This window comes from Mesorhizobium sp. B2-4-14 (genome assembly GCF_006442155.1).
Lineage (GTDB): Bacteria > Pseudomonadota > Alphaproteobacteria > Rhizobiales > Rhizobiaceae > Mesorhizobium.
On sequence record NZ_VFVA01000029.1, the window covers coordinates 1 to 55216 of the forward strand.

A 55216-nucleotide genomic window follows, 5' to 3' on the forward strand; every position below is an offset into this window, starting at 1 on the left:
CGCCACGTCTTTGCCCGGCGTCTGACGAAACTGCCGGATCGGGTCATCAAACGTATCTTCGGCCAACAACTTGACGACGCCTGCCCCGAGGCCACAGAGAAAGTCGAGATCTTGTCGCCGCTTTGCGAGATTCACCGGCTCGATCTGCATGTCTCCGGGACGGTCGTTTTCGCCGTAAACCGGCCACTTCGTCACGAGCTTCACTATGCCAGTGGGCACGTCTGGGAATGCGTCGTATGACGCGTTGAAGTTCGCAAGCGAGGCTTCGTCCTTGAAGTATGCTGCCTGGAGCTTGGTCACCCGCAATGGTCCATCGAGCATCTCCATGCTCCCAGGCTTGGGTGCCTCTTCACCTTTTCGCTCGATACAAAGGAGCACCCTGTCCCCCGGCTCACCTTCCAACGTTGCCCAGGACGGAACCTCTCCGCTAAAACCGACCAGACCATCGCCTGCACTCGACTGGAGGTCCTGCGCGGCATCGGCTCTCAACGAACCACCAACATAGCCCGCAGCCAACGCAAGGGCGAAGTTGTCGGCGTGTATTGGCACGAGGAGTTCCCAAGCAGAACCCTTGATGTTGTCGCTTGGTTCGAGATCAAGCTCGAGTTCCCGCTTTCCGTCTGTCACTCAGCAGCCTCCAACTCTTCGAAATCGTCATTTGCCTCGATGGATTTTTCGAACACCGGGATGCTTTGTTCGAGCGACCCCAGCCCGACATACCGGCAAAGTTTAGCACTGGGACGGGGAAGAAGCTTGTACGAAGCGGGCAAACCGGCCTTGGGATCGATGTCTTTGAAGGCAACGTAAAGTTCGGAACGCGCGCGGGAGCTCATGACATATAGCGCCATTCTCTCGTTGAAGAATCCCGATGTGTCGACACTCATCCCTTCCATGCCGAGAAAGAATACAACGTCAAATTCAAGGCCCTTGGCGGACTGGGCGTGCAAGAAGGTGATCGTGTTCCCGCTTTCGAAGTCCAAGGCCTCATTGGTGTGGGTGCCATGGCCGCTCAGATACATCTGCAAATGGGGTGGCTTGGCTAGTTCGCTAACCCGCATTTTGACTTGGTTGTAGGCGCGTTTGACGTCAGCGCCGCCGCCGTAAACTATAACACCGACCTGCTTGCCAGAGCTTATCTTCGCCTTGCGAGCAATGAACTCGGCGATATCCCTATCATTCGCGGCGAATACCACCTGCGGGCTCTCGCCATCCGCATCGGGGAGCTCGGCAATGCCGCTCTCGTTACCGACTTGGAAGTGCTTAGCGAACTCTGCAATGGGGCGAGTGTTCCTGAAGTTCTTTTTCAAACCAAAAACCCGGTTGGCCGCACCACCGATGAAAAGGTAGTTCTTGATGTCCTTGATTCGGCTGTTGCGGTTGGCTTGCAAGCGTTGGTTGTCGTCCGCGAAAATTGTGATCTGCGCTTTAACGCCGAGGGCCTCCATCTGCTTAAGCATCATCCCAAGCGTCATGTACATTTGCGGAGGGAAGTCTTGCCCCTCATCGATGATGAGATGTCCCCACGTGAAGCGGCGGCTTGCGCCGTTGTGGAAGGCGTTGAGCGCTCTCGCGCAAATCTCGCCCCAATCGTGCGTCCATGAATCGCCCGCGATCGTCGGCGGCCAAGATCCGGTTGCGCGTTTCCACCATTTTCCTGCCCAAGAATGCATCGTGCTCACGCCTACTTTGGGCGCGACGCCCGACCGGCTGGAGGTGTACTTGGCGAGCACCTTGTTAAACATGATGACGTGCGGGTCTTGGCCGAGCTTCTCAAGCTTCTGTGCGCGATGAAAAGCCATCACGGTTTTCCCGGTACCCGGCGGCCCCACGACCAGTATCGCCCCATCGGCGGGCGCATTTCCGTAAATACGCCGTTGCTCTCGATCCAAATCGCTAAGAGTGGGAAAACGCATCCTTAGAGCTCGAGTACCTTGTTGAAATATCCAACTGGTTCACGCCTGCCGCGACCATTAGTTCGTCCGTCACTGGACACGAGCACGCGATCAAGAAGGACGTTCGAAAAAGTGCAGCTCGTCTCCGCTACCAAGGAACAAGCGTGGCACGCTGCGCGGTTTAGCCCGTCCACGCCTTGCGCGTCGAGTTCACGGCAAACTGGGTCCCCTGAACACCATTGGCTGCGGGAGACAGCGCGATAAATGACATCTTCCAGCCTTTCCGGCGTTCCCATTTCGCTCAGGCCGCCCATCGACCCCTCGGCGTCCGAGTCAGCCGTGTAGATCAACAGGCCAGCGTACGGCTGTGAGTCGGTACCGCAATAGATTCGTTCCCTAAGCGATGTGGAGGAGTAACCGCAATCAAAGGATAACTGGTTCAGAAGCAGGTGAGCGAAGCTGTGGACCATGATGAAGGTTGGGTTCGCATTGAATCCCATCCTGTCAGGAAGCCCAAGAGCCTCGGCACTCACGAGGTGGGAATGGGTGAATTCCTCGATCGCCTCGGCGTTCTCTAGCCTCCAGGCCGCTAACGCCGAGTTTGAGAACTCCAGGAACACTCCCTCACCAAGAACCATCATGGCAGGCAGCCAGTCCGGTTGTTGTCGTCCCAGCGACGGGGTTATCATCGCGTGCTTTTCCGAGACGTTCCGTCTTTGGAAGCCACGGAAAGCGCGAACCTCGCGAAGCCGCTCCACCCTCACGAAACGTTCGAAAAGCTGATCGAGAGCAAAACGAGCCGTCGGTTTCGCGGGGCGTGCGATTAGCCAGCGAGAATTTTGTCCCTTGGGGTTCGCGAGAACCGGGAACTCTTGGGCGAGGATTCCTTGCTGGCTAATTTCGGCCCTTGGCGGGCTGGGTGACGCGACGACGGGACTGGCGCCCAAATCCGCTTCGAAGCAAGCGAGGGCATCCTCCAGGCTAATACCGACCTCTTCCGCACGAGTCTCTAGGTTTGCGCGGCTTGATTGGATTGCCAGCGACGTGTCCCCGCCTTGCAACCGGACTAGGCTGGAAGCCATCTGCAGGGTACTCTGGTAGATCGCGTCGGCGCGGAGCTTTTCCCAGGCGTCTTTTTCGGTATCGCCGTCGATATCGAGCGCGGAAATCACGGAAGCGTAGTGCAGCGAGCTGGATCCTCGTGGTTCCATGTAGAGAGGCTTGGGTGCGCCCGGGTTCTTCTTGTTTTCCAGGTCAACGCAGGTCGAGGCAGGCTCACCGGGCTGGTATCCACGGCATTTCTGCGGAAGGGGACCATCCGCGATGCCTTCCAAGTTTCCCATGGCCCCGCAACTGCACCGGATAATCATGCTGGAGAAGTCGCCGCCGCTCTTGCCAGTCACTTCGAAATGCAGGCGTGACGTAGCGCGACTGCAGGCGCCGTGTTGCGCAGGCTCGTGGCCTCGGTGGGCCCACCAGTACCAATCGATCTCGTCGATGTGTCCGTTGTCACAGGCGGCAACGAACCGCATGGGAACCAAGCGCGCGTTCTTGCACTTGGCACCATCACAAGTTGGCCGGGGGAGGCTGCCGTCATCCCTCACCAGTTCCCGGTCTTTATCCTGCGTCCACCTTATCATCTTGCGGCACTCGGGGCAGAAGTGCCAATGTGGGAAGCGCAATATCGCCACCGATTCCGTCGGCTGTTTCAGCTGGCGTGGCCGAAGCCAATCGGTGAGCGAGCCAACCTCGATCTTCTCAAGGTTGTAGCCTTTCGCCCAGCTGCCTGTGCCACGGACAAAGAATGACTGCCCATCGATCTCGCAAAGCGATCCAATACCAAAGGGGCTTATGAGCTGCGCGCTACGGATTGTTGGCTTGGGCAATTCCCATGTCCTCCAGCGTGATTTCCTTGTCGACATGCCGCATCGATTGCAACGTATGCCAGCCTGCCCCGTCGACTTTCTTGTTTCCGTAGCGCACGAGTAGGTGCGGGCGCTGTTGTTGGCTTGCGAAGGTATACTGCAGGCCATCGACGGAGCGAGCCCATCCTCTCCACTCGGAAACCTTCTCGGTCAGCTTCGCCGAAATGCGTTCTCGCTCTTCCGCTTCGGTCGGTCCGTCGTAGGCTTTCAAAAGGCGCTGTTCGAGATGAGTAATGACGGCAGCGACCAATGGCTCGGTCGGATCAAATTGCCTTGCAGTCGAGTTTCGCCTCAACCTCGTTCCATGTCGCACTACGGTCACTAGCGCGGCGTGCAGCCCCCTTTCGATCGCGGGTAACGCCCCAGGGGTCACGCTTGTGGGCTCGACAAAGCTGTAAAATCGTTCGTGGTAATCGCGAAACGACTCGTAATGCGAACGGTCCCTCGGCTTGCTGGGAGAATAGGCGGCCACAACCAGCCCGGGAACCGCGCCGCGCCCGACACGGCTCGTTGCCTGGATATACTCCGCACTTAGCTTGGGCTGACCGTTCACCATCATCATGCCCAGGCGGTCGATGTCGACGCCGACGGAGATGATGTTGGTGCAGGGAACCACGTCGATTGCGGGTTGGTCGGGTCTATGACGCCGCGCCAGCAGTTGCCTAGCTCTCGGTACGGGTGTTTCGGCGTGGGCCTTCAACTCGAGAATTCGGAAGTTTGACGGCCGCTCCACCGTCACGTCCGTCGCGTAGACTTTCATGCGGGTCGGGATCTCGTCGCGGGTTGCATTAACGATTCGACCAAGTTCGCGCTTGCTGTTGTGATAGGCAACGAGCGTCCAGTATGCATCTGCTTCGTTTGAAGTGAGCTGACCTTCATCAACGAGCTCGAACGATGACTGGAGAAGCGTCGCCATGGTCCACGAGGCAGCGACCGTTGATCGTAGCCCTTGCGCCATGACACCTGCATATAGTCTCGATCTCTCCTTGTTGCCTGTGTCTAGCTTCGAGAAAAAGGAATCCTCCGCGCGCAACCCGGGCGATGGGAATACCATCGAGGGCCTGCCGTAGATCCTACGGCACTGGACCGACGCGTTCCGGATCGTTGCCGTGGAAGCGATTACCTTCGGTGGCTTTCCAGCCGTCGCCATCAAGGTTTCGAAAGCCGCCTCGTAAATGCCTGCCAAGGTGCCCAGCGGACCCGAGATCAGGTGCAGCTCGTCCTGAATAACGAGGGAGGGTGACGACCAGCCCGTCCCGACTCCAAGCAAGACTCCGCCGTGTTCCTTCCAGGGGATCATCGCGAACTTGTCGATGGTCCCCAGCAGGAACGACGGGGGCGCACGAAACAACTGTTCGTCGATGAAATAGACGGGAAGACTCTCGTGAAAGGCGCAATCTTCCTCCGGGCACCGCGTCGTAAAACTGTTTGCAGTTGCTAAGAAACCGTAGAAGGACTCATCCGGGCTGCCATCCGGCTTTGCCTTCCTCTCCTCCGGAACAAGCAATGTTCCACACGATGGGCAACTCTCTATAGGGAAGGGATTGGCATCCCGGGGCTGGCTCGAATCGAGGAGCTCTTGCGTCGGTGTGAGAGCTCCATCTTTGTCGCCCGCGAAGGAATTGGGGCTAACGTCGCCTCCAACGAACAAGCCGATAGAGAATTCCTCCTGGCCCACCGTCGTATCGCCGGCTGCCGCCAATTCCCGCCTGATCATCTCCATGGCGCAAATCACGCCGGCAGTACGCTGGAACTGGTCAGCGGTCAGAAAGCGGTAAGTGTACCGGTTGATAACCCCGGTCCCGCCACCAGATTTCCCATCGACAATCCGCCTCCGGAAGAGCTCGAACGCGGACACGAAAAGGTATGCCTCGGTCTTACCACCACCCGTCGCGAACCATATGACATCCACAAGTTCCCGGTCCGTGAGCTCCTCGCCCGCGAGAGAAGGGAGCACGAGGAGAAAAAAGGCAAGCTGGAACGGACGCCATTGCGCCGGGTTGGCAAAGTAATCGATCGGGGCCGTCTCGGCCCTTCCAAGGTCGAAAGGCCCTTGGAGCCCGTCCTTGCGGCCACGACCCGAGGCACGCGCGGCGTGTGACATGGACATCAGCATTGCGCGGTTGGCGAGCATGAAGCAGCGGGCGATATCAGCATCGCGTTCCATTATCCCGATGCCTTGCTTCATTCGCGCTGCACTCCGCTCGCAGCGTCCTATCATCCTCGAAGCATCGTCCTTCAGATTACGATCAACCGATAACGCCGATTGGGAAGCTATCCACTCCTCGTAGAACTCGACTAGTCTCGTGAGGCGGTCGATCAATTCGGGGCCACTCAGGTCGCCACTGGCCAAGGGGGCGATCTTGAACAACTCGTCGTCGTCGAAGGTGACCTGTTCGCCATCTCTCACAACCGAGAGATTATCGAAGACCGGCCGCCACACGTGGGCTGTGGGCAGCGCCTCGGTTTTTACCCATTCGCAGCGGCCTTTCTCGAGGTTCCAATCGGTGGCAACGCCGTGGCCCACGGCGTAAGGACGTTGCTCGCCGTATATCACACGGAGTTCTCGTTCCTCATCGGAAGGGGGCACATACCGGGCGGCGGGGTACTTGAGGATCTGCCCATCAACGGGCTCGGCTCGCATCGAGACCTGGTAGAGCGTATCGTCACTCGACCTCGCGTTCTTTGCCTCATGAATGTTCGACAAGCTCAGCGTTAAGAGGATTTCCCCGTTGGCTAGTGTTCGAGAAAGCACCTCTAATGAAGCATGCTTCTCCAGGACGAGCGTCGCTTCCAATCCCTCTACGCCAACGTCTCTAGTCGAAGCCTCCAACTGCCTGCGCTGCCACCAGCCCGTCGCCTTGCCTCGCCCCTTAGGCGCTTTTTTCTGGCTCGCGGGATCAGGCTGGACGTCGGTATTGTCGGTCGTGCTTTCTGCTGCACTGGATTTCGAGACGCTGCCCAGATCGTGATCGTCAAAAGCCTCTCCAGGTTTGATGGGTGCATAGACGGCTGCCCCGACGGTGACTCTTATCGTGCTACCAGGCGAAACACATAGCGACATTCCCATGGAAGCCGGGAGCGTTGCGTTGGACATGCTGAGCGGATCGTCGGCGTCTTCGTCGGAAGCGTCCTCGGCCTCGTCGCCACCAAGGTCGGGGGTGGCCCGCTCGGCGCGAGGAAAGAGCATTCCTTGCATGTACGCCAAGCTCATGCGACCCTCGATGATCTCGTCGTCATGCGTCCCACTCGGCCCGGGTCTACCTAGGCCAGGACCGATCAGCCTATCTCGCGTCTCCCGAAGGATTTTTTCCCTGCCAAGCATTCAGTACCCCCCTTTGCCCCGCACTTTGCGAGGCGACTTTTTCCGTCAGTTCGGCCACGGAGCGACTCGTTGCCACGAGCGCCAGGGCATGGTTCGCTCGCGAGATTGCCTTGTAAGCGCTGGACGCAAACCCGTGCTCTTGGCTCAACCCAGCCACGCAGACGAGTGGTCGCTCTAAACCCTTGAAGTCCTCGATCGTCGCGACAAGAACACAGTCCCTGGGCTTACCGCCCAATGCACGATGGCTCAATGCTTCTGACCGCACGTTCCTGGCGGAAAGGAGCTCAACGGCTTTCTCGATATCGTTTTCCCTCGGCACCAGCATCGCGATCGAACTGCGCGGCAGGCGGTCATCGTCGTGCAACCACTTTCGCACCACCGACGCCGCGCGGGGAAGAACTTCGCTTTCCATTTCAACCAATTGGAGGTCGACGATGCCGCTGTCGGGCTTACTACTTGGCTTGCCGACATCAGCGCCCGCTAGAATCTTTATGGCCTCGACGATCTTTCCCGCGTTGCGGATGTTATTCTTCAGATTCGTCAGCATACCCATGGATTTTAAGTACTCAAGGCAGTCTTGGTCCAAGGGAAAGCTCGGAGACACTTGATAGTTGGGATCGCCGAACCACCGCCAACGCCCATTTTCCCACCCACCGGCCACAACCTTGTCAATCAGGTCGATGCAATCGAGAGAACAAAGATCCTGTCCCTCGTCGACTATCAAGACATCCCACTTTCTTCTTTCATCGACAAACTTGGGAACTTCGTCGATCGCCGCGATCGTGATTCTGTCGGGGAATCCCTGATTAGCCAAGAAACTGGCAAGATAATTGCTCCGGGTGAGGAATAGGACGGAACGCCCCTCCGCTACCTCGTAACGTGCACATGCGGCGGCAACAAACGTCTTTCCCGTACCGGCGCCACCAGCAATCATGATCCGCTGATTTTCCGAAATCGCGTCGAGCTTCTCGTACTGCTCGGTAGTAAACTGGTAGAGCCTCTGCTCGACGTCGCGCAGCTGGCTATTAAGCGAAGGAACACGTTCGAAGTTTGGTCGCAGGGAATCGGAGATCGCTTTCACCAGATCGGGGGAGAGGTCTACCGGATTCTTTTGCTTCGAAGCCCAATGGTCATAGGCTCCAGCCAAGAACTTCTTAAAAGTGTTGTGCCCCTTGCAGTCTTCTTCGTACGCGGTAATCTCGTCTGGATGCTCAGGTAAGAGCGTCGAACGATCGCTGGTGAGCCGCGGGATATCAGTGAAAACAACTGCCCAGCCCCTAGGGACGCCATTCAGCTCTCTGTAGAACTTGGGATTGAGGTAATTCTTTTCCAGAGAAAAGTAAGCCGATTTTGCTTGCTGTGCCGGGCCTTCGTTTTTCCGGTTGGTTTCGTTGTTTCGACTTGTAAACTCCCATAATCCGTTCTTGCAGGCAACTCGTCCGCCCTTGACCTCAAGAAGCAGAATTCCACGCCGTCCAATCAGGAAGAAATCGGCCTCGCCCCACCGCTTGTACTCGTGGTGGCCGATGTTAAGGGAATGGAGAGCGACGTCGTAGGGGCTGAAGCCCACTTCGGTTAAGTATCCGAACACTCTCCTCTCAGCGGCGGAGTCGCAGTCCAGAATCTGGGCGGGAATTAGTCTCATGGCCCCCTGAGATGCTTTCCAATCGCCGGCTTCAATGGCGTAGTTGGACAAAGGACTGGTAGCCTGACAAAGTTTATTATGCAATCTGCAGTTCGCCCAATTCCCATAGCTCGGCGGATGGGTACGCCGACTTGTCTGCCTGACCTGTCAGAAAGTTCGCAAATATCCCGGCTTTCTTCTCGCGGCCTAGAGAGATTTCTGCGCGAGCGGCGGGGCAGGCCGGGGGGCGGAGGTCGGGCTGGCAGCAACGCGGCCCCCACGCGGGCGGAACGACGGGGATCGAGCACCAAGCATGGCTGACAAGCCGGGTCCCAAACCGAACATGCGCGATCTTATGGCGGCAGCCGCATATGTGCTTCTGCACTGGGGATGGCTTGAAGAAGAAGTTCGTGCGCGCATTCAGGCAGTAGAGCCAGATCGCGACATATCCGACGGGTCATCGTTGTGGGTCCACTGGCGTGAAGTTGAGCCCAAGGTTTGCCTGCGAGTGCGAAGCGGCATCCAGCCGCTTGTCGATGTTCGGAATTGCCTCGCGCACGGGCTATGCGGTGCAAAGGCGGACCCGCGTAGCGACGACGAGCCACATGTGATTTGCCGAACGGCTATCGGCGAGCGAGCGATCAAAATGTCCGAGTTGGAGAGCGTGGCTGACGCACTTCACCTTGCAAGGAATGACGTTCGCGACACCCCCGTTGACGCGCTGGTGGGAAAACTGGTGGGAAAGACTGTGCCGCAGAAGTAAGAACCGCAGAAATATGGGCTTTTCGGGTCTTGACTGGCGGAGAGGGAGTCCGTCCGCCTAACTATCGCCCAGGTCCGCCGAGTTCCGAAAGCTAAATGAAATCATATCCATGGGAGCGGAAATCGTTCCGAAGAGTTCTGCCCGTATCCGGCCAAATCCAATGCTTGTTTGTAGGTAGAAATGTAGGTATATTTCGACCTTATCCAAACGATGAGGTCGGGCCGTGGCGCATATCAATAAGCTGAGCGCAGTCGAGGTGGCGAAGAAATCGAAGCCGGGCACCTACGGCGACGGCGGCGGGCTCTATCTGCAAGTCACGAAGAGCACCTCCAAGAAAGCGAGCGAGGGCGAAGTTACTAAGTCCTGGCTCTTCCGGTTCATGCTCGCCGGCAAGGCTCGGTCCATGGGGCTCGGGGACGTTCAGACGTTCAATCTGAAGGAGGCGCGGGAAAGAGCTCGGGAGGCCCGCCAAAAGGTCACCGATGGCATAGACCCAATCGAGCAGCGTAACGAAAAGAAGGCGGCCGTTCGCGCCGAGGATGCGAAGCGGGTGACTTTCAAGCAGGCGTCGGAGCGCTACATCGCCGCGCACAAGGCAGGCTGGAAGAACGCGAAGCACGCGGAGCAGTGGAAGAACACGCTTGAGACCTATGCTTGGCCCACCATCGGAGATCTGCCCGTAGCGAAGGTGGAGACCGCCCACATCATGCAAATCATCGAGCCGATCTGGACTGACAAGACAGAGACGGCTAGCCGCGTCCGGGGCCGGATCGAGATGGTGCTGGATTGGGCGACGGCCCGGCACTATCGCAGCGGCGACAACCCGGCCCGGTGGCGCGGCCACCTCGACAAGCTTCTGCCTGCGCGATCCAAGGTTGCCAAGGTCCAACACCATGAGGCTTTGTCCTACACCCAATTGCCTACGTTCATGGCGCGGCTCCGCGCGATGGACAGCATCTCGGCTCGAGCATTGGAGTTCACTATCCTGAACGCCGTCCGAACCGGCGAGGCAATCGGCGCGACCGAGGAGGAGTTCGATTTCGACACGAAGATTTGGACAATCCCTGCCGAGCGAATGAAGTCGAGTCGGCCTCACCGAGTGCCGCTATCAGATCGCTCGATCGCCATCCTGAAAAGCGTCCCACGCGAGGCTGGTAGCGCCTACGTGTTCCCCGGCGCCCGAACGGGAAAGCCGCTCAGCAACATGGCGATGTTGGAGTTGCTCCGAGGCATGGAGGGAATGGAAGGACTGACCGTCCACGGCTTCCGCTCCACGTTCCGCGACTGGGCAGCGGAGCGGTCCAACTTCCCGCGTGAAATTGCGGAGGCCGCGCTTGCGCATGTCCTGTCCGACAAGACTGAGGCCGCTTACCAGCGCGGCGACATGCTGGACAAACGCCGTCGCATGATGACGGCGTGGGCTGGGTACTGCGGCTGAGTGGCGTTCTATGCGCCGCGCGACAGCTTTCGATAATCGATGCGAGAATTTGCGACACGCTCGCTCGCAATGGTCGGGTCACTTAAGACGCGCTCGATCCAGGCTCGCTGGTCTTGATCCACCATCACCACTTTCAGCATTGCGAGAGCATCGTTCTTAAACAGCTCTTCGCGCATCAATCCGGGGTGCTGTTTCTGATACTGGGTTAGGATGTCCACCATGGAACGAGCGTGCGGCACAAAAGCAATAAGCGTCACGATATCGGTTCCTGCCTCTTTGACATCCCAAGCCAATGTCACGAGGGCCAAACGAGAGGCGGTTTCCAGTTGGGAGTATCCGCTTTTCAAACTGAGACATGCGACCCCGAGCCCGTAGCGGGTCAAGTCGTAGCCAAGGTATTTCGCGTATTCCTCTACGCTATCCAGATCGACGGGCGTCGATTTGAGGCCGGGCTCATTGCGCGAGGGCGGTGTGTCAACCAGCCGCTTTAGAAATGTCAGCCCCGCTGGCGTGATCCAGTAGAAGGTAGGCGGCTCTTTTCCTTTGAGTGCTTGCCAAAGCGATGCGAATGTCCGCTCAGAATCGATGAAGCCGTTTCTGACCAAGCCGGCGACGCAGGCCGCCAGAACCGGCTGCGGCTGACGAAACGCCAGTTCCAATTCAGCCCAGTTAAGAGCCGAGACTTCGAATGTGCGGCCATCCCGCTTCACTGTCATTCTGCGGCTTGGATGTCCGCTCTCGATGATTTCGAGAAGTCTCTCCGCATTGTCGCCTATGCTTGGTAGAGACATCGCAACCGTTTCCCCGGCCATTCACTCCGAATTGCTCGTCTTATATGACGTGGTTTCGTAGAGTGCCAGATGTTGCTCTGACTAAATGGATGTCAGGGAACGGGTGGGCTGGAATGTCCGGCGCTTGCGGGTGGAAAAAGGCATGTCGCAAGACCACCTTGCGTATGCCGCCGAGGTTGAGCGCGCGTACGTCGGATACCTAGAGCGCGGCAAACGGAACGCAACGATCAGCACGCTCGAAAAGGTGGCGAAGGTACTCGAACATGACGTGTCCGAGTTGTTCGCAATCCCGCCGAAAAACGCCTCGCCGATTGCTGCGCTAAAGTCAGGGCGCCGGAAGGTCTGAGGACTGGAAACGAGCCACTGACGAAGTTCCAGACAATTCCTGACAAACACGGGGATTTAGATGCCTCTAATCGAGAACGCTCCCCGCATATTTCGTGAACACGGCGGCTTGGAACCGGGTGCCCGGCTTGTTAGCGACGAAGAATATTAGCGACAGCTTGACGATGCCGCCGGCCGCGCCAGAGTCTTGACATGGCAAGGGGCATCGACATTGGCGATGAGGTCGCTATCACCGCGACCGTGCGGCGCCGGGTGACAGAGGACCGCGTGAGCGTCTCGATCCCGTCCTACGGCTTCCCGCACTCCATTGTGGACCGCACATCGAAGGTGACAAAGGGCCAGCCGGTCGAGTTGATCGGCGACATCACTCATATCGACGGTGAGTGGGTGACGTTAAATCTCGGTGTGCCGGTGACGGTGAACATAGACACGCTTCGGCTGGTTACGGCCTACAAGCCGCCGACGAGGAAAACGCCGCTGGTGGACAAGCCGACGTGAGCAACTTTGGAGGCGCGGTGACCGGTCTAATCAGCAAAGCGTTTCGCAAGCCACTCCGTCGCCATCGCGATCCAGCTTGCGGCCCCAGGAGCAGTTGTGCAGGTACCATTGCGCCTCGTCGCATGAGCTGATTTGCGAGCAGTACCTCCGCGGCTGACAGGAATAGCTTTGCGCGACCTGTGGGCGGCTCATAATGCCGAGCGGCTGGCTTGAGGGCGCGGCGTTGTCAGCATGGTCCACTCGCCAATCCCACGGCGCCTCAAACGCTCCGACCCACAGCCCGACCTTTGCCGCCTCCGCCTTCGCTTGCAGGGACACATAAGCTCCGTGGCTGTACCTCGGCCAATCGAGGGCCTGACCATGCTCGACCATCCATCCGGCAACGCTGGCCCCATCTGCCCGTGTACAGTCGCCGATAAAGCGTCCGTAGCGGTCCCACGTGACGAACCTGCACTGGACCGGTTTGGAGGCAGCTAGGAACTTGTCCAGTGCCTCAGCCGACCGACGCCCGCAAGGATATTCGAAGCCCTTGGCATCGTTGCAGTACTGCTTGCTCTCCGGCGCGTCGATCCCATTGAAGCGAATACGCTGCCCGTGGACCTCGATCGTGTCGCCATCGATGACGGAGGCGACGCCCGTGATCGGCTTCGGCTGCTTCGATCTGATTAAGTTCGGCAGATTGACCTCCCGCAAGCCGTCGCTGTACTTCATCGCAGTCAACACGGCTAAAGCACCGGCCGCTGCGATTGTCACGAAGCTCAGACGTCGCGGGACGCTCGCCCATCGGAGCGAGCGCGATCGCTTTGGGCTGCGACGACGCCACTGGTCAGACCGATTGTCGTGCCGAGACCTGTCCACGTTCCCTAGCTCAAAGTTTTTTGGCCGCTTCGACATTTTGCTGATCAAGGATTCGAGCAAACTTCTCGTCCAGTGGCTTGAGAGTGTGCTTGAGATCGAAAACTGTGTTTCGCGATCCAAAATGCTTCAGGGTGATTTGGCTGGATGGACTGGTCCACACGTAAACGTCGTTATCGAATTTTCCGCCAGCTTGATTTTGCCAAACCTCGACGGTGTGCTGCGGCTCTCCGTAGGCCTTTACCATCACAGGAACCAATACCCCAGCCATGTCCGCAGGCCCGGAGGTCTGAATCCAAAACAGCCTCGGCGTCAAGCTGTCGTCTGGAAGGAAATAGAACTCGGTTGAAACCATCGTGTCGGCCAACCCTAGCCCGGCGTCGAAGACCATCGAGGTATCTGAGTCCGTGAAAAAAAAGGCGCATTTGATCATCCCAGACTTCTGGAAAACGTCGCTGAATAGCTGCGCCGTTTCGTAGCCACTGTCCTTGGATCTCGCTTCATCCGAACAAACAGAAAATGCACCCGCATCCTTGTCTTTGTCGGGAAACGGTGTCCTTTTGAACTCCTGCAGGCTCATCCCCAGTTTGAAGTCGCGACGGGCGAAGGCGTCAGGCCAAGGGTTAGGGGGGACCTGCTGCGCTGCAGGGCTGGGCTTTACGCGACCTGTCTTTGTTGCCTCGACGGCAATCGGTGCGCTGACCGTTCCAGTTGATCCAGAAGCACTCACCGTTGCGCCGAGCGCGTCGAAGTCGAGCAATGCCTGCGATTGCGCTTTCGCGATGCAATCGACGTCGCTTCCGCAGGCAGAGCGTTTCCTAAGAAACGATTTCGCTGTTGCGACCGCCGCTTTCCGGTTTAGCTGCTTCGCTTGACCGAACGCTGCCGTAGTGAGTTTGTCATTCTCAGCCAATTGATCGTTGCTGCAGATGGTCACCTCGTCGGCCTTCCCTGCGGTAACGCAATCGAAACTGGGAGAGGTTGTTTGCGCATGAGCGGCGGTTACCTCGACGATGCCGAGCGAGGCAGCTATAAGGTAAGATGCTAACAGACTTGTCGTTCTTATACTGATCATCAATAGCCCTTAGCGGTTAGTCGCTGTGCTCCTAGCGTCGACGGCGCTTGCGCTAGCACCCTGAAATTCCCAATTCCCGCGCCGCAGCGCATCTCATAGCAACACCGGTTCCGTTCATTGAAAAGACCCTAAAGGTCTCTTCGTTGTTGCACATCGCGGTGATCGTGCCATCGCCAAGCCGCCGTGCGTCGACAACCAGAGGGCAGGCATCTGACGGAAAGTTGTCTTGAATGATCTGTTGCGCGATCTCGGCCGGCTCACCGTTAGGAGCGCGGCTGAACTGAGCGTGGGCCAGAGACGACGTCGTCAGCGCAGTTACCATGATGGCGACAACCCTTGTAGTCGTGGCGTTCACATTGCCCCTCCTGGACGGCTCTCTGCCGAACGGCCGCCGCACCGCGAACCGTCTGCAGCCACACTGTCGTCGGTGGGGCAACGGCCTGCGTATCCGCCGCCGCCACCGGGACCGGACTTGTAGCGCTGGATGACGATTACGCTGCGCGCGCCGTCCCCCTCGATGTGGGTGTTGTTGCTATTTGGATTGAACGGATCGACCGTCTGCAAAAGCCGGTTTGTGTTGTTGGCGTCCCCTGACGCCAGCGTCATTGTGTCGTAGTTGTTGAGATAGTCGGCAGCACAGCCCGAGAGGAGGGCCGCAGCCGGTGCGGCAAAATACAAACGCCAATGCATAAAGGTATCCCCCGACACCGAATGCCATAATGCACCATTTGCTTTTTATTGTCGATTCTTTGTTGGGCAGCTTGCGAATCTCGCCGCACTAAGGAAAGTTGGCAACGGGTTAGGGATTCTTGGGGGAATCATGAAGCGATTTGTCTTGACCGGCGCTGCTTTCGTTTGTTTTGTAGGCTGTGCCACGCCACCGGATAAAATAGCAGGGTTTCCCAATGCTGGTCCCTGTACACAAGCTGACCGAGAGCGCTTGGCTGTTTTGACCAATCAACAGAATAAGGCTGCGACCGGCGACGCTCTTGGGGTGTTCCTGATTGGTGTTCCGGTGTCTTCATTGTCGGGCGGCGATCACGAAACCGAAATTGCCGTTCTCAAGGGACGTTGCGGACCGCCAAAGACCTAAGAGAACGGTGGGGCGTTGTTTTGGCAGTCGGTGGCGAGTAGGCAAATGCGAATAGTGGTCGCGGTATCAATTGGGACGATTAGTTTGGTGTTGGCAGCGGCGAGCGCACAAGCCCAAGACCTCGCTTTATTACTGTTCGACGGCGCAACAGGAACCAAGTTTGCCGGCTGCCTTAACTGCGGTCGGTACGATGATGTTGCGGTATGCAATAAGTACGGCGATTTTGGCTCAAAGTACTCAGATAATAGTATCTGGAACAAATACGGACAGTTCGGCTCGAAATACGAAACCAATAGCCCTTGGAACGCGTATGGAGAAGGGTTACGGGTAGTTGACAAGGATGGACATTATTATGGTCGTTTCACGCTATCAGTAGCGGAGCAATCCAAGATCGGTTTGATCCAATCACTTCTGGGAGCTTATCAAAAGACTGACGACCTCGACAGCTTGCGCGATTTGTTATGTGAATAATGCAGTACGCATTGCCGCCCACGTCGCTTCCTTCGTCCAACCGGCATGGAACTGGCAAATAGGCGTTAGCAAGAAGCCATTCGGAAAGGACCGTTTTAATCAGATCGGTTCGCGAAATGGCCATCTCGCCAGCGATCGCTTTCAACGCGCGTCGGCGGTTCGCCGGTCCAGGTCGATTCCCTCGATATTCCGCAGCATGAGCGCGGCGCGCCGGAGCATCACTTACAGATCGCCCCGCGATGCGTCCGCGATATGATCGGGCCGCGCTTTCCAGTTCCTGCACGAATTGATGGCGGGAAATAGCCGCGCCCCTTATTTGCGGAGTTCGTGGGCGAGGGCGTTAAGCGCCTTAGTCATAACGGCAACGGCCTCAAGGTTGATCGCGATTTCGACGTCCTCGCCAAGCGTCTGCAGGGTCAGAACGCCGACCTTAGTCTCCCCGTCATCCATCATTCCGATTGAAACGCCAGTTGGCATATGGGGTGGTTGTCTCAACATCTCTGCGATCCTTCCGAGGCTCCGATGTCGCTTGGATACACCAGTGAACAAAATAGGAACGAAAATGTCAAGCTGCCATTGACCGGCTAGGAATTTGTTCCCTATTCAAAGGCATCGGCGGATGGAAATGGAATGGCGGGTGCCCCGGCGCTCGACGGCGAAGCTATGGCAAAAACTCCGGAAGACAATTTTCGGATCGAGGTGTGGGACCGCGAAGAGAAGGAGCGGGCCGAAACGATCTGCCGCTCGCCCGATTTCTTCATCAGCCAAGCCGCTTGGCACTCTGCCATTCGGCGTAGGCCGGGGATGCTTCTGATCCATCGCAATGCCAATCATACGATGGAAAAGCTGCTCACGCCGGGGGAACCGACCGTGCCGCCCGAGACCATTGTGGACGGCAGCATTCACGCCGGCCTGGACGTTGCGCTTGGCGATTTACGGAGTTGGCACACGCTTCGCGCCTGGTGCAAGAACTGCTCCCACCATGCCCCGGTGAAGCCTGAGGCGCTCATTCGACGGTACGGGAAGGGGGCGCTGTTTAGCTCCGTGGAGCGGGCGCTGTTTTGCACCAATTGCGACCGAGGAGGGCCGGTGAGGTTGGAGATTTTGTCCATGCAGAGGTGAGGGCTTGTCGCGCTCAGGGTGGGAAGGCGGATCATGCGAAATGAACAGACAGAAGTACTTATGGCAACTTCGCTCTTGACGGAATTGGACCAATAAACCCAATAGAGGGTTTGGGAGGGCGGCGGCATGACTGCTGAAGAACTCGAAGCGCTGCTTGCGGGTGCTGAGGAAACGGATCGGCTCGAATTCAAGGGGCCGATGTCTTGGAACAAGCATACACTGGCCAAGGACATACTTGCTTTGGCCAACGTCCAAGATGGCGGGACCATCGTCATTGGCATTGAAGACGAGACACTGGTGCGTCAGGGAGTTACAGTCGAGCAGTCGGATACATATGTTGCTGATCATATGCGCGACCAGATTGCAGAATATGCGGACCCGGAAGTCAGGTTCTCGGTGCGCAAGCCAACTGATCACAATGGCCTCCGGTATGTCGTTATCCAGGTGGCGCCATTCGAGACCTTACCGGTGATCTGCAAAAAGGACGGCCGAGATGTTGAAAAGGGCTCGGTCTACTTCCGCAGTCCCGCCGCCAAACCTCAAAGCGCCCGGATTTCAAACTCCACGGATATGCGGCGCGTAATTGAGCGCTCAGTGGCAAAGAGATGGGCGGAGCTGCAACAGATAGGTTTGGCAGCCGCCCCTGCCGGGCCTGCACATGACTATGACCAAGAGCTCGGGGGGCTTTAGAGGAATGGACGCGGCGCTGCTGGAAGACATCAAAGGGGCGGGATATTGGCGGGTTAATCTCCGACCACTTTCCGTACTTGGCGAAAAGCTCTCCATTCAAAAGTGTCGAGACACTGTTTCGGCCAGCAGTGTCCAACTGCGAGGGTGGGATTACCCGCACATACAACACGGAAACGATCAATACGGCGGCGTCGAAAACGGCGATGGCTTTTTCGAATCGTGGACAAGCTTTTTGAATCATCGCGAGTTCTGGCGGATGTACCAGAGTGGGCAATTCCTTCACTATGCTTCAATGTGGGAGGATCGAGATGACTCTGTCGATACCGCCCGACCATTCCTCTCCATCACGGGTACAATCTATTTCTTCACCGAGATCGTCGAATTCACCAGCCGATTGGCTAACGGACTGCAATTCAAGGACGGCTTTGCGATTTCGATTGAGGCGCACCACACTCGTACTAGGCGGCTTTGGGTCGGGCCAAATCGAATGCCATTTTTTGCGCCAAAAACAACTGCTGCCGAAAATGTGGCAGTTGATGCTAAAATGACGGTAGATGGAGCTCAGAGCTCGCAGCAAGTTGCGCTGGCCATGTGCAAAGAATTCTTTGACCGATTTGGTTGGAACCCAGCCGACGATCAAATTCAGGCGGATCAAATCCGGCTGTTAAAACAACAGTTTTAGCCTCCGCACCATCCAATCAGTGCCCTGCGAGAACGGAGAGCGGCTGAGCACGGCGCGCCATAAATTTTGCACAAAATTTGCGAGGGCCCAGGTTAGGGGGACCCCGCCGCCGGCACCAGCGAAAGCCACCCCCGCCACTCGCTCGTAAAGAGGGGGGTGGGTTCGAGTTCAAGAGCCATACGCACTGATTCGCCCGCATTGGCCGCGTGGTGGGCGCGGGCGTTGCCCCGGTCATGTGGCCGTGCGATGGCATGAACGCGCGTCCACGGCCCGCCCACGGCCACGGCGCACATGGTCGCCCGACACGCCATCGGCCACGATCCGCGCCACGCCCGAAGCGCCATTGCCCAGGCCTCCGCACCGTTCAAAAAACCCCTCCGCATTCGCCGTTCCGCGAGCCCGGATTTCCGGGCATTTCCGCAGCCCAATTTTGCGTTCAAAAACCATTTGTTTTTCGCACATTCGCGCTTGACTGCCGTACACCAGCGGAGCGACATTCATCGAGCAAATTCAGACACTTAACGCGGCCAAGCCGCACTTTCCAACGGAGACAAACCATGCAAGTCACCCGCACTTTTTCGCATCGCGAGTTCGGCCACCTGGGCGAAGCCACTTTGGCCGTTGAAAAGGGCAAATGGACGCTCGACGGCCAAGCACTTCCAGACGCCTCGGTTGAGTACCTTATGGGTTTCGCCCTCCAATCCCTGCAGGACGCATACGCGGGCGCGAAGAGCAAGGAAGCGGCCAGCGCTGCTTTCGACACTAAGCGCAAACGGCTGATCGAGGGCGTGATCGGTCGCCCGGCTGGCCAGACGGAGGAGCCGCACGTTCGGTTCATCCGTCAGATGGTCCGCAATGCCCTCAGCCCCGACAACAAGGCCCGCTACGAGTCCACCGACGCGAAGGCGCGGAGCAAGTTCCTCATGGGCCTTTTCACGGGCCTTCCCAACGCGAAGCGTGACCGTCTCGACGCGCAGGCGCGGACTGCCTACGAGGCATCGCTCGCCGCGAAGGCCGCGACCGAGTTCGAACTGACCATCTAGGCATCGCTAACGTTCTGCTGGGCGGCTCGCGAAAGCGCGCCGTCTAGTTGAATGCTAGGCCATCGAAAGGGTGAACCCATGCGCGCCGCACTCTATCTCCGCGTATCCACCGACCAGCAAACCACCGACCGGCAGGAGCGTGAACTCCGCGAAGTGGCCCAGCGAACGGGCTGGGCGATTGTCGAGGTCTATCGTGACCATGGTATTAGCGGCGCAAGCGCCAGGCGCCCCGCTTTCGATGCACTCTGTAAAGATGCCGCGCGCCGTCGCTTCGATGTCGTGATGGCGTGGAGCGTTGACCGGCTGGGCCGTTCGCTTCAGGGCCTTGTCGCCTTCCTTTCCGACCTCCACGCCCTCCGCGTTGACCTATTCCTTCATCAGCAGGGCATCGACACGACCACCCCTGCCGGCAAGGCCATGTTTCAGATGATGGGCGTGTTCGCTGAATTCGAGCGGGCGATGATCAGCGAGCGTGTGAAATCGGGACTCAATTCGGCTCGGGCGAAGGGCAAAAAGCTAGGCCGTCCCCGCGTCTCGAAGGCGACAGAGGAGGCGATTGCCCGCGACCACGGAAGCGTCCGCGCCTTGGCGGCAAAGCATCGCGTGAGCGTCGGCACTGTGCAGCGGATCAAGTCCGAATTGCCGGAAGCACCGATTGAACCCACGTCAGGAACTCAGGGACGTTGGCCAGGCCAGCTTTAATGGCTTCGAGGGTAAGGGCCTTGGTGGCTTCGGCGGGCAGGGCTTTGATCTGCTCAACGAGTTTCGACCGAACACTTGGCGACGCATCGGATTTGTCGACGCGATCAATCAGCAGCGCCTTAACTGTGTCCTCATGAAAGCGGATTGTTACCACTCCGAGGATCGCGGATAGCCCCCCGTCGTCGGCTAGGAAGTCCATCCCCTTCGCGGTAATCCGTGACCCCGCAGCGTGAGCCTTTGAACCGATCTCGCGGGACCATGTTGCGTCCACCAAGTCGTGTTCGCAGAGATACTGCAAATTCGCGAAAAACTTGGCCCGGTCCACGCTCTCAATGTGTGGAAAGTTCCGGAGTTGCTCCGGATATACGTCTGCCATCGCGCGCAGCATTGTCAGTTGAAGATCACGATCAAGAATCACTTCGCCCTCCCAGGTTCCTCCTCGCGGACCAGCTTATCACCGAGGCCCGTCAATTCATCACCTTCCTTTTCGCCTCTGCCCTCAGCCTCGCCTCCTCCAGCCGCCGGCCAACGCCCTCCATCGGATCGGCTCCGCGTATCGTTCCAGGCGAAACGCGTTTTGCCTCGACCTTGCGGAGCAACTCAAGGCTCTTCAATTGCAGGCCCACGTCGGACTTGGGGTCTTCGGCCACGCCAATCAAAAACCGGCAGCACAGTTCGAAGACTTCCGGAGGCGCTTCATACTCGACGATGGCGCGAGCCGCAGCGACAGATTGCGGCACAGGCACCTCGGGCGATGTCATGATGTCCAAGAGCCTGCGCAAAGACGCCGAGAGTTCGGGTTCAGTCATTTCCTGCTCCATCGGGGCGGTTTGTTACCGTAGTGTAGCCGTGCGAATGCGGGTGACGGCTACTAAATAGTCGTGGTCTTTCAACGGTTTGGCAATTTGTTACCGTAGTTACCGTAGTTACCGATGAAAAAACGGGATGGGGGGATGTAACAGTATTACATGGGTAAAGGTCTAGCCGCACAACGGTAACAACGGCTACACGGTAACAACGGCCCGATCCCCAAAAGCCATATCCATCCCGCTCATTCATCCACCGGCCTCACATAACCCTTCTCCAGCGCGCCCCTGAACCGGAACGGCTTCGGCCCCTCCCATCCCAGCGCCCTCATGCACTCCGCCAGCCGCAGTGTGTCGCGCCGCGTTGCCGAGGCAAACTCGATCCCCAAGCACTCCTTGAAGATGGCACGGGTCGGAATGCGCAATTCGTCGCCTGAGCGTTCCGCCGCCTTGGGCAGGCCCACCTCCAAAATTTCTTGCCAAGGGTCCCCCGCCACTCGCTCAGCCTGCCGTTCTGCCGCCACCGACCACAGCCCCTCGGGAATGGTGAGCGGGTCCGGTGCATCTGGCTCCGCCGCACCGGCCTCGGCCCAAAGCTGGGGCATGTCCTCCGCCAGCCCCTTCAGATCAATCTTGCCCACCGTCACCGGCCAGAACCTCCGGTTCCCGGTCCCATCGCGGAGATACTGAGAGTCGTTCGTCGTGCCGATGAAGATGCACCGGCGGGGCAAGTTCTCCACCGAGCGCCCGAACGCCGGTCGCCCTCGGTCGAACTGCTTCGACACGAACTGCTTCACGCCCCTGATGTCGGCATTCCGCAGGCCCGCCAACTCCGGAAGTTCAACTATCCACCGGCCCTGTAGAAGTTCCTGTTGCTCCTTATACGAAACCCCGATGGCGATCTCGTCGCTGAAAAAGTCCTCGCCCCCGGCCATAATCTTCAGCGCCGTCGACTTCCCGCGCCCTTGCGGACCTTCCAGCACCAATACGTAGTCGAACTTCGACCCAGGCTTCCGCACCCTGCGAACCCCCGCGATCAAGACGGTTCGTCCAAACGCCCGGTTTAGCTCGTTGTCCTCGGCCCCGAGGTACACGCTCAACCAGCGGTCAATCCTCGGCTCGCCATCCCACGACTGAGCGTTGATGTAGTCGAGAACCGGATTGAACGCATTCTCCCGCGCAAGGATGCGGATCGCATCGAAGGCGTGCTTGTCTCCGGGGTCGAACTCGAATTTCTTGATAACGGCGCGCCGCACATGCACCACAAGCTCGTCTAGGGTCACGCCGAGATTGACGTCCAGGCCATCGGGGATCACCCGCTGCCGGAACAGATCGAACCGGAAGACAACTGCTGGAAGCTCTCGAATTGCCCGCTCTGCGTTATCCAGCGAAGGGACGATACCTGAGGGATTGTGGACCCGGCTCAGTTCTGAGGTCGCATCGGTCTTGGCCGGAACGGGGGCGGAGGGCTGCTGCTTTCTCGTCAGATTTTTCGCGAACATTTCCACCAGCGGCCCGATGCCGGTCGGCTTCTCCTGCTCGCGCTCAAACGCCTCCCACTCCGCCTCGACCTCCGGCGATAGCGCCGCCATGTCTTCCGCCGTCAGCGGCCCCACCACTTCGAACTCGAAGGTCTCCGCTTTCATCGCTTCGAGCACTGGCTTAGCCTCCTCTTTTCCATTTCAAGCATCACGCCCAAGCCCTGCAGCAGCAGTTCCCGCGCCCGTGCCGTCTTCGGCAACGGAATGGTCTCCACCAGTTCCAGCGCCTCGAAAATCGCTTCCCACGCTGTGACAAACGCAGGATCGACTGAGGGATCGGTCGGCCTCCGCCGCTCGGGCCGCTTCGCCCGCACCTTTTCGAGCGAGATCACGACGCCCATCACCGCCCCTCACGGCGAAGCCGCCGACGCCTTTCCTCGCGGGCAATGGCACCCAGCAATTCGGCATGGACGGCGAGCAGCCGCTGAACCTTCGCCGGGTCTGCACCACCACCAATTTTGCGGATCGCCGAAGAAAGCTGCTGGTCTGCCTCGGTGAGCTTATCCTCGGAGCGCACAGGCGCCCCCACTCTGCTCAATTTAAGTGTGCCCATTTCCGACTCCTTCAGGTCGCCAACACGATGAATAAAATTACGATCACGGAAAACGCGAACGCCCCGCGAGCGACCAGATCGGCGATCATTGCGCGGGGCGTTTGCATCTTCATACCAACAGAAGAGGTTCCGGCTCCGGTACCCGAATTGGCACCAAGAGCGCCTCGACATCCACGCCGCGCCGTTCCAGTTCCCGCAGGTATTTGTCTCTCAATTTGACCAGCGCCACCTCAACCTCGGGCGGAATGCCGCCAAGGGCCTCAAGTGTGTCGAGGGTGCGGGCCAGCCGGTCGGGCCATGGCATCTTGGCCAACTCGTCCTGCCAGACTTTCCAGTGCCTAGAAACCAAGTCCCGAAACAGGGGCGAGACACCGGGCCACTTCCTTGAGAAGATAGCCAAGGTGACGAGCACGGCGCTGAGGGTGTTGGGGCGCAGATGCGCGATGATCTGCTCCCCTAGGTCATCCGTTCCCGTAGAGCCGAAACGGAGTTGGCTCACGATGATGCGAACCTTACGAAGGGTATGACCGTAGGCCATCCCCTCACCTCCCGGCCTGCTCGATCAGCCCGATCAGATACGCGCGCGTCTCGCCATCCTCGCCCGCCAAGGCGATGAGGATGTGCGGCGCACCGTCGGCTTTAATCCGCTGCTGCGCTTCTTGCACGGATTGATGCAGGGCCATATCGCGCTTGTGAGCTTCCTGTATCTCCGTTCGCCACGGCTCGTTTGCGAACGGTATAACGCCGCCGCCCGACGGCTTGGCCTCGTGGTAGTATTTGTCACCCTGCGTAAGGATGGTGTGAGAGGTTTGATCAGCCATTTTTCGGATCTCCTAAGCTGCCGAGTTGCGGTTCGCGAGGCAGCGCTCCTGCCATTCTGTGATTTCATCCGTGTCCCAGGCGACAGCCTTCGGCCCGATGCGGATCGGAAGGGGGAAGGTCCCGGCTTTCATCACCTCGTACAAGCTCGACGGGCTCAGGCCGGTCAGCCGCAGCACGTCGGGCCGCCTGAGGAAGGTTCTTGTGGTCATGGTATATTTCTCCACTTCTTTACTATTGGATCGAAACGACTTGTTCGATTTCGTAAATATACCATGGGGCATGCGAAACACCAACGAACCGGATGCGTGTATTCGTGCCCATGTGATCCGATAATTTGCCCATGGTTGTATCAGTCGATCACGCACTTGTGATCAAAAGCCATACCTTAATGCTGGCTTCTATTTGTTCAACAGGGCTGGGCGGCAAATATTAAGCCACGCTCAATCCGCCCTGAAGGAGTCGTAGGACGCCAGCACTGCAGGGAGTCGGATGCGACGCCAGCCCAGAAGGCCCTGCGGCGTCCTGCGATTGAAACAGGGTTGAGGGAGTCCTGTTGGGGCGGCGCCCCTGGGGGGGTAAACCTAAATCAAAAGCTTGATATGGCTATTGCGCGGCGCGCAAAGACCATACCCCATGGATCGCGAAAACCGGCCAAGGAGTCTTGCGATTAAAAACCCTCGAAGGGAATCCTATCTAGCCCGTGCGGATAATCAGGATAACCGGGCAAATCATCGAACATGGGGTAGAAATGTGGTTAGGACTTTTATGAAGCACCTAAGGCATTGATTTTATTATATATTTGGCGGAGAGGGAGGGATTCGAACCCCCGATGGGCTTGCACCCATGCCGCATTTCGAGTGCGGTGCATTCGACCACTCTGCCACCTCTCCGCGGTCATGGTCGGCCGTTGCCGGCGCGGCGCACTAGATAACGGCTGATCGGGCAGGTTACAAGGCCAAATCCACCAGTTATTTGGCTTGCCGGACAGGCATGGGTTCAAGGTGGTGTCGGCCGCTCATCGGCTGATGCGGCACAGGCGGTCCTGGCCGCCATCGCCGTCGTCACCGGTTTCTGCGGAGGCGCGGTGGCCTCGCCGTTGTTTTCGCTGGAGAAGCTTGCCACGGCGGCAGGGCGATAACGGCCATAACAGCGGCTGTTTGCCTTGACTCCCACGCAACCTTCGGTTAGGGACGGCGCGCAATCGGCGTGGAGGGTTCTTCCGCGCCGCTTGTTTTTTGAACCCGCAGACTGACAAAAAGACGGCCGAACCGCCAGACGCGGTTCATCGAGGCCGACCGAACAGCGAAAGGCAAAAAATGTTCGCAGTCATCAAAACGGGCGGCAAGCAGTATCGCGTCGCCGCCAACGATCTCCTGAAGATCGAAAAAGTCGAAGCCAATGTCGGCGATATCGTCGAGATCGGCCACGTGCTCGCGCATGGCGAGGGCGAGAATGTCACGTTCGGCGCGCCGTTCGTCGATGGCGCCCTGGTCACCGCCGAAGTCGTCGAGCAGGGCAAGAACCGCACCGTCATCGCTTTCAAGAAGCGCCGCCGCCAGAATTCGCGCCGCAAGATCGGCCACCGTCAGCTTTTGACCACCGTGCGGATCTCCGAGATCCTGCTGGGCGGCGCCAAGCCGGCCAAGAAGGCCACCGCCAAGGCGGAAGCCAAGGCTGAGGTCGCCGCCGAGGCCGCGCCGAAGAAGGAAGCCAAGGCCGCCGAGACCGCGGCAGCGCCGCTGTTCAAGGCGCCGAAGGGCGAGCCGGACGACCTGACCGTGATCAAGGGCATCGGCCCGGTCGCCGCCAAGGATCTCGCCGAACAGGGCATCATCACTTTCGCGCAGCTGGCCAAGCTGACCGACAAGGATGTCGCCAAGATCGACGAGCACATGCCGTTCAGCGCCGACCAAATCAAGGACTGGCGCGAGCAGGCCAAGGAACTGGCGAAGAAGTAATTTTCCGGCCAAACATCAGCCGGATCGGACTTGAAACGGAACGCGAACGCGTTCATAAGGCCTTTTAGACGCCTTGCGGCGCAACGGAGTTAGTTAGATGGCACACAAGAAAGCTGGCGGCTCGTCGCGCAACGGTCGCGACTCGCATTCCAAGCGTCTGGGCGTGAAGAAGTTCGGCGGCGAAGCCGTCATCCCGGGCAACATCATCATTCGTCAACGCGGCACCACCTGGCATGCGGGCGTCAATGTCGGCATGGGCACGGACCACACGCTTTTCGCGCTCGAAGCCGGCGCCGTGATGTTCAACAAAAAAGCCAACGGCCGAACCTACGTATCGGTCAACCCGATTACCAAAGCCGCGGAGTAGCCGGTTCCGCACTAGAACACCGGCGCCCATCTCGGGAACCGGTGTCTGGCAAGGCCAGGAAAAGGATCAGGGGAGATGGGTTTCCATCTCCCCTTTTTCTTGCCTGGAGGAACGTTCAAATGGTTGCCGAAGCGGAAGACTCAGAAGACGAAAGTTACGCGATAGACTGCCCCGTTCTGGTCACCGAGCGGCTGGTGATGCGGGCGCCGCATGAAGAAGATGTTGCGCAACTGGCTGAACTTGCCGACAACCGTCACGTCGCCGAAATGCTGGCGCGCATGCCGCATCCCTATGGCGAGGCCGAGGCGCGCGCCTTCCTGGCCATGACGAGGTCACGCCGCTCCGGCATCGCCTATGCGCTGACGCTCGCCGGCACCGACACCTTTGTCGGCTGCGCGGGCTTGAACACCACCGATCGCGGGCTGGAGCTCGGCTACTGGATCGGCGAGCCTTACTGGAAGCGCGGCTATGCGACGGAAGCCGCGCACGCGCTGGTCGACCTCGCCTTCCAGAAGACATCGATCCAGGTGCTGCATGCCTCGACGCGGGTCATCAATCCGGCCTCGCGCCGGGTGATCCACAAGTGCGGCTTCCAATATGCCGGCCAGGGCATGTTGAATTCGATCGTTGCCGGCCAGGTGCCGGTGGAGCGCTACCGGCTCGACAGGAAGACTTGGACCAGCCTCAGGAACTGGGTCCACTTCTAGGCATGTCGATCTTCAGGTGATGCCGGCCTGCAAACGCAGGTTTCCTCCGCTTCCGGTGCTCTCGGAAACCAGCGTTTTCGGTTCGGCCTGACCTGAATCTCGACACGCCTCGGCGCCTTATGCCGAACCAACTGGGGCTCAGCCCAGTTCGACCCATACCGGCAAATGGTCCGAGCCGTTCGCCCGCCGGTCGACCCACAGGCGCTTCAGTGATCGGGCAAGCGACGCGCTGGTGAAGACATAGTCGATGCGCTTGTGGCGGCTAGTGTTGGTCGGGTCCTTGGGATCGACCCAGCTGACGAGATCGTCGCCGGTGACGTAGAGGCGCACGGCGGCATCGACGGCGAAGTCGGCGGTCAGCGGCATGCCGAATTCGTGGTCCGGCCGGCCGGCGAGTTCGACATATTCGGGCGAGCCGGCCAGCATGTTGAAATCACCCATGCCGACAAAGGCTTCGGGATGCGGCAATTCCGGCAGGCCGATCTCGGCGACGCCGGACAGTGCTCCGCCTTCAAGCGCATAGTTCAACAGGCGCTGGCGCAGGAACTGGATCTGGCTGGCGCGCTCGACCGGGCTGCGGTGATCGAGATGGATGGAATAGAAGCGGATAAAACCGAGCGGCGTCTCGATCAGCGCTTCCAGCGCGCCGCGCTGGAAGTTCATCATCTCGAAGCTGCGGCTGCGCGGCAAAAGCAGGTTGCGCGACAAATGAATGGGCGTTTTCGACAGCACCATGTTGCCGAGCTGGAAGGTCGTGGTGATGGCGCGGCCGTTCTCGATACGCGAGCCGATATTGGCCTCGAAATTGCTGCCGTAGACGGCGAAATAGTCGGGCAGCGCCTCGCCGATCTCGGCGACCATATCGCGGCCGCCATTCCGGGGATTGTTGCGGGTGACCTCCTGCAGCGCGATCACGTCGGCGCCGCGCACGGCATCGGCGATACGCGCGATATCGTAGCGTCCATCAAGGCCGATGCCGTATTGGATGTTGTAGGTTACAAGCTTCATCCCGCCATCTCTCCGGCCAACCCCATGCGGCCATTGTCATAAAACGGCCTCGCCCTTCGCCGCGCCTTGGTTTAGAGCAAGGCCTAAGGTTTAGAGCAATGCCGCAAGGCCAATAAAGAAACTGCAGTCCGATGAAATTTCTCGATCAAGCCAAGGTCTATGTCCGCTCCGGTGACGGTGGCGCCGGTTCGGTTTCGTTCCGGCGTGAAAAATTCATCGAGTTCGGCGGACCGGATGGTGGCGACGGCGGCCGCGGCGGTGATGTCTGGCTGGAAGCGGTCGACGGGCTGAACACGCTGATCGACTACCGTTACCAGCAGCATTTCAAGGCCAAGACCGGTGTTCATGGCATGGGCCGCAACATGACCGGCGCCAAGGGCGCCGACGTCACGCTGAAAGTACCAGCCGGGACCCAGGTGTTCGAGGAGGACAATGAGACGCTGATCTGCGACCTCACCGTGGTCGGCCAGCGCTTCCTGCTGGCCAAGGGCGGCAATGGCGGCTTCGGCAACCAGCATTTCAAGACCTCGACCAACCAGGCGCCGCGCCGCGCCAATCCGGGCCTGCCGGGCGAAGAGCTCAACATCTGGCTCAGGCTGAAGCTGATCGCCGATGCCGGGCTGGTCGGGCTGCCCAATGCCGGCAAGTCGACATTCCTGGCGGCGGTCACCGCTGCCAAGCCCAAGATTGCCGATTATCCGTTCACCACGCTGCATCCCGGCCTCGGGGTCGCCCGCGTCGATGCGCGCGAATTCGTCATCGCCGACATACCGGGGCTGATCGAGGGGGCGCATGAGGGCGTCGGCATCGGCGACCGGTTTCTCGGCCATGTCGAGCGCACGCGCGTGCTGCTGCACCTTGTTTCGGCGCAGGAGGAAAATCCGGGCAAGGCCTACAAGACGGTGCGGGCCGAACTCGAAGCCTATGGCCACGGCCTGACCGACAAGGTCGAGATCCTGGCGCTGAGCCAGGTCGACATATTGGATGCTGACGAGCGCAAGAAAAAGGTGGCCTCGTTGAAGCGGGCCGCCGGGCGGGCGCCGATGCTGTTGTCCGCTGTCACCGGCGAAGGTGTCGAGGCGGTGCTGCGCGCGCTGATGGCGGTGATCGAGGAAGCGCGGGCGCAGATCGCCGCCCCGGTCGAGACGCGCTGGGAAAAGTAGGGCCATGCAGTCGCTCAGGAAATACCGGCGCATCACCGTCAAGATCGGCTCGGCGCTGCTCGTCGACCGCGCGAGCGGTCTGAAGCGCGACTGGCTGGATTCGCTTGCCGACGATATCGCCGTGCTCGCCCAGGGTGGCATTGAGATCCTCGTCGTGTCCTCCGGCGCCATCGCGCTTGGCCGCACCATCCTCGGCCTCGGCAAGCGCGCGCTGAAGCTCGAGGAGAGCCAGGCGGCGGCCGCCGTCGGCCAGATCGCGCTCGCCGGTGCCTGGTCGGACGCGCTCGGCAAGGGCGGCCTGAAATCAGGGCAGATCCTGCTGACGCTCGGCGACACGGAGGAGCGCCGCCGCTATCTCAACGCGCGCGCGACGATCTCGACGCTGCTCAAGATGAAGGCGGTGCCGGTCATCAACGAGAACGACACGGTGGCCACCTCCGAAATCCGCTACGGCGACAATGACCGGCTGGCCGCACGGGTCGCGACGATGATGGGCGCCGACCTCTTGGTGCTGCTGTCCGATATAGACGGGCTCTACACCGCGCCGCCGGCGCGCGATCCCAATGCCAAATTCATTGCGGTGGTCGACCGCATCACGCCTGACATCGAGGCAATGGCGGGAGCCGCCGCGTCCGAGCTGTCGCGCGGCGGCATGCGCACCAAGCTCGATGCCGGCAAGATCGCCAACGCCGCTGGCACGGCGATGATCATAACATCGGGCACGCGGCTGTCGCCACTGATGGCGATCGAGCGCGGGGAGCGCGCGACTTTCTTCCGGCCGAGCGCCAATCCGGTCAAGGGTTACAAGACCTGGATCGCCGGCCAGCTCGAACCGGCGGGGCGGCTGACGGTCGATGACGGCGCCGTCGGCGCGCTCAAGTCGGGCAAGTCGCTGTTGCCGGCCGGCGTCAAGCTGGTCAGCGGCAATTTTTCACGTGGCGACACGGTGGCGATCCTGTCACCCGAGGGCCGCGAGATCGCGCGCGGCCTGGTTGCATACGATGCCGCCGATGCCGTAAGGATCGCTGGCCTGAAGACGACCGAGATCGAAACCGTGCTCGGTTACGAGGCGCGTTCGGCGATGATCCACCGCGATGATCTTGTGGTGAGTCAGGCTGGAGGCGACATAGACAGAGGATGAGCCATGCTGAAGCTGCATGAAAAATCCGGGAACGACACGGTGGCAACGATGGCCGATCTCGGCCGCCGCGCCCGCGCTGCCGCCCAACCGCTGGCCATCGCCACCACCGCCGCCAAGAATGCCGCGCTTGCCGCAATGGCGCAGGCGATCATCGCACGCGAACAAGAGATTCTCGACGCCAACGCCATCGACATCTCGAATGGCGAGGAATCGGGGCTCTCCGCATCCTTCATGGACCGGCTGAAACTCAACCCGGCGCGTATCCGCGCCATGGCCGAGGGCATCCGCGAGATCGCCGAACTCAGCGATCCGGTCGGCGACGTGATCGCTGCGTGGGAGCGGCCGAACGGCCTGTATATCGAGCGCGTGCGCACGCCGCTCGGCGTCGTCGGCGTCATCTACGAGAGCCGGCCGAATGTGACGGCGGATGCCGGCGCGCTGTGTCTCAAGGCCGGTAATCCGGTGATCCTGCGCGGCGGCTCGGATTCGCTCAACTCGTCAGCCGCCATCTACACCTGTCTGGTGGAGGGGCTCAAGGCCGCCGGCCTGCCGCAGGACGCCATCCAACTGGTGCCGACCACCGACCGTGCCGCTGTCGGCGAGATGCTGAAGGGACTTGGCGGCACGCTCGACGTGATCATCCCGCGCGGCGGGAAGAGCCTTGTCGGGCGGGTGCAGAACGAGGCGCGGGTGCCGGTCTTCGCCCATCTAGAAGGCATCTGCCACCTCTACATCGACCGCTCCGCCGATCTCGACATGGCGGTGAAGATCGCCGTCAACGCCAAGATGCGGCGCACCGGCGTCTGCGGCGCGGCTGAGACGCTGTTGGTGGACCGTGCGGTGGCGTCCACCCATCTGGTGCCGATCCTCGACGCGCTCCGCGCTGCCGGGTGCGAGATTCATGCCGATGCCGAAGTGCTGAAGGTGTTCTTCGACGCCAAGCCGGCGACCGATACCGACTGGGTGACCGAATATCTTGACGCCATCATCGCGGTGAAGCTGGTCGACGGCATCAGTGGCGCGATCGACCATATTGAGACCTTCTCCTCGCACCACACCGAGGCGATCGTCGCCGAGGATGCGAAGGTCGTCGAACGGTTCTTCAACGAGATCGATTCGGCGATTCTGCTGCACAATGCCTCGACGCAGTTCGCCGATGGTGGCGAGTTCGGCATGGGCGCCGAGATCGGCATCGCCACCGGCAAGATGCACGCGCGCGGGCCGGTCGGCGTCGAGCAACTGACATCCTTCAAATACCGCGTGCGCGGGTCGGGACAGGTGCGGCCTTGAGCGCTGGTTTTACCCTCCCCCTCGTGGGGAGGGTGGCTGGTGTAGCGAGCCGGATGGGAGCATAGCGCTGAATTCTGCACTCCCCCCACCCCGCTCCGCTTCGCGGATCGACCCTCCCCACAAGGGGGAGGGTAAGGACGCCGTCCCTTCCCGCTACCTCAACATGCCCCATGCCGCAAAGGGCCTGGCCGTCGGTCTGTTCGGCGGCTCGTTCAACCCGCCGCATGCCGGGCATGCCTTGGTCGCAGAGGTCGCGCTGCGGCGGCTCGCGCTCGATCAGCTGTGGTGGATGGTGACGCCCGGCAATCCGCTGAAAAACGCGCGCGAACTCACCCCGCTCGCCGAACGCATCGAACTTTCCGAAAAGATCGCCAGGAACCCCAAGATCAAGGTCACCGCCTTCGAGGCGGCGCACCATGTGCGCTATACCGCCGACACGCTGGCGCTGGTCAAGGCGCGCAACCCGGGCGTCGAGTTCGTCTGGATCATGGGCGCCGACAGTTTGCGCGACTTCCATCACTGGCAGCGCTGGCGCGAGATTGTGCTCACCTTCCCGATCGCGGTCATCGACCGTCCGGGCGCCACGCTGTCGTTCCTGTCGTCGGTCGTTGCGAAAACCTTCGACTATGCGCGCATCGACGAGGGCGACGCACCACTGCTCGCCCGCATGAAGGCGCCGGCCTGGACCTTCATCCACGGTCCGCGCTCGTCGCTGTCGTCAAGCGCGATTCGCAAGTTGGCGAAGAAATAGGTTTCTTCCTTCTCCCCTCGGGGAAGGAGAAATCCTGCGCCTCGCCCGCCTGGCCATGTCGCTTTTGCCGCTGCCTTTCGCGGCTCGGTGAGCAATGCTGATCAGGCATGCTGGAAAAGAACCACCCCACAGCCGAGCCGGAGCAAGGCAGCGCGCCCACGCCGCTGATCGCGATCGCCAGCGTCATCGTGTCGATGGCGCTGATCGCCATCGGCAATGGGCTGATGTTCGCCTACATCCCCGTCAGGCTCGGCGTCGAGGGTTTCGATCCGACCTGGGCCGGGCTCATCGTCACCGGGCTTTCGGCTGGCGGCCTTGCCGGCTGCATCCTGACCGGACCGCTGGTGCGCAGGGTCGGCCATGCCCGCGCCTTCATGGTGCTGTCGGCACTGATCGCGCTGTCCAATGCCGCCATCGGCGCGGGTCCGCACCCGCTGTTGTGGATCGCGGCGCGCGCGCTTTACGGCTTTGCCATATGCGGCCTGTTCATCGTCGCGCAGAGCTGGCTGAACGATGCGGTCGCCAACGCCATACGTGGCCGGGTGATGGCCTTCTTCTACGTCGCCTACGTCGCCGGGCTCGGCGTCGGCTATGCGACGCTCGCGCTGGTCGACATCAAGACGGCGGATGCGCCCTTGATCGGCATTGCCTTCACCGCTCTGTCGATCCTGCCTGTCGGGATGACGCGGCTGGCGCAGCCGCCGGCGCCGCAGGCGGCCTCGGTGGCGCTGCGCCGAGCCTGGCGAATTTCACCGGTCGGCGTTGCCGGCATGCTGGCGGTCGGCGGGCTGTCGATGTCGATTTCCGGCTTCGCGCCGATCCACGCCACGGCCAAGGGCTACAGCCAGGCCGATGTGGCGCTGCTGCTTTCGGTAATGCCGCTCGGCACGCTGATCCTGCAGCTTCCGTTCGGCTGGATTTCCGACCGCACCGATCGCCGATATGTGCTGATCGGAGCATCGGCGCTTGCCGCGGCGTCGGGCATGTTCGCGCTCGGTTTCGACGGCGGCGCGCTGGCGGCGCTGCTGGTGATCTATGTCTTGTGGGACGGCGCCTCGGAATCGATTTATTCGCTGTCCAGCGCGCATGCCGCCGACCGTGCCAGCAAGGACGACATGGTGGCACTGTCCAGTTCGCTCTTGTTTGCCTGGTCGCTCGCGGGCTTCATCGTACCGGGCGTAGTGACAGCGCTTTCGGCCGTTTTCGGCACCCAGGCCTTCATCTATGTGACGATCGTCATTGCCTGCGCCTTCTGCCTGTTCGTGGTTCTGCGCGTGTTCACCACCCGTCCTGTACCGGCAACCGAAACCGGCAGCTTTGCACCGATGACGGCGCAGGCGCCGCTGCCGGTGGAGCTTGCCTTCGCGCCGGACGAACAGGACCGGCACTGGGGCAACTGATTGCTTACTGCTTGCGGACCTCCGGCGGCGGCGCTTCCGGCGGCGGCAGCGGAATAGAGATGCCTTGGCTGTCGAAAGTCTGCTTGGCGCGTTTGGTCATGTCGATATTCGTGGAGAAGTAGTCGGCCGCCGAGGTCCAGTAGCGCAAGGTGAGCGAAACGGTGGTGTCGCCGAGGCTGGCCACGAAGGCAATCGGCGCCGGTTCGCGACGGATGCGCTTCTCGGCACCGGCAATGGCAAGCAAGGTCTTCTGCGCGCCGTCGATGTCGTTCCACGAACCGATGCTGAGCGTGATGTCGGTGCGACGCACGCCGTTGCGCGAAAAATTGCGCACCGGCTGGTTCCACAGTGTCGAGTTGGGCGCCAGGATGTAGACGCCGTCGGCGGTCCTGAGCTTCGTGGCGAACAGGCCGATTTCCTCGATCGAGCCGGCGATGGAACCGACCTCGACGGATTCGCCGATGCGGAACGGCCGCAGCGCCAGAAGCATGATGCCGGCGGCGATGTTCTGCAACGTGCCTTGCAGCGCCAGCCCGATGGCGAGGCCGACGGCGCCGATCGCGGCGATGATCGAGGCGGTCTGCACGCCGAACTGGCCGAGCACCATGATGACGACGAGTATCAGGATGGCGTAGCGGACGATCTTCGAGAAGAAATGCCGCAATGTCTGGTCGAAACCGTGGATATGGCCGAGGCCGGCAAAGATCGAACGCTCGGCGAGACCGGCGACGATATAGCCGACCACCAGAAGGATGATGGCGCCGATGGCCGAGAAGGAATAGGAGACGATCAGCGTGCTGAGCTGCGCGAGGCCCGCCTGGACGGTGAGGAGCGTGTTTTGCGGATCGATCGGCATAGCGGGTTTCCGGTTGGTCGGTCAGCCGATAACCGCCGCGGGATGCGTGGGTTCCGATCTTTTTTCCTGCCGCATGGAACAACCCGGCAATCGACGAGTTCGCGTGAGTCGGAGCTCCGTCTTGAAACTGCAACGGAACTCTGCCTATCTAAGTGGTGTCACCTGCTTTCAGGGGTGATTTGGTTGTTCTTGCTGCGAAAGGAAATACACTGAGAACAGCACTGCGGAAGAAGGCCGATATCGTGCCTTCGCCGGCCGGGATCAGCGTAAACGACGCCGTGTCCCGCGCCATCAAGACAGTCCTTGCCAGTCTGGAAGACTCCAAGGCCGAAAACATCGTCTCAATCGACATCCAGGGAAAATCGAGCCTCGGCGACTACATGGTCGTCGCATCGGGCCGATCGCACCGTCATGTCTCGGCTGTCGCCGACCATCTCCTCAAGGCGCTCAAGGATGCCGGCCTCGGCACCGCGCGCGTCGAGGGGCTGTCAGGCGCCGACTGGGTCCTGATCGATTCGGGCGACATCATCGTCCATGTCTTCCGCCCCGAAGTCCGCGAATTCTACAATCTCGAAAAGATGTGGCAGGCGCCGGATCTCGAGGAAGAGACACTCCACTAAGCCGATTATTTAATGCATGTCATTGGGTGACATGCATTAGCGGCTTGTAGAGGCGAGATGAAGATATCAGTCCATGCCGTGGGCCGAATGAAAGCCGGCCCCGAGCGGGAATTGGCCGAGCGCTATTTCGAGCGCTTCGCCAAGAGCGGCCCGGCGGTGGGGCTCGAATTCGCCGGCATCACCGAGATCGCGGAGGGCCGCGCGAAGAGCGCCGGTGAGCGTCAGCGTGACGAGGGATCGAGACTGCAGGCGCAACTGCAGCCGGGCACGGCGCTGATCCTGCTCGATGAGCGCGGCAAGAACCTGTCCTCGCAAGATTTCGCCAATCGCATCGGACAGCTGCGCGATGGCGGCCGCAAGGCGCTGGTACTCGCCATAGGCGGCGCCGACGGCCATGATGCGTCGCTGCGTGACCAGGCCGAGCTGGTGCTGTCGTTCGGTGCGCTCACCTGGCCGCATCAGCTGGTGCGCGTGATGCTGGGTGAGCAACTCTACAGGGTGGCGACGATCCTGTCGGGCCATCCCTATCACAGATCCTGAAAGCGTCGGGGTCGCACCGAATTCCGCCCCAATGCCACGCAAGAAACGTGGTGGGGGACGGATTTCCTGGTACATGCCGTTGGTCCGGAAACCACCGCCTGTTTTGGGGCGTCACGAATCAACATGGTTGATGGTTCGTTAACGAAGCCGCAGATAGAGTCGATCGCGAATGTCTGAAGGCTGGAAATCGACAATGGGCTCATTGAGGAGGGCCTCCTGGCGCGCACGCTGCGGCATCGCGGCGGCGGCGGTTCTTTTGTCGTTCCATGCGGTGCGGGCCGAGAACACGCTCGACATGGCGCCTGATCCGGACCAGAGCCGCGCCGAATACGAACGGGTTTCCAAGGAAATCACGCTGTCATCGGAACGGCTGGCGAAGCTCGCCGCCGATATCGCCGCGGTCAAGAAGGATCACGCCTCGATCACCGCGGCGCTGATCCAGTCGGCGATGACCGAGCAGAAGCTTGGCCAGGACATCGAGGATATCGGTGCCAAGCTGGAAGGGCTCAAGGGCCAGCAGCAGAAGATCCGCGCCTCGCTGGCGGCGCGGCGTGACGTGCTGGCCGAAGTGCTGGGCGCGCTGCAGCGCATGGGCCTCAACCCGCCGCCGGCGATCCTGGTCAAGCCGGAGGACGCGCTGTCCTCGGTGCGCAGCGCCATCCTGCTCGGCGCCGTGGTGCCGGAATTGCGCCAGCAAACCGATAGTCTGCTGGCCGACCTCAAGGAGCAGACCCGGGTGACGGCCTCGATCGAGGCCGAGCGGGCACGGCTGACGGCGGCGGTCGGCGACCAGGCGGCGGAAAAGAAGCGACTGAGTATGCTGCTGGAAGCCAAGCAGAAGCTCGAGGCCGACACGCAGGCGCAGATGACGGCCGAACAGCAGCGTTCCGAGCAGCTGGCGGCCAAGGCAAACAGCCTGAAGGATCTGATCGCATCGCTCGAGGCGCAGGCTGACAAGACCCGCAAGGCCGCGGATACAGCGAAGGCCGCCGCCGCGAACCAGGCGGGTGACGATCAGACGGGCGGCGACAAAACAGCATCGCTGGCTGCATTGCCGGTTCCCGAAGGCAACCGGCTCGCTGCGGCAGCTCCCTTTTCGGCGCTGCAAGGACAGATCGCGCTGCCGGTCACCGGGCGCATCAAGCGCCGCTTCGGTTCCGATGACGGTAACGGCGCAATGATGCTTGGCGACATGCTTGCGACACAATCGGGAGCCATCGTCACCGCACCGGCGGATGGGAACGTGCTTTATGCGGGGCCGTTTCGCTCCTATGGTCAGCTCTTGATCCTGAATGCCGGCGACGGTTATCATGTCGTTCTGGCGGGGATGAGCAGAATCAGCGTCGTGACTGGCCAGTCAGTGCTCGCAGGAGAGCCGGTCGGTGCGATGGGAGAGGCCCGGGTGGCAAGCACCTCGGTTTCGAAGAATGGAAATGCCACGCCGGAACTCTATGTCGAGTTCCGCAAGGATGGAAAACCCGTCGATCCGGCCCCATGGTGGGCGGACCGTTTTTCTGGAAGGACGTGAAATGATGCGGAAACTGTCGCTTCTGTTTGCCGGTGCGCTGATGGGCGCATCCGCCATGAGCCTTGTCTATGGCGCGCCCGGCTCGGCGGCAAACGCTGCGGGGTCGGAGACCTACAAGCAACTGGCGATCTTCGGCGACATCTTCGAGCGGGTGCGGGCACAATATGTCACGCCGCCCGACGACAAGTCGCTGGTCGAGAACGCCATCAACGGCATGCTTTCCTCGCTGGACCCGCACTCCTCCTACATGAACGCCGAACAGGCGCAGGACATGCGCGTCCAGACCAAGGGTGAGTTCGGCGGCCTCGGCATCGAGGTCACGATGGAGAACGACCTGGTCAAGGTGATCACGCCGATCGACGATACCCCGGCCGCCAAGGCTGGCGTGCTGGCCGGCGACTACATCGCCAAGATCGACGGCGAAGAGGTTCGCGGCCTGACGCTCAACGATGCGGTCGAAAAGATGCGTGGCCTGGTCAACACGCCGATCAAGCTCACCATTCTGCGCCAAGGCGCCGACAAGCCGATCGAACTGACGGTCGTGCGCGACATCATCAAGGTCAAGGCGGTCAAGTTCCGGGTCGAAAACGACATCGGCTACATGAAGATCACTTCCTTCACCGAAAAGACCTATGACGACCTCGAGAACGCCATCGACACCATCAAGAAGCAGGTGCCGGACGACAAGCTCAAGGGTTATGTGCTTGACCTGCGCCTCAATCCTGGCGGCCTGCTCGACCAGGCGGTAAGCGTGTCCGACGCCTTCCTGAAGCGGGGCGAGATCGTCTCGACGCGCGGCCGCGATCCCAAGGACGTCACCCGCTTCGATGCCAAGCCGAAGCAGACCGACGACATCAACGGCAAGCCGATGATCGTGCTCGTCAATGGTGGCTCGGCCAGCGCCTCTGAAATCGTCGCCGGCGCACTGCAGGATCTGCGCCGCGTCACGGTTGTCGGCACGCAGTCCTTCGGCAAGGGCTCGGTGCAGACCATCATTCCGCTCGGCGAGAACGGTGCGCTCAGGCTGACGACGGCGCTCTATTATACGCCGTCCGGCAAGTCGATCCAGGGCAAGGGCATCACGCCCGACATCAAGGTCGACCAGCCATTGCCGCCGGAACTGCAGGGCAGGGATCTGACGCGCGGCGAGTCCGATCTCAAGGGCCATATCAAGGGCGCCGACGAGAGCAAGACCGGCTCCGGCTCCGCAGCCTATGTGCCGCCGGATCCGAAGGACGACCTGCAGCTCATCTATGCCGAGCAGCTGCTGCGCGGCCAGAAGACCGATCCGGCCTTCCCGCCCAATCCGGAAAAGGCCGTGCTCAACCAGTAAGCCGGTCTGGCCGCCTGAACGAAGCAATGCAATGCTGCCGGGATCGAAAGGTTCCGGCAGTTTGATTCGGGAGGCGGGACGAGGCCTCCAGATGCGGCGCCACGGGTGCGCCAGGGTTGAAGAATTCGCGCGCGTGGTCTCGAAGGGAGCCGCCTTCGGAACCATGCGCACCGGGGACAGGGCTTGGCTGATATCGGCAAGGACATCGAACGCCCGCTTGGACAGACTGTCCGGGCGCCGCGTGCCGCCCGCAGGGTCAGCGCGGGCGTGATCGCGGCGAGCGCGATCGTGCTGGTGGTGGTCGGCGTCTCGGCCGCGATCGCGCTCAGGGAAAAGCCGTTCCGCAAGCCGCAGGAAGTCGCCATCTCGACACCGAAGGTGACTGCGGCGGCCGAGCCCGCCGCGTCGCCTCCCGGATTGGCCCCTGCAGCGACGCCAAAGGTGGAGACGCCGGCGAAGACCGGTGGGCCGCAGATCATCCATGTGCAGACGGAAGAAGGCGATGGCCCACCCAGGGCGCCAATCGTCATTCGCGACCCATCGACCGTCGGCCAGAACCTGAAGATCGCGCATATTCCCGACAAGGCGCTGATCGAAGCCAGCGAAACCGGACCCTTGCCGATGCGCTCCGCCGATGGCCGGCGGCCGTTCGACGTCTATGCGCGGCCCTGGTCCGGTGCCCGCGGTGCCCGCGTGGCGATCGTCATTGGCGGACTTGCCGTGTCGCAGACCGGCACCCAGGCGGCCATTGCCAAATTGCCGCCGGAAGTGACGCTGGCGTTCGCGCCGCAGGGCAACAGCATTGGCCGCTGGATGCAGGCGGCCAGGCAGAGCGGACATGAGATCGTCATGCAGGTGCCGCTCGAACCGTTCGATTATCCCAACGTCAATCCCGGCCGTAACACGCTGACGGTGGCGGCCAGTGCCGAAGAGAACCTGAAAAGCCTGCACTGGGCGCTGTCGCGGACGACGAACTATACCGGTGTGATGAATTATATGGGCGCGCGGTTTTCCGCCGATACGGCGGCGATGGAGCCGTTCATGGCCGAACTCGGCAAAAGGGGCCTCGCCTATATCGACGACGGCTCATCGGCGCGCAGCCTGGCACCTGACCTGGCGCTGAAGGACGGCGTGCCCTTCGTCGCCGGCGACATGGCGATCGACGCGGTCCAGGATCGCGGCGCCATCCTGAAGAAACTGGACAGTCTGGAGGCGACCGCCCGCGCCAAGGGCACTGCCGTCGGCATCGGCTCGGCTTTCGACCTGACCGTCGACACGGTGTCGTCATGGGTGGCCGAGGCCAAGAAACGCGGCATCGAGATCGTGCCGATTTCAGCGGTGGCCATAGACCCGCAAAAAGGCTAACAGCCATCCTGGTATCTCTGCTCCGGCGGGCATCTGGCGGTGTTTCCGTGCTTCCGCTCCTCGAAACCACTCGCCGCCCGCCTTGCCGGAGCGAATTCTCAAGACGGCTGGAACTCGTTGCTCATGGCCAAAACGATCGATCGCGAAACGCTGCCCTACCGTCCCTGTGTCGGTCTGATGATCCTCAACGGGGAGGGCCTGGTCTGGGTCGGGCATCGCATCGCCGAACCCGACAGCGAATTCGCCGGCACCACGCAGCTTTGGCAGATGCCGCAGGGCGGCATCGACAAGGGTGAGGAGCCGCTGCAGGCGGCGGAGCGAGAGCTCTACGAAGAGACCGGCATGCGCAGCGTCTCGCTGCTTGCCGAAGCGCCGGACTGGATCAACTATGATCTGCCGGACCACCTCGTCGGCATCGCCTTCAAGGGACGCTATCGCGGCCAGACGCAGAAATGGTTCGCCTTCCGCTTCCACGGCGATACCAGCGAGATCCAGATCAATCCGCCGCCGGGCGGCCACACCGCCGAATTCGACAAATGGTCGTGGCGGCCGATGCAGGATCTGCCCGATCTGATCGTGCCGTTCAAGCGCAAGGTCTATGAAGACGTGGTGGCGGCGTTCCGGCACCTCGTGCCATAGAAGGACGGGGTGCGGGCCGTGGTTCGAAGGGCCGCAGTTGCCGCGCCCGCCCCGCGGTCCTATTGATGTTCTATCCGCGAAAAGGAGGGTCGCCATGAACGACGCCCCCACAAGGTTGCTGCCCGATGACGTCACCGCCGTAAGCGAAGCGGCGGCCGGGGCCATCCTGACCATCGATCTTGGCGCGATCCGTGAAAACTACCGGCGGCTGAAGGCAAGGCTGGCAGGCGTGCGCTGTGCCGGCGTGCTCAAGGCCGACGGCTATGGCCTTGGCGCCGCGCAGGTGGCATCGGCGTTGACCGGGGAAGGCTGCGACATCTTCTTCGTCGCGCTGCTGGCCGAAGGCATCCATCTGCGCAAGGTGGTCGGGACTGGACAGGACATCTACGTGCTGAACGGGCTGCCGCCGGGCTCCGAGCCGGAAGCGGTGGCGGCCGGCCTGTGCGCGGTCATCAATAGTGGCGCGCAGTTGAAAGCCTGGCGCGCGGCGGCGCATCGCGCCGGCCGCAGGCTGCCGGCCGCCATCCAGGTCGACAGCGGCATGTCGCGGCTTGGCATGGGGCCGGCCGAAGTCGGGACGCTGGCCGGGGATGCCGGCGCTTTCGATGGCATCGACGTCAGATATGTGATGAGCCACCTGGCCTGCGCCGACGAGCCGCGCCATCCAGCCAACGAACAACAGCGGCTGGCCTTCGAACGGCTGCGCGCCATGTTGCCCGCGACGCCCGGCTCGCTTGCCAATTCGTCCGGCATTTTTCTCGGGCAGGGCTACCATTACGATCTCGCCAGGCCGGGGGCGGCGCTCTACGGCATCAATCCGACGCCCGACGAACCCAATCCGATGCTGCCTGTCGTGCGGCTGCAGGCCAAGGTGGCGCAGACGCGCCGCGTCGAAAAAGGCACCGGCATCGGCTATGGCCATACTTATTACGCGCAAGGTCCGCTGAGCCTTGCGACGATTTCGTTCGGCTATGCGGACGGCTGGCTGCGACGCTCGGCTTCGGCGGCCTGGTTCGAAGGTGCACGTCTGCCTTTCCTCGGGCGTGTGTCGATGGATTCGATCATTCTCGACATCTCCGCCCTTCAACCCGGCAAACTGCGCGAAGGCGATCTGGTCGAACTGCTCGGCCCCTCGCAGAACGTCGACGATGCCGCCGGCCATGCCGGCACCATCGGCTATGAAATCCTGGCCAGTCTCGGCCCGCGCTTTCACCGGCACTATATCGGCGGTTGAGCGGTTTGGCCGCGCTTGACAAGCGGGCGCCTGTCGGCAAGGGTCGGGGCATGAGCAACCTCGCTTATATCAGAACCTTGTTCAGGGTCTGCCCGATCGCGGGATCGTAGCCCCGGCGCGGCCGCCTTTCGGCGTCCGTCCGTACCGGGGCATCCATACATCCACAATCGTCATCAAGCCGTACGGCCCTTCGCGGCTGCCGGCTTTCATCAAGCCGCAATCAGCGCGGCGGCAGGCGCGCATCCGTTCGATGCGCCGATCCATGAGGTTTGCCATGCAACATGCAACGGGACTGCGTCCATCGAGCCGGATTCTGATCAGCAACACCGACCATGACAGGTTGACCGGGCTGGCAAGGGCCCTGCTCGACCGCGCGCCCGAGACGGCCGAAGAGCTGCTCTCGGAAATGGACCGGGCGGTAGTGAAAGACGCGGCGGCGATGCCGGATGGCGTGGTGCGGATGGGTTCGACGGTGACGGTCCGCGGCGAAGGCGGAGACACACAGCGCATCGTGCTGGTCTATCCCGGCGAAGCCGACATTGCCGAAAACCGGATCTCGGTGCTGACGCCGATGGGAACGGCGCTTATCGGTGTCAGCGTCGGGCAGGCGGTGTGCTGGAACGGTCGTGGCGGCCGCAAACTGTCGGTGACCGTGGAGGCCGTCGATATCCCTGCCGGCAGCGGGCGCTGATCGTGGAGGCGGTGATTAGGACCATGAGCTGCCGCCTTACGACGAAGGATTTCGCCGTGCTCGAAGTCATGCTGGAGCGGCGGCGGGCATTCGCGGATCCGATCGTCCGGATGATCGAAGAGAAGCTTGCCAATGCCGGCGTCGTGCCGGTCGATTCGGTCGAACCCGATATCGTGACGCTGAACAGCAGGGTGGTGTTTTGCGTCGATACCGGTGCGGCCGAGACGCGCACCCTGGTGCAGAACGAGGTGCGCGGGCCGGTCGGCTCCAGCCTGTCGGTGGCGACAAGGCGTGGGCTCTGCATGCTCGGCATGGCGCAGGGCCAGACGGCATCGATCGAGCACCCCGATGGCAGGCGGGAGGCGATCCGGATCAAGACGGTGCTCTATCAGCCGGAAGCCGCGCGGCGGGCAGCCCGGGAGAAAGTCTCGGCTGGCGGACGTCGGCCGCATGGATTGACTCTCGTCTACAGCGCCGCAGCCCCAATCCAGCCTCTTGGCGGGACGGCCGGAATGCGGCAGACAGAGGAGGACGACCCCGGTCCCTCGGCGGCGTGAATGGCAACGGCGCATGGTCTCGAAGATCGGGGACGATTTTCGCCAGGGATCATGCGCAAATCGCAAGTGGGCCGTGTCTATGGGCATCAGACGGGCGTAAGGAGTGAACGATGAAGATCATGGTGCTGGGCGGTGGCGTCATCGGGGTGACCACGGCCTATTATCTCGCCGAGGCCGGCCACGAGGTGACGGTGGTCGACCGGCAGAAAGGCCCGGCACTGGAAACCAGCTTCGCCAATGCCGGCGAGATTTCGCCCGGCTATGCCTCGCCCTGGGCCGGGCCCGGCGTTCCGCTCAAGGCGATCAAATGGCTCTTGATGAAGCATGGTCCGCTGGTGGTGCGGCCGGCCTTCGACCCGCATATGTGGACATGGCTGGTCAAGATGCTGCGCAACTGCACCGCCGAGCGTTACGCGATCAACAAATCGCGCATGGTGCCGCTGGCCGAGTACAGCCGCGACACGTTGAAGGCGCTGCGCGACGCGACCGGCATCAGCTATGACGAGCGGACGCAGGGCACGCTGCAGCTGTTCCGCACGCAAAAACAGCTCGACGGCACATCAGGCGATGTCGAGGTGCTGAAGAAATATGGCGTGCCCTATGAAATCCTCGACCAGGACGGCTGCATCGCGGCGGAGCCGGGGCTCGCCGGCGTGCGCGAGAAGTTCGTGGGCGGGCTGAGGTTGCCGCATGACGAGACCGGCGACTGCAAGATGTTCACCGACAAATTGGCCGAGCTCTGCGTGGCGCGCGGCGTGAAGTTCGAATATGACATGACGATCTGGCGCGTCATCCGCAGCCGCAACCGCATTGCCAACCTCAGCACCAGCAAGGGTTTCAAGACCGCCGACGCCTATGTCATGGCACTGGGCAGTTATTCGGCGGGCTTCATGCGCCGTATGAAGCGGTCGATCCCGGTCTATCCGGTCAAGGGTTATTCGATCACCGTGCCGATCAAGGACGCCACCCTGGCGCCGGTGTCGACGGTGATGGACGAGACCTACAAGGTGGCGATCACCCGGTTGGGGGACCGTATCCGCGTCGGCGGCACGGCCGAGATTTCCGGCTTCGACCTCAGGCTGCACGAATCGCGGCGGCGCACGCTCGAACATTCGGTCGGCGATCTCTTTCCGGGCGCCGGCGCGATGCGCGAGGCGACGTTCTGGTGCGGGCTGCGGCCGATGACGCCGGACGGGCCGCCGCTGATCGGCCGCACCGAGCTTTCCAACCTCTATCTCAACACCGGTCACGGAACGCTCGGCTGGACCATGGCCTGCGGTTCGGCCAAGGTTCTGGCCGACATCATCTCCAGCCGTGTGCCGGATATCGATGTGCGTGCCCTGGCGCAGGAGCGTTATCTGAAATAGCCGAGGCGCCGTTCATCGGCATGACCGATGGGTGTCAAAACGCTTCCTTCACCCACTCCTCGTCGAACAGCAGCCGGTAGGCCCACGGGATGGTCACATTGGTGGCGACCGGGTTCGAGTGGGCGAGGTAGTCGTCATAGATCGGCTTCATCCTGGCGTAGAAGGCGGGATCGAGCACCGTCATGCCGTTTTCCGAGTCGTGGAAGAAGCTGCGGTTGTTAAGGTTGACCGAGGAGATGGCGACCAGCCTTTCGTCGATCATCATGATCTTGGAATGCAGCACCACGTCCGGCGCCTTGAACTCGCGGATGTTGATGCGGTCGCCATATTGCTCGACGAACAGCTTGTTGAGCGCGGTGAGGAACCTGCCGCCGATATCGCCCTTGAGGTCGATGCGGCCGACAATGTCGATCTTGACGCCGCGGGCGAGCGCCCGGTCGAAGGCGTGGGCGAGGCTCGGCGTCAGATTGAGGTAGGGGTTGACGATCTGGACATGGTGCTGGGCGGCATCGATCAGATCGACGAAATAGTCCTCCAGCGCATGGTCGTCCTCATAGGGCACTGAAATGAAGTGCCGGGCATTGCCCGACGGCCTGCGACCATCGGCGCGGACCGGGGTGGAGAAGGGGCGCGACAGGTTGGTGTCGGCGTCACGCAACCATATTGTCGACAGATGCGCGGCAAGCGTGTCGACCGTCGCATTGTCGGCGAACTCGATATCGAAGTCGCTCCAGTTCGAATAGTAGTTCAGCGACAGGCCATCGGTCTTGCCGTATTGCTGCAGGCCCGGATAGCGCGACAGGTCGATCGGCTGATGGAACAGGAAGCCGTCGTGGATGTTACGGCCGCCGATGATGACGCGGGAGCGCGCGGGATCCCGCGCCAGCGTTGCCAGCATCTTGATGTGATGGGTCTTGTGCAGTTGTGAAATCTGCTCGTCGATCGGCGCGCCATGGTCGGCGCGCCAGCGGTATTCCTGCAGCTCGACATTGGGGAATTCGGCCGCAAGCCGGTGCAGAATGGCGTCGTCCTTTTCGCGCTCGAGCACGTCGGTGACCATGATGCGCACCTTGGTGCCGAGGGCGGCATGATGGCGGATCAGCCGCTCGATGATGCGGCCGGAAAAGTCGGCCTTGAACTCCAGCGAGGACAAATAGATCAGCTTCAGCCTTGGCGCCTTCGAGAAATCGAGCGGCAGTTCCGGATCGCCCTTGTCGATGGCGGCGTCGGACAGCGGCGCGCCCATCAGCGCCTCGACCTTGGCGTTGAAGCCGTCACGCGACTTGCGCAGCAGGCTGGGCTCGCCGATCGGCAAGGCGCAGGTCTGCGACAGCCAACGGCTGGCATAGAAGGCGCGTTCAAGCGCGTCGAGGCCGGCGCCGTCGGGAACCGGGCAACGCTGGTAACGGCTGTCGAAGGCAGCAAGCCCGGGATCGGCGGTCTCCTCGCGCAGGATGGTGAGCGGAGCGCCGGCCGGGACGAGGCTGGAGCGGATCCTTGCCGTGCATCGGTTCAGGCTGTCGCCCGGAAACAGGCTGGCCGTGTCGTCCTCGCCCGATAGGCGAAAGCGGAATTCCGTACCGGCGGCGATCGTGCGCGAGGCTCCGGCGGCGCGGATCGCCAATGTGCCGTCGCAGGTGCCCTCGATGTCGACCGGTTGCTTGCCGGCTTGGCGCAGCACGATCTCGGTGCTGCGTGCCTGCAGGCCGGAGAATTCGAACGTCTTGGATGCCGAGGGCCGTGCGGCCGCATCGATGTAGAGCGTCTGCCGCGACACCCGCCAGCGTCCGTCGAACTGGCCCTCGCCACTGCCGCCACTGGAGGGCTGGACATGCGCATTGGCGACCGGTCCGGCCAGTTGCTGCAGCGTTGAATAGGTCGCCTGGAAGTCGCGATTGTGGGCATCGCGGCGGTTGCGCCCGAACGGGCCGGTGCCGTTGGCGCGATCGAGGGCATCGAGCTGGTTGTGGGCGAGCAGCGCCAGGAACCGTCTTTGGTAGTCGCTGGCGCCGGCATCTCCGAAGAACTGCGCGGCCGCGATCCGCGGCCCGGACGTGCTGGCCGACAGCGAGGGCCGCGCGCAGGCCTCCTGTCCCGGCAAGAGGTCGCAGGCATTGCGGCCCGCACCAGCGCAGCCGGCAAGGATTGCCAGTGCGAACAGGGCAGGAATGACGGATGCGCGGACGTTCACCCCGTGGCCCCGGGCTTCATGGCGCTCAACTGCGCGGGATCACGGGGCGGCATGAAGCCTTGTGGGAAGATCTTGCAGATAGGAACGGCGAAGGTGGCGATCAGCAGTTCGGCTTCGCTGCGCATCTTGCGGGATGCTGTCCTGTCATCGCGTATCGCCCTCGACGAGGCAATGAGGGCGCCGTCGCAGTCGCAATGATTGTGACGCGCGATGTAGCAGGCGTCATGGATTTGACAGGCGGCATCGAGGCGATCGACCGGCCGGGCGGAAAGATCGCCGGTGCGGGTGCCGGGACCGCAATAGTTGCCGATGACGAAAGGCGAGGGGCGCGCCATGGCGGAGCGGATCGGTTTGGGCAATTCGGCTTCGGGCACCTTGGTCCACGGATTGGCGCATGCGGAGACAAAAAGCAGCGGCAGGATGGCAAGAACGGCTCGCATGTCTATCCGCGCCAGCTTTCTGAAAGATTTCCCCACCCGGCGGCCCGCGCCGTGGCCGGTGGCCGCATGCCTGATGCCACACTGGCCGGTTTTGTGGCAAAGAAAAGGCGGCATTGCTTGCGGCCTGTTGTGTTATTGTGATTTTGGGAGGATCTGCCTGAAGGGCAGAACCCGTAAGGATTTGGGGACCAGCATCTGCATGCGTATCTGCCTTCTCGTCATGACTGTTGGATTTTTGTCCTGCGCTGCGGGGGCCGATGCTGCGGACAAGATGGTCCATGACCGGGCTAACGGATTTTCGCTGACCTTTCCCCAGGAATGGATCAATGAGCCGCCTGCCGACGAGGCGATATTGCTGAGTATAGAATCCAACGATCAGAGTCTTACCTGCATGGTGTCGGCCTCGCTTTACAATCGATCCGGACCCGGCTCGCCGGCCGATCCGCGCAAGTTCATCGAGGACTGGTCGATGAACGACTGGAAGTGGATGATAGGTAGATCATACAGCACAGCCGAGTTCAGCAATGATAAGCTTGCAAGGTTTCCGGACGGCTATCCTGTGCGTCTTGCCGATCTGGACTTTACGGTTATCGACAAGGATACCCGCCTCCATGGCCATTCCAGGTTTGCTTTTTCGGTTCGAGGAGCGCGCTACGGTTATGTCAATTGCAGCGTGATGGGCGAGAGCGCCGACCAGGTTGCGCAGATGTGGGCGCCGCTGGCGGACAAGGCTGAGCGTGTGGTGAATTCGTTCGTTCTCGACTCGCCTTGAACGGCACATTGTGTGCTGGTTTTGCGAAATCAGGTAAACAAACCCCGTTCGCGCTCCACCGCCTTGGTGATGAAGCTGGCGACGATCTGGATGCGGCGCAGCGGCCTGACCGATTCGTGATAGACCAGCCAGTAGGCGCGACGGATGGGCGCCACCACATCGACGGCCACCAGTTCCGGCATCGAGCGGGCGACGAAAGTGTGCAGGATGCCGATGCCGGCGCCAGAGCGCACCGCTTCGGCCTGGCCGAGCGCCGAGGAGATGGCGAAGCTGGTGCGCCAGTCGGCGCTGAATTCGGCCGCGTAGTCGAGCGACGGGCTGACGATGAGGTCGGGCACATAGCCGATGAGCGTGTGCCGGCCGAGTTCGGCCGCGGTTTTGGGCAGGCCATTGGCATCGGCGTAGGCACGCGACGCGAACAGGCCGAGCGAATAGTCGACCAGCTTTCCCGCCACCAGCCGGCCTTCGGTCGGCCGCTCGACGGTGATGGCGATGTCGGCTTCGCGGCGTGAAAGCGAAAAGGAGCGCGGCACCGGCACGAGCTGGATCGTCAATTCGCGATGCAGGGCGGTCAGCGCGCCGAGACGCCTGGCCAGGAAGGCGACGCCAAAGCCGTCCGGCGCGCCGATGCGCACCGTGCCCGAGATATCGTCACCCTCGCCCGATATGGCCGAGCGCGCGGCGATCATGTCGCCCTCCATGCGTTCGGCAATGTCGAGGAAGCGCTCGCCGGCCGGCGTCAACTCGCTGCCGGTGGTCAGGCGGCGGAAGAGTTTCGTGCGCAGCGCATCCTCGAGCGCAGCGATGCGGCGCGAGACGGTGGCGTGGTTGAGTTCGAGCCGCTTGGCGGCGCCCAGAATCTGGCCGGCGCGGGCCACGGCAAGGAAGATGCGGACGTCATCCCAGTTCATGGGGGTGGTCCGGATGATAATTGTCAGCGTTGCGTTCTGTGGCGCCCCCCTCTGTCCTGCCGGACATCTCCCCCACTTGGGGGGAGATCAGTCGGCCGCGCCGCTGAGACCTGGCCTGCAATGTCCAAAGTAGGCGAAAGCGGTGATGACAGCCGATCTCCCCCCAAGTGGGGGAGATGTCCGGCAGGACAGAGGGGGGCGCGAAGGGACTCAACCTGACAATTCCAGCGTGACGAACACACCCTCTCATTTGCGAGAATTGATGCTCATCCGTCAATCGTTATCTATTCCGCGCACAACGGTTGCGATCTCCCTCACGTTGCCTTCCGCCGGCCAAAGGCGGACAATGCGGCATTCACAACCTCAGGGAGAGAAATCATGATCGAATACGGTCATTTCATCGGCGGCAAGCGCGTCGCTGGCACCAGCGGTCGCAAGCAGGACGTCATGCAGCCGATGGACGGCTCCGTGCGCGGCACGGTTGCGCTGGCCTCGGCGCAGGAACTGCGCGCCGCGGTCGAGAACGCCAAGGCGGCGCAGCCGAAGTGGGCCGCCACCAACCCGCAGCGCCGCGTGCGCGTGCTGATGAAGTTTCTCGAACTGGTCCAGCGCGACTATGACGAATTGGCCGACATCCTGGCGCGCGAGCACGGCAAGACTATTGCCGACGCCAAGGGCGACATCCAGCGTGGCCTCGAAGTGGTCGAGGTCTGCATAGGCGCGCCACATATGATGAAGGGCGAGTTCACCGATGGCGCCGGCCCCGGTATCGACGTCTATTCGATGCGCCAGCCGCTCGGCGTCGTGGCCGGCATCACGCCGTTCAACTTCCCGGCGATGATCCCGCTGTGGAAGATCGCGCCGGCCATCGCCTGCGGCAACGCCTTCATCCTGAAGCCCTCCGAGCGCGATCCGGGCGTGCCGATGCGCATTGCCGAACTGTTCATCGAGGCCGGCCTGCCGGCGGGCATCCTCAATGTCGTCAATGGCGACAAGGATGTGGTCGACGCCATCCTTGACGATCCCGACATCAAGGCCATCGGCTTTGTCGGTTCGACGCCGATCGCGCATTACATCTATTCGCGTGGCACCGCGGCCGGCAAGCGCGTGCAGTGCTTCGGCGGCGCCAAGAACCACATGATCATCATGCCCGACGCCGACATGGACCAGACCGTCGATGCGCTGATCGGCGCCGGCTACGGTTCGGCGGGCGAGCGCTGCATGGCGATCTCGGTTGCCGTCCCGGTCGGCAACGACACCGCCAACCGGCTGATGGAAAAGCTGGTGCCGCGCGTCGAAAGCCTGAAGGTCGGCCCGTCGACGGACTCCTCCGCCGATTTCGGCCCGCTGGTGACGGCACAGGCGCTGGAGCGCGTGAGAGGCTATGTCGATATTGGCGTCAAGGAAGGCGCCAAGCTTGTCGTCGATGGCCGCGGCTTCAAGATGCAGGGCTACGAGGACGGCTATTACATGGGTGGCTGCCTGTTCGACAATGTCACATCAGACATGCGCATCTACAAGGAAGAAATCTTCGGGCCGGTGCTGTCGGTGGTGCGCGCGCCGCGTTACGAGGATGCGATCAAGCTCGCCAACGACCACGAGATGGGCAATGGCGTTGCCATCTTCACCCGCGACGGCGACGCCGCGCGGGACTTTGCAAGCCGTGTCCAGGTCGGCATGGTCGGCGTCAACGTGCCGATCCCGGTGCCGATCGCCTATTACACGTTCGGCGGCTGGAAGGCATCGTCCTTCGGCGATCTCAACCAGCACGGCCCGGATGCGTTCCGCTTCTACACCAAGACAAAGACGGTGACCTCGCGTTGGCCGTCCGGCATCAAGGACGGCGCCGAGTTCGTCATCCCGACGATGAACTGACGGACGATTTCTTGCTTGCGCGTCCTCGTCTTCGGCTGAGGGCGCGCGGGCCGGCATCAAGGACGGCGCCGAGTTCGTCATCCCGACGATGAACTGACGGACGATTTCTTGCTTGCGCGTCCTCGCCTTCGGCTGCGGGCGCGCGGGCCGGCATAAGGGACGGTGCCGAGTCGTCATCCCGACGATGATTGATCAAAAGGCCCGGGCGCACCCCGGGCCTTTTGATTCTCACGCCACGCTATATGTCTAAACGCTAATGTGATGGAACAAAGCGGCCGGGCTACGGCTTTTGCTGTATTCCTGCGATGGGCAGGCAATCCGACAGCGCCGGTGTCAACCCGGGGTTCTCGTCTGGCGCAAGGAGGTGTCAGATGAAACGACGTTTTATCGCAACGATATTTTGCACGGCCATGGCAATGTCCGGTGTCGTGCAGGCTGAAGCGGCCGGGCAATGCGCCGCGCGCGCCGACATCGTCAAGGCGCTCGGCGACAATTTCCATGAGAGCCAAGCCGGGCGTGGCCTGATCAACCCAAGCGTGATCCTGGAGGTCTTTGTTTCCGAACAGGGCAGTTGGACCGTACTGGCCTCCGATACCAAGGGCCAGAGTTGCATTCTGTCCGTCGGCGAAGGCTGGGACAGTTCGACAATGAAAGCAGCCCTGCCGGGCGCTTGAGCGAAGTTCTGTGTGTCACTGCCACTATCGCGGCAGGACTCATGCTTGACTGGTGGCCCTTTCCAGCGCACCGCAAGACCCACAACTCGTTTGCGGCGGTCACAGCGACGTCGTCGCGGGACTGGCGCAGGCCTTTCAAGAAAAGCAGATTGGCTACGGCGTGGTCGGACAGGCCACCAATGTCGAGATGTAGGTTTCGGCAAGCGGGTCCTGGACGATGCCGATATCCGACGTGAAGGCCGAAGCTGCATCCTCGCGGCTGGCGAGGGCGGGGAGAACAACCTCACTGTGGCCGCGATGGCGCACGGGACCTGAGCCGCCCGATCAACGCGTGGCGGCGACCTCGGCATGGCCGCGCAGCAGCGCCATCAGCCTCTTGGCGTCCTTGGCCGCGGCTTCCTCGTCGCCGTCGAGGATCGAGCGGATCAAGGCAACATGGTGCTCGGCGGATTCCGCCAGCCCGGTATCGGCCTTGTAGCGGAACCAGAAGCGGCGGCTGTGGGTCTGCAAGGGTGCGGCCAGCCGTGCGGCGAACGGATTGTCGGCGGCCAGCGCCAGCGCCTCGTCGAGCGCCTTGTCGGCCTGGATGAAGGCAAGCACATTGCCGGAGATGACCGCCTTCTGCATGGCGAGGGCCGCCTCGTGAAACAGGTCGGCGGCCTCGCGGGTGACGAAGCGGGCAGCCGAGCGGGCAAGCACCACCTCGACGCCGCGCCGGGCGTCGAGCACGCGCAGCCAGTCGCCCGGATGCAGCGGCGCAATGGCGATGCCGGCGCGTGGCCTGACGTCCAGCAGCCCTTCCCAGGCCAGCCGCTGGATCGCCTCGCGCACCGGCGTGCGGCCGAGCGCCAGCTTTTCGATGAGGGCGCCCTCGGTGACAAAGCTCGCCGGCGCCAGTTCCAACGTGACGATCATATGCTCGAGCACGCGGTAGGCCTTGGTCGCCGCCGGCTCGGACGGCATGCCTGCTTCTATGGATATCAATGGCGGTCTCCTGATATATCTAAAATATATCATAACGAATTCCGCATTGACAGCTGCTTTCTTAACAGATATACGTCTGATATATCAGATGGAGATATGATCATGTGGACCGGAGTTTTCCCTGCCGTCACGACCAAATTCACCGCCGACGATCGCCTTGACCATGCCGAAATGGAACGCTGCTTCAATCTGCAGATCGAGGCCGGCTGCGACGGCATCATCGTCTGCGGTTCGCTCGGCGAAGGGCCGATGCTGTCGCATGACGAGAAGATCGAGGTGCTGAAGACCGCGCAGAAAGTCGCCGGCAAGAAGCCGGTGCTGCTGACGGTCAACGAGGCTGGCACCCGCGAGGCGGCCAGCATCGCCAAGCGTGCGGCCAGGGAAGGCGCCAATGGCCTGATGGTGGTGCCGAGCCCGATCTACCACACGAATGCGGAAGAGACGGTCGCGGCCCTGCGTGCCGTCGCCGAGGCCGGCGATCTACCGGTGATGATCTACTCCAACCGGCTCGCCTACCGTGTCGACGTCACCGTCGACCAGATGGAGGAGCTGGCGTCGGACACGCGCTTCGTGGCCATCAAGGAATCCTCCGACGACATCCGCCGGTCGACCGAGATCATCAACCGCCTGGGCAGGCGTTACGACCTGTTCACCGGCGTCGACAATCTTGCCTTCGAGGCGTTGTCGGTCGGCGCCATCGGCTGGGTGGCCGGCCTGGTCACCGCCTTCCCGCGCGAAACCGTCGCCATCTACCAGCTGATGAAGCAGGGCCGCCGCGAGGAGGCGCTCTCCATCTACCGCTGGTTCCGGCCGCTGCTCGACCTCGATGTCTCGACCTATCTGGTGCAGAACATCAAGCTCGCCGAAGTCTTCACCATCCAGACCAACGACCGTGTCCGGATGCCGCGCCAGCCGCTGTCTGGCGAGCGCCGCAAGGCGGTCGAGAAGATCGTCAAGGATGCACTGGCGGTACGGCCGACACTGCCGAAATTTTGAGGGTAAGTTCTTCTTCCTTCTCATGGGGGAAGATGGCGGCAGCCAGATAAGGAGCAGCGCCCCACGTGGCCGGAAATTCCAAGTCGACAGAAGCAGGGCGCCGCCCCTCATCCGCCCTTCGGGCCCCTTCTCCCCGTGAACGGGGAGAAGGGGAGGACATCGCCATCGTCGGCGGCGGCATCATCGGCATCTGCGCGGCCGCCTTCCTTGCCGAGGCGGGGCTGGATGTCACGGTCTTCGACCGCACCGGCATCTGCGAAGAGACCAGTTCCGGCAATGCCGCCGCCTTCGCCTTCTCCGACGTGTTGCCGCTGGCCCACAAGGGCATGATCCGCCAGTTGCCGAAATGGCTGGCCGATCCGCTGGGCCCGCTCAGCATCCCGCCCGCCTACCTGCCGAAACTCTTGCCCTGGCTATTCCGGTTCTGGCGCGCCGGCGCAGCGGCGAAATACGAGGCCAGCCTCGCCACCCAGGCCGGCATGATGAGGCTTGCAGAAGCGGAGTGGATGTATCTGCTCGATCGTTCCGGCACGCGGCCGATGCTGCGCGAGGACGGTTCGCTGGAACTCTACGAAAGCGAAGCCGAGTTCCGCGCCACGCTGCCGGGCTGGGCGGCGCGCGAACGCTTCGGCATCGGCTTCCGCCATGTCGACGGCAAGGGGCTGGCGGCTCTGCAGCCGGGACTGTCACCGCGCTTCGTCAAGGGCATGTTCGTGCCGGGCTGGAAGACGGTCGCCGATCCGAAACTGCTCGGCAAGGCAGTATGGGCCTATGCCGAGGCCAAGGGCGCCCGCTTTGAAACGGCCCGCATCGACCGGATCGCGGCGGATCAGGACGGCGCGGCACTGACGCTGGCCGACGGAACCATTAGGCGCGCCAGGCGGCTCGTTGTCGCCGCCGGCACCTGGTCGCATCTTCTGGCGCGGCAGCTCGGCGATCGCATTCCGCTGGAGACCGAGCGCGGCTACAACACGACATTGCCGAATGGCGCCTTCGACGTGAAGCGGCAGCTGATCTTCTCCGGCCATGGTTTCGTCATCACGCCGCTCGACACGGGCCTGCGCGTGGGCGGTGCCGTCGAACTCGGCGGCATCGAGCGGCCGCCCAACTTCAGCAGGTCGAAAGCGCTTTTGCAGAAGGCGCAGCAATTCCTGCCGGGGCTCGATCCGTCGGGCGGGCGCGAATGGATGGGGTTCCGCCCCTCGCTGCCGGATTCGGTGCCAGTCATCGGCAATGCGCCGGGCGCCCGGTCGGTGGTGTATGCTTTCGGTCACGGTCATCTCGGCCTGACCCAGGCTGCGGCGACCGGACGGTTGATCCGCGAGCTCGTCCTGGGGCAGACTCCGTCCGTTGACCTGGCCCCCTTCAGCCCACAACGGTTTTGATTTTCGAGGAGCGACATGGCCAAGAAATCCTTCTTCTGTATCGACGGCCACACTTGCGGCAATCCGGTGCGGCTGGTCGCCGGCGGTGGCCCCCTGCTGCAGGGTTCGACAATGATGGAACGGCGCGCGCATTTCCTCGCCGGGTATGACTGGATCCGCACCGGCCTGATGTTCGAGCCGCGCGGCCACGACGTGATGTCCGGGTCGATTCTCTACCCACCGACGCGCGAGGATTGCGACATCGCCATCCTGTTCATCGAAACCTCGGGCTGCCTGCCGATGTGCGGCCACGGCACCATCGGCACGGTCACGATGGCGATCGAGCACGGGCTGATCAAGCCAAGGACGCCAGGTGTGCTAAGGCTCGACACGCCGGCCGGCCTGGTCACCGCCGAATACAAGCAGGTCGGCGAATAT

60 protein-coding genes and 1 tRNA gene (1 of these 61 cut by a window edge) are annotated in these 55216 nt (G+C 61.6%); 36 read left to right on the top strand and 25 right to left on the bottom strand.

Features of this window, described 5'->3' with window-relative positions:
* The 5 genes from FJ938_RS21930 to FJ938_RS21950 all read right to left on the bottom strand — a co-directional run.
* Nucleotides 1-627, bottom strand: a 627-nt coding sequence (locus FJ938_RS21930) for a hypothetical protein (protein ID WP_140697340.1), incomplete at its 3' end; no start/stop codon positions are given.
* Nucleotides 624-1913: an AAA family ATPase gene (locus tag FJ938_RS21935; protein WP_140697343.1), complete on the bottom strand. Its 1290-nt coding sequence runs from the start codon at nucleotides 1911-1913 to the stop codon at nucleotides 624-626. The genes FJ938_RS21930 and FJ938_RS21935, both read right to left, overlap by 4 nt.
* 2 nt (nucleotides 1914-1915) lie before the next feature.
* Nucleotides 1916-3778, bottom strand: a complete 1863-nt coding sequence (locus tag FJ938_RS21940) for a DUF1998 domain-containing protein (protein ID WP_181169157.1) — start codon at nucleotides 3776-3778, stop codon at nucleotides 1916-1918.
* Nucleotides 3756-7031: a helicase C-terminal domain-containing protein gene (locus tag FJ938_RS21945; RefSeq protein ID WP_181169158.1), complete on the bottom strand. Its 3276-nt coding sequence runs from the start codon at nucleotides 7029-7031 to the stop codon at nucleotides 3756-3758. Before FJ938_RS21945 ends, FJ938_RS21940 begins: the two co-directional genes overlap by 23 nt.
* A gap of 70 nt (nucleotides 7032-7101) precedes the next feature.
* Nucleotides 7102-8838 carry an AAA family ATPase gene (locus FJ938_RS21950; RefSeq protein WP_140697352.1) on the bottom strand — a complete coding sequence of 579 codons (1737 nt, stop codon included), beginning with the start codon at nucleotides 8836-8838 and terminating at the stop codon, nucleotides 7102-7104.
* Between the two features lie 241 nt (nucleotides 8839-9079).
* Between FJ938_RS21950 and FJ938_RS21955 the strand changes: the two genes are divergently transcribed.
* On the top strand, nucleotides 9080-9529 hold the full coding sequence (locus FJ938_RS21955) for a hypothetical protein (protein ID WP_140697355.1): 450 nt from the start codon (nucleotides 9080-9082) through the stop codon (nucleotides 9527-9529).
* A 223-nt stretch (nucleotides 9530-9752) separates the two neighbouring features.
* The gene (locus FJ938_RS21960) at nucleotides 9753-10967 is read left to right on the top strand and encodes a site-specific integrase (protein WP_140697358.1); all 1215 of its coding nucleotides are present in this window, start codon (nucleotides 9753-9755) and stop codon (nucleotides 10965-10967) included.
* A gap of 8 nt (nucleotides 10968-10975) precedes the next feature.
* On the opposite strand, the gene FJ938_RS21965 is transcribed toward FJ938_RS21960, so the two are convergent.
* Complete coding sequence (locus tag FJ938_RS21965; protein WP_140697361.1) at nucleotides 10976-11779, bottom strand: hypothetical protein; 804 nt, start codon at nucleotides 11777-11779, stop codon at nucleotides 10976-10978.
* A 64-nt stretch (nucleotides 11780-11843) separates the two neighbouring features.
* Between FJ938_RS21965 and FJ938_RS21970 the strand changes: the two genes are divergently transcribed.
* Nucleotides 11844-12104, top strand: a complete 261-nt coding sequence (locus tag FJ938_RS21970; RefSeq protein WP_140697364.1) for a helix-turn-helix transcriptional regulator — start codon at nucleotides 11844-11846, stop codon at nucleotides 12102-12104.
* 191 nt (nucleotides 12105-12295) lie between these two features.
* A complete protein-coding gene (locus FJ938_RS21975; protein ID WP_140697367.1) occupies nucleotides 12296-12601 on the top strand; it encodes a hypothetical protein in 306 nt (101 codons plus the stop codon).
* 30 nt (nucleotides 12602-12631) lie between these two features.
* On the opposite strand, the gene FJ938_RS21980 is transcribed toward FJ938_RS21975, so the two are convergent.
* The 4 genes from FJ938_RS21980 to FJ938_RS29705 form a co-directional block, all read right to left on the bottom strand.
* Nucleotides 12632-13312 carry a thermonuclease family protein gene (locus FJ938_RS21980; protein ID WP_246673453.1) on the bottom strand — a complete coding sequence of 227 codons (681 nt, stop codon included), beginning with the start codon at nucleotides 13310-13312 and terminating at the stop codon, nucleotides 12632-12634.
* A 157-nt stretch (nucleotides 13313-13469) separates the two neighbouring features.
* A complete protein-coding gene (locus tag FJ938_RS21985; RefSeq protein WP_140697370.1) occupies nucleotides 13470-14531 on the bottom strand; it encodes a hypothetical protein in 1062 nt (353 codons plus the stop codon).
* Nucleotides 14532-14583: 52 nt separating this feature from the next.
* On the bottom strand, nucleotides 14584-14886 hold the full coding sequence (locus FJ938_RS21990) for a hypothetical protein (RefSeq protein WP_140697373.1): 303 nt from the start codon (nucleotides 14884-14886) through the stop codon (nucleotides 14584-14586).
* Complete coding sequence (locus FJ938_RS29705) at nucleotides 14883-15221, bottom strand: hypothetical protein (protein WP_210243422.1); 339 nt, start codon at nucleotides 15219-15221, stop codon at nucleotides 14883-14885. The genes FJ938_RS21990 and FJ938_RS29705 overlap by 4 nt, the downstream gene beginning before the upstream one ends.
* A gap of 130 nt (nucleotides 15222-15351) precedes the next feature.
* Here FJ938_RS29705 and FJ938_RS22000 point away from each other — a divergent pair, with 130 nt between their 5' ends.
* From FJ938_RS22000 to FJ938_RS22040, 7 genes are all read left to right on the top strand, one after another.
* A complete protein-coding gene (locus FJ938_RS22000) occupies nucleotides 15352-15624 on the top strand; it encodes a hypothetical protein (protein WP_140697376.1) in 273 nt (90 codons plus the stop codon).
* Between the two features lie 45 nt (nucleotides 15625-15669).
* Entirely contained in the window at nucleotides 15670-16095 is a 426-nt protein-coding gene (locus tag FJ938_RS22005; RefSeq protein ID WP_140697378.1) for a hypothetical protein, read from the top strand.
* Between the two features lie 630 nt (nucleotides 16096-16725).
* Nucleotides 16726-17217 (top strand): hypothetical protein, encoded by a 492-nt coding sequence (locus FJ938_RS22020; RefSeq protein WP_246673456.1) that lies wholly within the window; start codon nucleotides 16726-16728, stop codon nucleotides 17215-17217.
* Nucleotides 17218-17343: 126 nt separating this feature from the next.
* Nucleotides 17344-17907: an ATP-binding protein gene (locus tag FJ938_RS22025; protein WP_140697382.1), complete on the top strand. Its 564-nt coding sequence runs from the start codon at nucleotides 17344-17346 to the stop codon at nucleotides 17905-17907.
* Between the two features lie 4 nt (nucleotides 17908-17911).
* Nucleotides 17912-18589: a hypothetical protein gene (locus tag FJ938_RS22030; RefSeq protein ID WP_140697384.1), complete on the top strand. Its 678-nt coding sequence runs from the start codon at nucleotides 17912-17914 to the stop codon at nucleotides 18587-18589.
* A gap of 557 nt (nucleotides 18590-19146) precedes the next feature.
* Nucleotides 19147-19632, top strand: coding sequence for a hypothetical protein (locus tag FJ938_RS22035; RefSeq protein WP_140697386.1), 486 nt, complete (start codon nucleotides 19147-19149; stop codon nucleotides 19630-19632).
* 78 nt (nucleotides 19633-19710) lie between these two features.
* The gene (locus tag FJ938_RS22040) at nucleotides 19711-20334 is read left to right on the top strand and encodes a recombinase family protein (protein WP_140697388.1); all 624 of its coding nucleotides are present in this window, start codon (nucleotides 19711-19713) and stop codon (nucleotides 20332-20334) included.
* Here FJ938_RS22040 and FJ938_RS22045 read toward each other — a convergent pair.
* From FJ938_RS22045 to FJ938_RS22085, 9 genes are all read right to left on the bottom strand, one after another.
* Nucleotides 20261-20752, bottom strand: coding sequence for a hypothetical protein (locus tag FJ938_RS22045; protein ID WP_140697390.1), 492 nt, complete (start codon nucleotides 20750-20752; stop codon nucleotides 20261-20263). The genes FJ938_RS22040 and FJ938_RS22045 overlap by 74 nt on opposite strands.
* A 49-nt stretch (nucleotides 20753-20801) precedes the next feature.
* Nucleotides 20802-21143, bottom strand: a complete 342-nt coding sequence (locus tag FJ938_RS22050) for a hypothetical protein (protein ID WP_140697392.1) — start codon at nucleotides 21141-21143, stop codon at nucleotides 20802-20804.
* 242 nt (nucleotides 21144-21385) lie between these two features.
* Nucleotides 21386-22798 carry a virulence-associated E family protein gene (locus FJ938_RS22055; protein ID WP_140697395.1) on the bottom strand — a complete coding sequence of 471 codons (1413 nt, stop codon included), beginning with the start codon at nucleotides 22796-22798 and terminating at the stop codon, nucleotides 21386-21388.
* Nucleotides 22783-23022, bottom strand: coding sequence for a hypothetical protein (locus tag FJ938_RS22060; protein WP_140697398.1), 240 nt, complete (start codon nucleotides 23020-23022; stop codon nucleotides 22783-22785). The genes FJ938_RS22055 and FJ938_RS22060 overlap by 16 nt, the downstream gene beginning before the upstream one ends.
* A complete protein-coding gene (locus FJ938_RS22065; protein ID WP_140697400.1) occupies nucleotides 23022-23234 on the bottom strand; it encodes a hypothetical protein in 213 nt (70 codons plus the stop codon). The genes FJ938_RS22060 and FJ938_RS22065 overlap by 1 nt, the downstream gene beginning before the upstream one ends.
* 109 nt (nucleotides 23235-23343) lie before the next feature.
* Nucleotides 23344-23772 carry a hypothetical protein gene (locus tag FJ938_RS22070; protein ID WP_140697403.1) on the bottom strand — a complete coding sequence of 143 codons (429 nt, stop codon included), beginning with the start codon at nucleotides 23770-23772 and terminating at the stop codon, nucleotides 23344-23346.
* A 4-nt stretch (nucleotides 23773-23776) separates the two neighbouring features.
* Entirely contained in the window at nucleotides 23777-24055 is a 279-nt protein-coding gene (locus FJ938_RS22075; protein ID WP_140697405.1) for a hypothetical protein, read from the bottom strand.
* A 12-nt stretch (nucleotides 24056-24067) separates the two neighbouring features.
* Entirely contained in the window at nucleotides 24068-24265 is a 198-nt protein-coding gene (locus FJ938_RS22080) for an AlpA family transcriptional regulator (RefSeq protein ID WP_140697408.1), read from the bottom strand.
* A gap of 591 nt (nucleotides 24266-24856) precedes the next feature.
* A tRNA-Ser gene (locus tag FJ938_RS22085) sits at nucleotides 24857-24946 on the bottom strand.
* 426 nt (nucleotides 24947-25372) lie between these two features.
* Here FJ938_RS22085 and rplU point away from each other — a divergent pair.
* From rplU to FJ938_RS22100, 3 genes are all read left to right on the top strand, one after another.
* Nucleotides 25373-26014 carry a 50S ribosomal protein L21 gene (rplU, locus tag FJ938_RS22090; protein WP_140697410.1) on the top strand — a complete coding sequence of 214 codons (642 nt, stop codon included), beginning with the start codon at nucleotides 25373-25375 and terminating at the stop codon, nucleotides 26012-26014.
* A 97-nt stretch (nucleotides 26015-26111) separates the two neighbouring features.
* Nucleotides 26112-26381 carry a 50S ribosomal protein L27 gene (gene rpmA, locus FJ938_RS22095; RefSeq protein WP_140613041.1) on the top strand — a complete coding sequence of 90 codons (270 nt, stop codon included), beginning with the start codon at nucleotides 26112-26114 and terminating at the stop codon, nucleotides 26379-26381.
* A 119-nt stretch (nucleotides 26382-26500) separates the two neighbouring features.
* Nucleotides 26501-27088: a GNAT family protein gene (locus FJ938_RS22100; RefSeq protein WP_140697413.1), complete on the top strand. Its 588-nt coding sequence runs from the start codon at nucleotides 26501-26503 to the stop codon at nucleotides 27086-27088.
* 138 nt (nucleotides 27089-27226) lie between these two features.
* Here the strand turns inward: FJ938_RS22100 and FJ938_RS22105 are convergent, their stop codons facing one another.
* Nucleotides 27227-28096, bottom strand: a complete 870-nt coding sequence (locus FJ938_RS22105; protein WP_140697415.1) for an endonuclease/exonuclease/phosphatase family protein — start codon at nucleotides 28094-28096, stop codon at nucleotides 27227-27229.
* Between the two features lie 131 nt (nucleotides 28097-28227).
* Between FJ938_RS22105 and obgE the strand changes: the two genes are divergently transcribed.
* From obgE to FJ938_RS22130, 5 genes are all read left to right on the top strand, one after another.
* Entirely contained in the window at nucleotides 28228-29259 is a 1032-nt protein-coding gene (obgE, locus tag FJ938_RS22110; RefSeq protein WP_140697418.1) for a GTPase ObgE, read from the top strand.
* Between the two features lie 4 nt (nucleotides 29260-29263).
* Complete coding sequence (proB, locus tag FJ938_RS22115; RefSeq protein WP_140697420.1) at nucleotides 29264-30400, top strand: glutamate 5-kinase; 1137 nt, start codon at nucleotides 29264-29266, stop codon at nucleotides 30398-30400.
* Nucleotides 30401-30403: 3 nt separating this feature from the next.
* Nucleotides 30404-31690: a glutamate-5-semialdehyde dehydrogenase gene (locus FJ938_RS22120; RefSeq protein WP_140697423.1), complete on the top strand. Its 1287-nt coding sequence runs from the start codon at nucleotides 30404-30406 to the stop codon at nucleotides 31688-31690.
* Between the two features lie 163 nt (nucleotides 31691-31853).
* Nucleotides 31854-32441, top strand: a complete 588-nt coding sequence (locus FJ938_RS22125; protein WP_140697426.1) for a nicotinate-nucleotide adenylyltransferase — start codon at nucleotides 31854-31856, stop codon at nucleotides 32439-32441.
* 107 nt (nucleotides 32442-32548) lie between these two features.
* Entirely contained in the window at nucleotides 32549-33841 is a 1293-nt protein-coding gene (locus tag FJ938_RS22130) for an MFS transporter (protein ID WP_140613376.1), read from the top strand.
* 4 nt (nucleotides 33842-33845) lie between these two features.
* Here the strand turns inward: FJ938_RS22130 and FJ938_RS22135 are convergent, their stop codons facing one another.
* The gene (locus tag FJ938_RS22135; protein WP_140697428.1) at nucleotides 33846-34697 is read right to left on the bottom strand and encodes a mechanosensitive ion channel domain-containing protein; all 852 of its coding nucleotides are present in this window, start codon (nucleotides 34695-34697) and stop codon (nucleotides 33846-33848) included.
* A 242-nt stretch (nucleotides 34698-34939) separates the two neighbouring features.
* On the opposite strand from FJ938_RS22135, the gene rsfS reads away from it, so the two are divergent.
* The 10 genes from rsfS to FJ938_RS22185 all read left to right on the top strand — a co-directional run bounded on the left by rsfS (nucleotide 34940) and on the right by FJ938_RS22185 (nucleotide 44571).
* Nucleotides 34940-35317, top strand: coding sequence for a ribosome silencing factor (rsfS, locus tag FJ938_RS22140; RefSeq protein ID WP_135902362.1), 378 nt, complete (start codon nucleotides 34940-34942; stop codon nucleotides 35315-35317).
* 57 nt (nucleotides 35318-35374) lie between these two features.
* Complete coding sequence (gene rlmH, locus FJ938_RS22145) at nucleotides 35375-35857, top strand: 23S rRNA (pseudouridine(1915)-N(3))-methyltransferase RlmH (RefSeq protein ID WP_140697430.1); 483 nt, start codon at nucleotides 35375-35377, stop codon at nucleotides 35855-35857.
* A 169-nt stretch (nucleotides 35858-36026) separates the two neighbouring features.
* Nucleotides 36027-37385 carry a murein hydrolase activator EnvC gene (locus FJ938_RS22150; protein WP_140697432.1) on the top strand — a complete coding sequence of 453 codons (1359 nt, stop codon included), beginning with the start codon at nucleotides 36027-36029 and terminating at the stop codon, nucleotides 37383-37385.
* Nucleotide 37386: 1 nt separating this feature from the next.
* Nucleotides 37387-38718 carry a S41 family peptidase gene (locus tag FJ938_RS22155; RefSeq protein WP_181165786.1) on the top strand — a complete coding sequence of 444 codons (1332 nt, stop codon included), beginning with the start codon at nucleotides 37387-37389 and terminating at the stop codon, nucleotides 38716-38718.
* Nucleotides 38719-38901: 183 nt separating this feature from the next.
* Nucleotides 38902-40083 carry a divergent polysaccharide deacetylase family protein gene (locus FJ938_RS22160; protein ID WP_140613380.1) on the top strand — a complete coding sequence of 394 codons (1182 nt, stop codon included), beginning with the start codon at nucleotides 38902-38904 and terminating at the stop codon, nucleotides 40081-40083.
* A 123-nt stretch (nucleotides 40084-40206) separates the two neighbouring features.
* The gene (locus FJ938_RS22165; protein WP_140613381.1) at nucleotides 40207-40722 is read left to right on the top strand and encodes an RNA pyrophosphohydrolase; all 516 of its coding nucleotides are present in this window, start codon (nucleotides 40207-40209) and stop codon (nucleotides 40720-40722) included.
* Nucleotides 40723-40816: 94 nt separating this feature from the next.
* Nucleotides 40817-41956: an alanine racemase gene (gene alr / locus FJ938_RS22170; protein ID WP_140697435.1), complete on the top strand. Its 1140-nt coding sequence runs from the start codon at nucleotides 40817-40819 to the stop codon at nucleotides 41954-41956.
* Between the two features lie 274 nt (nucleotides 41957-42230).
* Nucleotides 42231-42647, top strand: coding sequence for a nucleoside diphosphate kinase regulator (rnk, locus tag FJ938_RS22175; RefSeq protein WP_140613383.1), 417 nt, complete (start codon nucleotides 42231-42233; stop codon nucleotides 42645-42647).
* A 23-nt stretch (nucleotides 42648-42670) separates the two neighbouring features.
* On the top strand, nucleotides 42671-43204 hold the full coding sequence (locus FJ938_RS22180; protein WP_246673458.1) for a nucleoside-diphosphate kinase: 534 nt from the start codon (nucleotides 42671-42673) through the stop codon (nucleotides 43202-43204).
* Nucleotides 43205-43314: 110 nt separating this feature from the next.
* Nucleotides 43315-44571, top strand: a complete 1257-nt coding sequence (locus FJ938_RS22185) for a D-amino acid dehydrogenase (RefSeq protein WP_140697438.1) — start codon at nucleotides 43315-43317, stop codon at nucleotides 44569-44571.
* 34 nt (nucleotides 44572-44605) lie between these two features.
* Here FJ938_RS22185 and FJ938_RS22190 read toward each other — a convergent pair whose 3' ends face one another.
* Both FJ938_RS22190 and FJ938_RS22195 read right to left on the bottom strand, forming a co-directional pair.
* Nucleotides 44606-46762 carry a phosphatidylserine/phosphatidylglycerophosphate/cardiolipin synthase family protein gene (locus FJ938_RS22190; protein ID WP_140697441.1) on the bottom strand — a complete coding sequence of 719 codons (2157 nt, stop codon included), beginning with the start codon at nucleotides 46760-46762 and terminating at the stop codon, nucleotides 44606-44608.
* Nucleotides 46759-47202, bottom strand: coding sequence for a hypothetical protein (locus FJ938_RS22195; protein WP_140613387.1), 444 nt, complete (start codon nucleotides 47200-47202; stop codon nucleotides 46759-46761). Before FJ938_RS22195 ends, FJ938_RS22190 begins: the two co-directional genes overlap by 4 nt.
* Here FJ938_RS22195 and FJ938_RS22200 point away from each other — a divergent pair.
* Entirely contained in the window at nucleotides 47201-47974 is a 774-nt protein-coding gene (locus FJ938_RS22200; protein ID WP_246671651.1) for a hypothetical protein, read from the top strand. The genes FJ938_RS22195 and FJ938_RS22200 overlap by 2 nt on opposite strands.
* 29 nt (nucleotides 47975-48003) lie before the next feature.
* Here the strand turns inward: FJ938_RS22200 and FJ938_RS22205 are convergent, their stop codons facing one another.
* Nucleotides 48004-48885 (bottom strand): LysR family transcriptional regulator, encoded by an 882-nt coding sequence (locus tag FJ938_RS22205; protein WP_140613388.1) that lies wholly within the window; start codon nucleotides 48883-48885, stop codon nucleotides 48004-48006.
* Nucleotides 48886-49263: 378 nt separating this feature from the next.
* Here FJ938_RS22205 and FJ938_RS22215 point away from each other — a divergent pair, with 378 nt between their 5' ends.
* The 3 genes from FJ938_RS22215 to FJ938_RS30055 all read left to right on the top strand — a co-directional run bounded on the left by FJ938_RS22215 (nucleotide 49264) and on the right by FJ938_RS30055 (nucleotide 51627).
* Complete coding sequence (locus FJ938_RS22215) at nucleotides 49264-50760, top strand: CoA-acylating methylmalonate-semialdehyde dehydrogenase (protein WP_140697444.1); 1497 nt, start codon at nucleotides 49264-49266, stop codon at nucleotides 50758-50760.
* A 371-nt stretch (nucleotides 50761-51131) separates the two neighbouring features.
* A complete protein-coding gene (locus tag FJ938_RS22220; RefSeq protein WP_140697447.1) occupies nucleotides 51132-51434 on the top strand; it encodes a hypothetical protein in 303 nt (100 codons plus the stop codon).
* A 52-nt stretch (nucleotides 51435-51486) separates the two neighbouring features.
* Nucleotides 51487-51627 (top strand): hypothetical protein, encoded by a 141-nt coding sequence (locus FJ938_RS30055; RefSeq protein ID WP_246673460.1) that lies wholly within the window; start codon nucleotides 51487-51489, stop codon nucleotides 51625-51627.
* A 131-nt stretch (nucleotides 51628-51758) separates the two neighbouring features.
* Here FJ938_RS30055 and FJ938_RS22230 read toward each other — a convergent pair whose 3' ends face one another.
* Nucleotides 51759-52451, bottom strand: a complete 693-nt coding sequence (locus FJ938_RS22230; protein WP_181165549.1) for a GntR family transcriptional regulator — start codon at nucleotides 52449-52451, stop codon at nucleotides 51759-51761.
* A 69-nt stretch (nucleotides 52452-52520) separates the two neighbouring features.
* On the opposite strand from FJ938_RS22230, the gene FJ938_RS22235 reads away from it, so the two are divergent.
* From FJ938_RS22235 to FJ938_RS22245, 3 genes are all read left to right on the top strand, one after another.
* Entirely contained in the window at nucleotides 52521-53414 is an 894-nt protein-coding gene (locus FJ938_RS22235; RefSeq protein ID WP_140608395.1) for a dihydrodipicolinate synthase family protein, read from the top strand.
* A 65-nt stretch (nucleotides 53415-53479) separates the two neighbouring features.
* Nucleotides 53480-54799, top strand: coding sequence for an FAD-dependent oxidoreductase (locus tag FJ938_RS22240; RefSeq protein WP_140697450.1), 1320 nt, complete (start codon nucleotides 53480-53482; stop codon nucleotides 54797-54799).
* A gap of 15 nt (nucleotides 54800-54814) precedes the next feature.
* Nucleotides 54815-55216 carry the 5' end (the start) of a 4-hydroxyproline epimerase gene (locus tag FJ938_RS22245; RefSeq protein ID WP_140697453.1) on the top strand. It continues 600 nt past the right edge of the window, so the window shows 402 of its 1002 coding nt (coding positions 1-402); its start codon is at nucleotides 54815-54817; its stop codon lies off the right edge, out of view.

What these genes read in the sequence shown, in the direction of transcription:
- FJ938_RS21985 (WP_140697370.1), bottom strand. Translation starts at nt 14,531, where the DNA reads ATGATCAGTATAAGAACGACAAGTCTGTTAGCATCTTACCTTATAGCT.
- FJ938_RS22050 (WP_140697392.1), bottom strand. Translation starts at nt 21,143, where the DNA reads ATGACTGAACCCGAACTCTCGGCGTCTTTGCGCAGGCTCTTGGACATC.
- rnk (WP_140613383.1), top strand. Translation starts at nt 42,231, where the DNA reads ATGCAACATGCAACGGGACTGCGTCCATCGAGCCGGATTCTGATCAGC.
- FJ938_RS22100 (WP_140697413.1), top strand. Translation starts at nt 26,501, where the DNA reads ATGGTTGCCGAAGCGGAAGACTCAGAAGACGAAAGTTACGCGATAGAC.
- rpmA (WP_140613041.1), top strand. Translation starts at nt 26,112, where the DNA reads ATGGCACACAAGAAAGCTGGCGGCTCGTCGCGCAACGGTCGCGACTCG.
- FJ938_RS22035 (WP_140697386.1), top strand. Translation starts at nt 19,147, where the DNA reads ATGCAAGTCACCCGCACTTTTTCGCATCGCGAGTTCGGCCACCTGGGC.
- FJ938_RS22105 (WP_140697415.1), bottom strand. Translation starts at nt 28,096, where the DNA reads ATGAAGCTTGTAACCTACAACATCCAATACGGCATCGGCCTTGATGGA.
- FJ938_RS22025 (WP_140697382.1), top strand. Translation starts at nt 17,344, where the DNA reads ATGACTGCTGAAGAACTCGAAGCGCTGCTTGCGGGTGCTGAGGAAACG.
- FJ938_RS22005 (WP_140697378.1), top strand. Translation starts at nt 15,670, where the DNA reads ATGCGAATAGTGGTCGCGGTATCAATTGGGACGATTAGTTTGGTGTTG.
- FJ938_RS22080 (WP_140697408.1), bottom strand. Translation starts at nt 24,265, where the DNA reads ATGACCACAAGAACCTTCCTCAGGCGGCCCGACGTGCTGCGGCTGACC.
- FJ938_RS22030 (WP_140697384.1), top strand. Translation starts at nt 17,912, where the DNA reads ATGGACGCGGCGCTGCTGGAAGACATCAAAGGGGCGGGATATTGGCGG.
- FJ938_RS22070 (WP_140697403.1), bottom strand. Translation starts at nt 23,772, where the DNA reads ATGGCCTACGGTCATACCCTTCGTAAGGTTCGCATCATCGTGAGCCAA.
- FJ938_RS22200 (WP_246671651.1), top strand. Translation starts at nt 47,201, where the DNA reads ATGTCTATCCGCGCCAGCTTTCTGAAAGATTTCCCCACCCGGCGGCCC.
- FJ938_RS22155 (WP_181165786.1), top strand. Translation starts at nt 37,387, where the DNA reads ATGATGCGGAAACTGTCGCTTCTGTTTGCCGGTGCGCTGATGGGCGCA.
- FJ938_RS22000 (WP_140697376.1), top strand. Translation starts at nt 15,352, where the DNA reads ATGAAGCGATTTGTCTTGACCGGCGCTGCTTTCGTTTGTTTTGTAGGC.
- FJ938_RS22215 (WP_140697444.1), top strand. Translation starts at nt 49,264, where the DNA reads ATGATCGAATACGGTCATTTCATCGGCGGCAAGCGCGTCGCTGGCACC.
- proB (WP_140697420.1), top strand. Translation starts at nt 29,264, where the DNA reads ATGCAGTCGCTCAGGAAATACCGGCGCATCACCGTCAAGATCGGCTCG.
- FJ938_RS22125 (WP_140697426.1), top strand. Translation starts at nt 31,854, where the DNA reads ATGCCCCATGCCGCAAAGGGCCTGGCCGTCGGTCTGTTCGGCGGCTCG.
- FJ938_RS22220 (WP_140697447.1), top strand. Translation starts at nt 51,132, where the DNA reads ATGAAACGACGTTTTATCGCAACGATATTTTGCACGGCCATGGCAATG.
- FJ938_RS22205 (WP_140613388.1), bottom strand. Translation starts at nt 48,885, where the DNA reads ATGAACTGGGATGACGTCCGCATCTTCCTTGCCGTGGCCCGCGCCGGC.
- alr (WP_140697435.1), top strand. Translation starts at nt 40,817, where the DNA reads ATGAACGACGCCCCCACAAGGTTGCTGCCCGATGACGTCACCGCCGTA.
- rlmH (WP_140697430.1), top strand. Translation starts at nt 35,375, where the DNA reads ATGAAGATATCAGTCCATGCCGTGGGCCGAATGAAAGCCGGCCCCGAG.
- FJ938_RS22235 (WP_140608395.1), top strand. Translation starts at nt 52,521, where the DNA reads ATGTGGACCGGAGTTTTCCCTGCCGTCACGACCAAATTCACCGCCGAC.
- obgE (WP_140697418.1), top strand. Translation starts at nt 28,228, where the DNA reads ATGAAATTTCTCGATCAAGCCAAGGTCTATGTCCGCTCCGGTGACGGT.
- FJ938_RS22040 (WP_140697388.1), top strand. Translation starts at nt 19,711, where the DNA reads ATGCGCGCCGCACTCTATCTCCGCGTATCCACCGACCAGCAAACCACC.
- FJ938_RS21980 (WP_246673453.1), bottom strand. Translation starts at nt 13,312, where the DNA reads ATGAAGTACAGCGACGGCTTGCGGGAGGTCAATCTGCCGAACTTAATC.
- FJ938_RS22165 (WP_140613381.1), top strand. Translation starts at nt 40,207, where the DNA reads ATGGCCAAAACGATCGATCGCGAAACGCTGCCCTACCGTCCCTGTGTC.
- FJ938_RS22150 (WP_140697432.1), top strand. Translation starts at nt 36,027, where the DNA reads ATGTCTGAAGGCTGGAAATCGACAATGGGCTCATTGAGGAGGGCCTCC.
- FJ938_RS22135 (WP_140697428.1), bottom strand. Translation starts at nt 34,697, where the DNA reads ATGCCGATCGATCCGCAAAACACGCTCCTCACCGTCCAGGCGGGCCTC.
- FJ938_RS21945 (WP_181169158.1), bottom strand. Translation starts at nt 7,031, where the DNA reads ATGAGCTTGGCGTACATGCAAGGAATGCTCTTTCCTCGCGCCGAGCGG.
- FJ938_RS22020 (WP_246673456.1), top strand. Translation starts at nt 16,726, where the DNA reads ATGGCGGGTGCCCCGGCGCTCGACGGCGAAGCTATGGCAAAAACTCCG.
- FJ938_RS22185 (WP_140697438.1), top strand. Translation starts at nt 43,315, where the DNA reads ATGAAGATCATGGTGCTGGGCGGTGGCGTCATCGGGGTGACCACGGCC.
- FJ938_RS22075 (WP_140697405.1), bottom strand. Translation starts at nt 24,055, where the DNA reads ATGGCTGATCAAACCTCTCACACCATCCTTACGCAGGGTGACAAATAC.
- rplU (WP_140697410.1), top strand. Translation starts at nt 25,373, where the DNA reads ATGTTCGCAGTCATCAAAACGGGCGGCAAGCAGTATCGCGTCGCCGCC.
- FJ938_RS21970 (WP_140697364.1), top strand. Translation starts at nt 11,844, where the DNA reads ATGGATGTCAGGGAACGGGTGGGCTGGAATGTCCGGCGCTTGCGGGTG.
- FJ938_RS29705 (WP_210243422.1), bottom strand. Translation starts at nt 15,221, where the DNA reads ATGCATTGGCGTTTGTATTTTGCCGCACCGGCTGCGGCCCTCCTCTCG.
- FJ938_RS22130 (WP_140613376.1), top strand. Translation starts at nt 32,549, where the DNA reads ATGCTGGAAAAGAACCACCCCACAGCCGAGCCGGAGCAAGGCAGCGCG.
- FJ938_RS22120 (WP_140697423.1), top strand. Translation starts at nt 30,404, where the DNA reads ATGCTGAAGCTGCATGAAAAATCCGGGAACGACACGGTGGCAACGATG.
- FJ938_RS22195 (WP_140613387.1), bottom strand. Translation starts at nt 47,202, where the DNA reads ATGCGAGCCGTTCTTGCCATCCTGCCGCTGCTTTTTGTCTCCGCATGC.
- FJ938_RS22060 (WP_140697398.1), bottom strand. Translation starts at nt 23,022, where the DNA reads ATGGGCGTCGTGATCTCGCTCGAAAAGGTGCGGGCGAAGCGGCCCGAG.
- FJ938_RS21965 (WP_140697361.1), bottom strand. Translation starts at nt 11,779, where the DNA reads ATGGCCGGGGAAACGGTTGCGATGTCTCTACCAAGCATAGGCGACAAT.
- FJ938_RS22230 (WP_181165549.1), bottom strand. Translation starts at nt 52,451, where the DNA reads ATGATATATTTTAGATATATCAGGAGACCGCCATTGATATCCATAGAA.
- FJ938_RS22180 (WP_246673458.1), top strand. Translation starts at nt 42,671, where the DNA reads ATGAGCTGCCGCCTTACGACGAAGGATTTCGCCGTGCTCGAAGTCATG.
- FJ938_RS21935 (WP_140697343.1), bottom strand. Translation starts at nt 1,913, where the DNA reads ATGCGTTTTCCCACTCTTAGCGATTTGGATCGAGAGCAACGGCGTATT.
- FJ938_RS21975 (WP_140697367.1), top strand. Translation starts at nt 12,296, where the DNA reads ATGGCAAGGGGCATCGACATTGGCGATGAGGTCGCTATCACCGCGACC.
- FJ938_RS22065 (WP_140697400.1), bottom strand. Translation starts at nt 23,234, where the DNA reads ATGGGCACACTTAAATTGAGCAGAGTGGGGGCGCCTGTGCGCTCCGAG.
- FJ938_RS21955 (WP_140697355.1), top strand. Translation starts at nt 9,080, where the DNA reads ATGGCTGACAAGCCGGGTCCCAAACCGAACATGCGCGATCTTATGGCG.